General features: G+C 71.3%; 50 protein-coding genes and 1 tRNA gene (1 of these 51 cut by a window edge). 35 read left to right on the top strand and 16 right to left on the bottom strand.

All coding sequences use genetic code 11. From position 1 onward, the window contains the following. Positions 1-1,562 carry the 3' portion of a tetratricopeptide repeat protein gene (locus LIU39_RS26620; RefSeq protein WP_227049453.1) on the top strand. It extends 625 nt beyond the left edge of the window, so only the last 1,562 of its 2,187 coding nucleotides appear in the window; its start codon lies beyond the left edge, outside the window; its stop codon occupies positions 1,560-1,562. On the opposite strand, the gene LIU39_RS26615 is transcribed toward LIU39_RS26620, so the two are convergent. Together LIU39_RS26615 and LIU39_RS26610 are read right to left on the bottom strand one after the other, a co-directional pair. Next, positions 1,476-2,768, bottom strand: a complete 1,293-nt coding sequence (locus tag LIU39_RS26615) for a hypothetical protein (RefSeq protein WP_227049452.1) — start codon at positions 2,766-2,768, stop codon at positions 1,476-1,478. The two genes, LIU39_RS26620 and LIU39_RS26615, sit on opposite strands and share 87 nt — an antisense overlap. A gap of 1,288 nt (positions 2,769-4,056) precedes the next feature. Further along, positions 4,057-4,128, bottom strand: a tRNA-Arg gene (locus LIU39_RS26610). Between the two features lie 209 nt (positions 4,129-4,337). On the opposite strand from LIU39_RS26610, the gene LIU39_RS26605 reads away from it, so the two are divergent. The 25 genes from LIU39_RS26605 to LIU39_RS26485 all read left to right on the top strand — a co-directional run bounded on the left by LIU39_RS26605 (position 4,338) and on the right by LIU39_RS26485 (position 31,031). Further along, a complete protein-coding gene (locus tag LIU39_RS26605) occupies positions 4,338-4,913 on the top strand; it encodes a response regulator (protein WP_227049451.1) in 576 nt (191 codons plus the stop codon). 115 nt (positions 4,914-5,028) lie between these two features. Further along, on the top strand, positions 5,029-6,132 hold the full coding sequence (gene nrtL / locus LIU39_RS26600) for an ArgS-related anticodon-binding protein NrtL (RefSeq protein WP_227049450.1): 1,104 nt from the start codon (positions 5,029-5,031) through the stop codon (positions 6,130-6,132). A 27-nt stretch (positions 6,133-6,159) separates the two neighbouring features. Next, positions 6,160-7,551 carry a diaminopimelate decarboxylase gene (gene lysA / locus LIU39_RS26595; protein ID WP_227049449.1) on the top strand — a complete coding sequence of 464 codons (1,392 nt, stop codon included), beginning with the start codon at positions 6,160-6,162 and terminating at the stop codon, positions 7,549-7,551. A 139-nt stretch (positions 7,552-7,690) separates the two neighbouring features. Beyond that, positions 7,691-8,983, top strand: coding sequence for a homoserine dehydrogenase (locus tag LIU39_RS26590; protein WP_227049448.1), 1,293 nt, complete (start codon positions 7,691-7,693; stop codon positions 8,981-8,983). A gap of 8 nt (positions 8,984-8,991) precedes the next feature. Continuing rightward, entirely contained in the window at positions 8,992-10,077 is a 1,086-nt protein-coding gene (gene thrC, locus LIU39_RS26585) for a threonine synthase (RefSeq protein WP_227049447.1), read from the top strand. Between the two features lie 317 nt (positions 10,078-10,394). Continuing rightward, positions 10,395-11,312 carry a homoserine kinase gene (thrB, locus tag LIU39_RS26580; RefSeq protein ID WP_227049446.1) on the top strand — a complete coding sequence of 306 codons (918 nt, stop codon included), beginning with the start codon at positions 10,395-10,397 and terminating at the stop codon, positions 11,310-11,312. A 376-nt stretch (positions 11,313-11,688) separates the two neighbouring features. Beyond that, positions 11,689-13,725 carry a transcription termination factor Rho gene (rho, locus tag LIU39_RS26575; protein ID WP_227049445.1) on the top strand — a complete coding sequence of 679 codons (2,037 nt, stop codon included), beginning with the start codon at positions 11,689-11,691 and terminating at the stop codon, positions 13,723-13,725. 354 nt (positions 13,726-14,079) lie between these two features. Further along, positions 14,080-15,204, top strand: coding sequence for an LCP family protein (locus LIU39_RS26570; RefSeq protein ID WP_227049444.1), 1,125 nt, complete (start codon positions 14,080-14,082; stop codon positions 15,202-15,204). A gap of 253 nt (positions 15,205-15,457) precedes the next feature. Continuing rightward, positions 15,458-15,682 carry a 50S ribosomal protein L31 gene (rpmE, locus tag LIU39_RS26565; protein WP_227049443.1) on the top strand — a complete coding sequence of 75 codons (225 nt, stop codon included), beginning with the start codon at positions 15,458-15,460 and terminating at the stop codon, positions 15,680-15,682. A 162-nt stretch (positions 15,683-15,844) separates the two neighbouring features. Next, entirely contained in the window at positions 15,845-16,924 is a 1,080-nt protein-coding gene (gene prfA, locus LIU39_RS26560; RefSeq protein ID WP_227049442.1) for a peptide chain release factor 1, read from the top strand. Between the two features lie 31 nt (positions 16,925-16,955). After that, on the top strand, positions 16,956-17,837 hold the full coding sequence (gene prmC, locus LIU39_RS26555) for a peptide chain release factor N(5)-glutamine methyltransferase (RefSeq protein WP_227049441.1): 882 nt from the start codon (positions 16,956-16,958) through the stop codon (positions 17,835-17,837). A gap of 50 nt (positions 17,838-17,887) precedes the next feature. After that, positions 17,888-18,535 carry an L-threonylcarbamoyladenylate synthase gene (locus LIU39_RS26550; RefSeq protein WP_227049440.1) on the top strand — a complete coding sequence of 216 codons (648 nt, stop codon included), beginning with the start codon at positions 17,888-17,890 and terminating at the stop codon, positions 18,533-18,535. After that, positions 18,535-19,269, top strand: coding sequence for an arsenate reductase/protein-tyrosine-phosphatase family protein (locus LIU39_RS26545; protein WP_227049439.1), 735 nt, complete (start codon positions 18,535-18,537; stop codon positions 19,267-19,269). Before LIU39_RS26550 ends, LIU39_RS26545 begins: the two co-directional genes overlap by 1 nt. Positions 19,270-19,365: 96 nt before the next feature. After that, positions 19,366-20,745: a serine hydroxymethyltransferase gene (glyA, locus tag LIU39_RS26540; RefSeq protein ID WP_227049438.1), complete on the top strand. Its 1,380-nt coding sequence runs from the start codon at positions 19,366-19,368 to the stop codon at positions 20,743-20,745. A gap of 96 nt (positions 20,746-20,841) precedes the next feature. After that, positions 20,842-22,206: an MraY family glycosyltransferase gene (locus tag LIU39_RS26535; protein WP_227049437.1), complete on the top strand. Its 1,365-nt coding sequence runs from the start codon at positions 20,842-20,844 to the stop codon at positions 22,204-22,206. Positions 22,207-22,494: 288 nt separating this feature from the next. Beyond that, a complete protein-coding gene (locus LIU39_RS26530) occupies positions 22,495-22,932 on the top strand; it encodes a Cg1360 family ATP-synthase-associated protein (protein ID WP_227049436.1) in 438 nt (145 codons plus the stop codon). A 279-nt stretch (positions 22,933-23,211) separates the two neighbouring features. After that, positions 23,212-24,009 (top strand): F0F1 ATP synthase subunit A, encoded by a 798-nt coding sequence (atpB, locus tag LIU39_RS26525; protein WP_264483285.1) that lies wholly within the window; start codon positions 23,212-23,214, stop codon positions 24,007-24,009. A gap of 77 nt (positions 24,010-24,086) precedes the next feature. After that, a complete protein-coding gene (gene atpE / locus LIU39_RS26520) occupies positions 24,087-24,347 on the top strand; it encodes an ATP synthase F0 subunit C (RefSeq protein ID WP_227049434.1) in 261 nt (86 codons plus the stop codon). A 41-nt stretch (positions 24,348-24,388) separates the two neighbouring features. After that, a complete protein-coding gene (locus LIU39_RS26515; protein WP_227049433.1) occupies positions 24,389-24,952 on the top strand; it encodes a F0F1 ATP synthase subunit B in 564 nt (187 codons plus the stop codon). Next, on the top strand, positions 24,949-25,764 hold the full coding sequence (locus tag LIU39_RS26510; protein WP_227049432.1) for a F0F1 ATP synthase subunit delta: 816 nt from the start codon (positions 24,949-24,951) through the stop codon (positions 25,762-25,764). The genes LIU39_RS26515 and LIU39_RS26510 overlap by 4 nt, the downstream gene beginning before the upstream one ends. A 213-nt stretch (positions 25,765-25,977) precedes the next feature. Beyond that, on the top strand, positions 25,978-27,570 hold the full coding sequence (atpA, locus tag LIU39_RS26505) for a F0F1 ATP synthase subunit alpha (protein ID WP_227049431.1): 1,593 nt from the start codon (positions 25,978-25,980) through the stop codon (positions 27,568-27,570). A 20-nt stretch (positions 27,571-27,590) separates the two neighbouring features. Beyond that, positions 27,591-28,511, top strand: a complete 921-nt coding sequence (locus LIU39_RS26500) for a F0F1 ATP synthase subunit gamma (protein WP_227049430.1) — start codon at positions 27,591-27,593, stop codon at positions 28,509-28,511. A gap of 5 nt (positions 28,512-28,516) precedes the next feature. Continuing rightward, positions 28,517-29,971, top strand: coding sequence for a F0F1 ATP synthase subunit beta (atpD, locus tag LIU39_RS26495; RefSeq protein WP_227049429.1), 1,455 nt, complete (start codon positions 28,517-28,519; stop codon positions 29,969-29,971). 108 nt (positions 29,972-30,079) lie between these two features. Continuing rightward, positions 30,080-30,463: a F0F1 ATP synthase subunit epsilon gene (locus tag LIU39_RS26490; protein WP_227049428.1), complete on the top strand. Its 384-nt coding sequence runs from the start codon at positions 30,080-30,082 to the stop codon at positions 30,461-30,463. A 118-nt stretch (positions 30,464-30,581) separates the two neighbouring features. Then, positions 30,582-31,031, top strand: coding sequence for a DUF2550 domain-containing protein (locus LIU39_RS26485; protein WP_227049427.1), 450 nt, complete (start codon positions 30,582-30,584; stop codon positions 31,029-31,031). A gap of 20 nt (positions 31,032-31,051) precedes the next feature. Here the strand turns inward: LIU39_RS26485 and LIU39_RS26480 are convergent, their stop codons facing one another. Together LIU39_RS26480 and LIU39_RS26475 are read right to left on the bottom strand one after the other, a co-directional pair. After that, positions 31,052-31,744, bottom strand: coding sequence for a response regulator (locus LIU39_RS26480; RefSeq protein WP_227049426.1), 693 nt, complete (start codon positions 31,742-31,744; stop codon positions 31,052-31,054). Then, the gene (locus LIU39_RS26475) at positions 31,741-32,967 is read right to left on the bottom strand and encodes a sensor histidine kinase (RefSeq protein ID WP_227049425.1); all 1,227 of its coding nucleotides are present in this window, start codon (positions 32,965-32,967) and stop codon (positions 31,741-31,743) included. The genes LIU39_RS26480 and LIU39_RS26475 overlap by 4 nt, the downstream gene beginning before the upstream one ends. 164 nt (positions 32,968-33,131) lie before the next feature. On the opposite strand from LIU39_RS26475, the gene LIU39_RS26470 reads away from it, so the two are divergent. Next, complete coding sequence (locus tag LIU39_RS26470) at positions 33,132-33,734, top strand: hypothetical protein (RefSeq protein ID WP_227049424.1); 603 nt, start codon at positions 33,132-33,134, stop codon at positions 33,732-33,734. A 31-nt stretch (positions 33,735-33,765) separates the two neighbouring features. Here LIU39_RS26470 and LIU39_RS26465 read toward each other — a convergent pair whose 3' ends face one another. Genes LIU39_RS26465 through LIU39_RS26455 form a run of 3 tightly spaced genes read right to left on the bottom strand, consistent with a single transcriptional unit; the run spans position 33,766 to position 35,938 of the window. Next, positions 33,766-34,338 carry a cob(I)yrinic acid a,c-diamide adenosyltransferase gene (locus LIU39_RS26465; RefSeq protein WP_227049423.1) on the bottom strand — a complete coding sequence of 191 codons (573 nt, stop codon included), beginning with the start codon at positions 34,336-34,338 and terminating at the stop codon, positions 33,766-33,768. A gap of 10 nt (positions 34,339-34,348) precedes the next feature. Continuing rightward, positions 34,349-35,104 (bottom strand): ABC transporter permease, encoded by a 756-nt coding sequence (locus LIU39_RS26460; RefSeq protein ID WP_227049456.1) that lies wholly within the window; start codon positions 35,102-35,104, stop codon positions 34,349-34,351. 51 nt (positions 35,105-35,155) lie between these two features. Further along, entirely contained in the window at positions 35,156-35,938 is a 783-nt protein-coding gene (locus tag LIU39_RS26455) for an ABC transporter ATP-binding protein (RefSeq protein WP_227049422.1), read from the bottom strand. A gap of 80 nt (positions 35,939-36,018) precedes the next feature. On the opposite strand from LIU39_RS26455, the gene LIU39_RS26450 reads away from it, so the two are divergent. The 4 genes from LIU39_RS26450 (at position 36,019) to LIU39_RS26435 (ending at position 41,053) form a co-directional block, all read left to right on the top strand. Beyond that, positions 36,019-36,660 carry a TetR/AcrR family transcriptional regulator gene (locus tag LIU39_RS26450; RefSeq protein WP_227049421.1) on the top strand — a complete coding sequence of 214 codons (642 nt, stop codon included), beginning with the start codon at positions 36,019-36,021 and terminating at the stop codon, positions 36,658-36,660. 147 nt (positions 36,661-36,807) lie between these two features. Further along, positions 36,808-37,656, top strand: a complete 849-nt coding sequence (locus LIU39_RS26445) for a 3-hydroxyacyl-CoA dehydrogenase family protein (protein WP_227049420.1) — start codon at positions 36,808-36,810, stop codon at positions 37,654-37,656. 146 nt (positions 37,657-37,802) lie between these two features. After that, positions 37,803-38,126: an STAS domain-containing protein gene (locus LIU39_RS26440; RefSeq protein WP_227049419.1), complete on the top strand. Its 324-nt coding sequence runs from the start codon at positions 37,803-37,805 to the stop codon at positions 38,124-38,126. 347 nt (positions 38,127-38,473) lie between these two features. Beyond that, positions 38,474-41,053, top strand: a complete 2,580-nt coding sequence (locus tag LIU39_RS26435) for an ATP-binding protein (protein ID WP_227049418.1) — start codon at positions 38,474-38,476, stop codon at positions 41,051-41,053. 95 nt (positions 41,054-41,148) lie between these two features. On the opposite strand, the gene nucS is transcribed toward LIU39_RS26435, so the two are convergent. After that, positions 41,149-41,811, bottom strand: coding sequence for an endonuclease NucS (gene nucS, locus LIU39_RS26430; RefSeq protein WP_227049417.1), 663 nt, complete (start codon positions 41,809-41,811; stop codon positions 41,149-41,151). 247 nt (positions 41,812-42,058) lie between these two features. On the opposite strand from nucS, the gene LIU39_RS26425 reads away from it, so the two are divergent. After that, positions 42,059-42,451 (top strand): SCO5389 family protein, encoded by a 393-nt coding sequence (locus LIU39_RS26425; RefSeq protein ID WP_227049416.1) that lies wholly within the window; start codon positions 42,059-42,061, stop codon positions 42,449-42,451. Between the two features lie 166 nt (positions 42,452-42,617). On the opposite strand, the gene LIU39_RS26420 is transcribed toward LIU39_RS26425, so the two are convergent. Beyond that, the gene (locus tag LIU39_RS26420; RefSeq protein ID WP_227049415.1) at positions 42,618-43,667 is read right to left on the bottom strand and encodes an LLM class flavin-dependent oxidoreductase; all 1,050 of its coding nucleotides are present in this window, start codon (positions 43,665-43,667) and stop codon (positions 42,618-42,620) included. 187 nt (positions 43,668-43,854) lie between these two features. Here LIU39_RS26420 and LIU39_RS26415 point away from each other — a divergent pair, with 187 nt between their 5' ends. After that, positions 43,855-44,181, top strand: a complete 327-nt coding sequence (locus LIU39_RS26415; RefSeq protein WP_227049414.1) for an Rv1322 family protein — start codon at positions 43,855-43,857, stop codon at positions 44,179-44,181. Between the two features lie 3 nt (positions 44,182-44,184). Here the strand turns inward: LIU39_RS26415 and LIU39_RS26410 are convergent, their stop codons facing one another. From LIU39_RS26410 to mce, 7 genes are all read right to left on the bottom strand, one after another. After that, the gene (locus LIU39_RS26410; RefSeq protein ID WP_227049413.1) at positions 44,185-45,429 is read right to left on the bottom strand and encodes an ABC transporter permease subunit; all 1,245 of its coding nucleotides are present in this window, start codon (positions 45,427-45,429) and stop codon (positions 44,185-44,187) included. Then, on the bottom strand, positions 45,426-46,655 hold the full coding sequence (locus LIU39_RS26405; RefSeq protein WP_227049412.1) for an ABC transporter ATP-binding protein: 1,230 nt from the start codon (positions 46,653-46,655) through the stop codon (positions 45,426-45,428). The genes LIU39_RS26410 and LIU39_RS26405 overlap by 4 nt, the downstream gene beginning before the upstream one ends. A gap of 151 nt (positions 46,656-46,806) precedes the next feature. Continuing rightward, the gene (locus tag LIU39_RS26400) at positions 46,807-47,577 is read right to left on the bottom strand and encodes an ABC transporter permease (protein WP_227049411.1); all 771 of its coding nucleotides are present in this window, start codon (positions 47,575-47,577) and stop codon (positions 46,807-46,809) included. 2 nt (positions 47,578-47,579) lie between these two features. After that, positions 47,580-48,584: an ABC transporter ATP-binding protein gene (locus LIU39_RS26395; protein ID WP_227049410.1), complete on the bottom strand. Its 1,005-nt coding sequence runs from the start codon at positions 48,582-48,584 to the stop codon at positions 47,580-47,582. A 129-nt stretch (positions 48,585-48,713) separates the two neighbouring features. Then, positions 48,714-49,652: a coiled-coil domain-containing protein gene (locus LIU39_RS26390; RefSeq protein WP_227049409.1), complete on the bottom strand. Its 939-nt coding sequence runs from the start codon at positions 49,650-49,652 to the stop codon at positions 48,714-48,716. 114 nt (positions 49,653-49,766) lie between these two features. Further along, entirely contained in the window at positions 49,767-54,029 is a 4,263-nt protein-coding gene (gene scy / locus LIU39_RS26385) for a polarized growth protein Scy (RefSeq protein WP_227049408.1), read from the bottom strand. Between the two features lie 240 nt (positions 54,030-54,269). After that, on the bottom strand, positions 54,270-54,710 hold the full coding sequence (gene mce, locus LIU39_RS26380; protein ID WP_227049407.1) for a methylmalonyl-CoA epimerase: 441 nt from the start codon (positions 54,708-54,710) through the stop codon (positions 54,270-54,272). 173 nt (positions 54,711-54,883) lie between these two features. On the opposite strand from mce, the gene LIU39_RS26375 reads away from it, so the two are divergent. Then, positions 54,884-56,059, top strand: coding sequence for an acetyl-CoA C-acetyltransferase (locus LIU39_RS26375; protein WP_227049455.1), 1,176 nt, complete (start codon positions 54,884-54,886; stop codon positions 56,057-56,059). A gap of 61 nt (positions 56,060-56,120) precedes the next feature. After that, positions 56,121-57,077, top strand: a complete 957-nt coding sequence (gene meaB / locus LIU39_RS26370; RefSeq protein ID WP_227049406.1) for a methylmalonyl Co-A mutase-associated GTPase MeaB — start codon at positions 56,121-56,123, stop codon at positions 57,075-57,077. Positions 57,078-57,085 lie beyond the last annotated feature (8 nt).

Here is a 57,085-nt window from a genome sequence, read left to right as displayed (position 1 = left end):
TCATACCGGTGGACGTACTGGACGACGCCTCGTGTGAACAGGTCTTCCTGCACTACGCCGAGACGGACGGCGGCGCCCTGTCACCCGAGCACGCGGACCGGCTGAGCGAGGTGGTCGCCACCTTCCGCGGATGGCCGGCCGCGGCACGCGTCGCCGGAGCCCGCGCGGCCGACCTGCCGGCCGGCGGCGACCTCGGCGCGCTGTTCCGCCCTCACACCGCGCAGTCGTCCGGCTCACAGCCGTACTCCGTATCGGAGGAGGAACCTGCCATGAACCCGCACTTCGCGGCGTCGTACGGGGCGCTCGACCCGCTCGCGCAACGCGTCGTACGCGCCCTCGGCCGGCATCCCGCACGCGAGTGCGCCGACGAGCTGATCGACGCCCTGGCCGGGGGAGCGGCACCCGGCGTGTCCGTCAGAAGCACCCTGCTGGCCGCCCAGTTCCTGGAGCGCCCCGAGCCCGGCCGGGTCCGCCTGAGCGGTGCCGTCCACGACTGGGCCGGCACGCTGGCGCCGGAGAACCCCGCGGAGGAATCCGAGCTGCCGGCCACGCAGGCGAGCTGGTACCTCCACCGCGCCGCGGCCGCCGCCTACCTGGTGTCGAAGCGCTGGCGCATCGGGAGCCTCTTCGTGCACCCCGCCCTTCTGAACGGGGTCTTCGCCTCGGAAGCGCAGGCACTCGACGCGATGGAGGCCGACCTGGAGAACGCCGTCGCCATGGCACGGACACTCCACGAGGCACAGCGTTACGGCGAGGTCTGCGAACTGACCGAAGCCCTGCGCGAGACCTTCTTCCGCCGCAAGCACCCCACCCTGTGGACCGAGTCGGCACGGCTGGGTGCCGAGGCGGCCGAGCGGCTGCTCGACGACGCCCGGGACGAGGCCGCCCGGCAGAGTGCCTGGCTGCTGCTGGCCCGGATGCGCTTCGAGCTGGCCTTCGCCCACTTCGACCGTGGCGGGGAGCCCGGTCTTGCGGCGGCGCACCGCCACTACACGGAAGCCCTGGACGCCGCGCAGCACGCGGGCCACGCGCGGACGCGGTCGTCGGCACTGGAAGGGCTGGGGATGGTCGCCCTGGAGCGGGAACGGCCCCTGGACGCAGGCGAGTTGTTCCAGCAGGCGCTCCAGGCCCTGGGCGGCATCGACCACCCCAGGGGCCGGGCGCTGCTGCACTACCACCTGGGACGCGCGGCCACCGCCGCCCACCGGCACGAGGAGGCCGCCGAGCGCCTGCTGGACGCCCGCCGCCGGTTCGCCGACCTCTCCGACCACTACAACGAAGCCCGAGCCCTCACCCGGTACGCACAGGCGTGCCTGGCGGCCGGTGACCCCGACGAGGCGGTGCGCCGGCTGGACGAGGCCCTGCCACTCTTCGCCGGACGCACCGCCCCGAAGGAAGAGGCCGACGCCCGTCTCGTACGGGGCGATGCCTACCGGTCGAAGGGCGAGAGCGAACGGGCGCGCGCCGACTGGCAGTCAGCGCTCGACACCTACGACGCGCTCGGCAGCCTCTGGTCCCGCGTCGCCCGCAGCCGGCTCGACGAGCTTTCGCAGGGAAAGTAGCGCGGACGGCAGCCCCTCGCCGGCGCGCACCTCGACCACTCCCTCCCACCCCTCGTCGTACCGCGCCAGGCAGGCATACAGCGCCGACGCCGCGAGGGACGGAGCGGCCCACCACGGCTGGACCGTCCAGCTCGCCGTGTACCCGCCGCCGTGCCGCAGCCACAGTCTGCAGGGTGCCCCCGCCGACGCCGCCGCGACGATCAGCCAGCAGCCCGGGTGGCGAGCGAACAGCGCGTCGGGCCCCGACCCGTGGGACACGACGACATCCGCCACGTTCGCCCAATGCGGATCCGGCTCACCCTCCTCGGCGACCACATGCGCATCCGGAAGGTGCCCCCCGACGCTGCCGTGCTGAGGCCCTGCGGGGTACCGACGGAGCACGACACCGACCGCACCACCGGGCCCCGGCGTCTCCCGCGCGCCCGAAGCCTCCGATACACCCGGCTCACCAGGTCCACCCGACATCGCCCCAGGCCCTCGCTCCACCACCCGCGCATCCACGAACAACGGCTGCTCCAGCGGTGCCCGGCGGGCGACGGGAAGATCCAGCGGAATGTCGACGGGACGCGCGACAACGGTGCCTGCGGGCTCGTCCAGGCCGAGCATCCGGTAACAGAGCCTGCGAAAGCGCGGCAGGGCCTCTCCGGGACACGAGGTGATCATCTGCCCGACCTCGGCGAGGCGCGGATCTCCCTGCTGCGCGATCCTGGCGCGTTCGAGCTGGACGGACAGCGGCTCGGCGGGAGCGATCCGCGGCAGCAGCTCGCCGAGCCGCGCCATCGGCGAACCGGGGGCGACGCTGCTGTCGTCGAAGGAAGCGAGCAGCCCCGGCAGGCCACGCCCGGCCGCGTACAGGGTCAGCGAGCCGTGGTCGCCGATGAACGCGTCGGCCGCGCACACCGCGGCCTTCCAGGTATCGGTGGTCGGAACGGGCAGTACAAGCCCCGACCGCAGGTACGGTTCCAGCCACGAACGGATCTGCCAACCTCCGTGCCCGTGCCAGGTGTTGGGATGAATGGCGGCCACCACCCGGTACGCGTCGCGTGGCATCTCCGCCAGCGCGCGGCGGATGGCATCGGTCCCGCGCCCGAGAAGCGAACCCTGCCCCCACGTCGACGTCAGCAGCAGCATTTGCTGCCCGGGACGCACCCCGAACGCCTCCCGGTACGCCTCCCGGAACGGCAAGGACGACCGGATCTGGTCCATGCACGGGTCACCCACGACATGCGCGAACGGAACCGCCGCAGGGAACCCGCGCCGCAGACGCTCCCGCTGCTCCCGGTGGGACAACACGATCGCCGAGGGAATCAACTCCCCCTTGTGCACCAGCCATTCAGCCGTCAGGCCAAAGGCTCCCGGCTCCCGGCTCCCGGCTCCCGGCTCCCGGCTCCCGGCTCCCGGCTCCCGGCTCCCGGCTCCCGGCTCCCGGCTCCCGGCTCCCGGCTCCCGGCTCCCGGCTCCCGGCTCCCGGCTGAGCGTTTTATTGTATCCCGCACCGTGGGGAGACCCAATGATCGGGGCGTCGATATTCTGGAGATCGCCACCACGGCTTGTGGTCACCGCAAGACTGAATTCGCTTTCTTCGGCCTCGCTCCACGGAATATACGGAAGTTCATGAGCGGAAACGAACTCCTCGATTCCCGGCTCAAAGGCAGAAGACCCGGTACAGGTGAACAGCAATTGTATCCGCGGATCACCTTCGAAAACACTCAGCAGATCCAGTAGCCGGGTCGCCGAGGTGGCATTGTGGATGACGCCCAGAACGGTACGTTGAGGTACGACGGTCCGCCACCGGTCCGGCATCCGAGGAGCAGCAGGGTGAATACGGTCGGATACCGCGATGTCCCCGCCCCCCATACCGCCGCCCCCTCGATCCGTCCACCGATGTAGACGCACCCTACGCAGTACAGCGGATACAGGGGAACCTCGCCCCCTCCGATGCGCTGCCGGACATTCCCAGCACAAGGCCGGACGACAGGACGATGTGCCCCTGCCACCCCGTCGGCCTCGACTTCGGCCAAGGCGCCGCACGGCCGGCCGGCGCCCCGGCTTCCCGGCACACCCGAAGCGGCTCTACCCGGCCCTTTCCGGCAGTGGATATCAGTGGCGGCCACGGCCCGCAAAGAAATCCAGACCGAGCGACACGGCGAAGAGAAGGCGCCCAGAAGGTGCAGCTTTCGAAAGGTGCCTTGTCCCGTTCGGCGCTGAGACCATCTCTTCACGTGCCATAAATTGCCTGCATTTATGGGACCGGCGCACCCTTTCTCGCCACGGCCCCCAACTCCCGGCCCCAGGTGCGGCCACTGCAAGGAGCCTCCGACGCCGCCGTGTCACCCCCAGCCGCGGGCAGGTCGTCACCCGGGGCATCGTCCAGGAACAGCGGGGACCGGACACGTCAGTCCCGACCGAAAACGCGGAGCCACCGCACCCAATGAAAAGACCCCGCACTCAGCAACTTGGCTGATGGCGGGGTCCTTTGGCACCTCATGCAAGGTGCCCCCGGCAGGATTCGAACCTGCGCACACGGCTCCGGAGGCCGTTGCTCTATCCCCTGAGCTACGGGGGCGTTTCGCCGTGTTTCTTGGCGACGGGTAGAACCTTACCAGCTCCGATGGGGTGTTCATGAACAGGGTTTTGAGGGGAGTGGGGAGGAGGGAGCGGGCCCCTAGCGCATGTTGGGGGTGTGGCGGTGATGGTCGGGGAAACGTCCCTCTCATGAGGGCGGAAGTAGGGAAAACCGGGACGCAGTCGCAGGTGGGCACCTAGTCTCATGGTGTGCCTGGCTTGTCCGGTCGGATCCTCGTTGTCGATGACAGCAAGGTGATCCGGCAGTTGATCAGGGTCAATCTCGAGCTGGAGGGCTTCGAGGTCGTGACCGCGGCTGATGGTGCCGAGTGTTTGGATGTCGTGCACCACGTGAGACCTGATGTGGTGACCCTTGATGTCGTGATGCCGCGGCTCAACGGTCTGCGCACCGCGGCGCGGCTTCGGTCCGATCCGCGGACGTGGGACATTCCCATCGCGATAGTCAGCGCCTGCACCCAGGGCGAGGTGGACAGTGGCGAGTCGGTGGGGGTGGATGCCTTCCTGACGAAGCCGTTCGAGCCGACGGAGCTGGTGCGGACCGTGGGGCGGCTGGTCCAGGAGGGACGACGGGCGGAGCCCGAGGGGGGTGCCCCGGGCCGGAGTGCCGCAGAGCGTGCGGAACTGGTGCGGCAGCAGCCGGGGCCGGCCGAGCACGACGGCCGTACGGACTGCGGCGAGCCCCTCGACCAGCAGGAGCGTTTTGATCGCCGGGACCGGCACGGCCACCACGGTCAGGCCGGGCGCCACGGTCGGACGGGGACGTAGCGGCGGGCCCCGGGCCGGTGTGGGGGCGTTGCCCGGGGTGGGGCTGTGGGGCTGAGGTGTCCAGTGGGCGAAACCTGGTCGCGTGACTGCCCCACTCCTCCCATACGCTTGTCCTGTGACCCCCGCTGAGCTTTCCCGTACCGTTCTGCGCTCCGTGCGTGGCGCCGTGGCGGAGCAGGAGCTTTCCGTGCCGGTGCCGGCACGGGTCGTGGTGCAGCGGCCGCCGCGGCCGGGCTGTGGGGACTACGCGTCCAATGTGGCGCTCCAGCTCGCCCAGGCCGCCGGCCGGCCCGCTCGTGAGGTTGCCGAGGTGCTGCGGAAGCGGCTGGTCGGGTGCGCCGGGATTGCCCGGGTGGAGATCGCCGGGCCGGGGTTCTTGAATTTCACGCTGGGCGAGGGCGCGCAGGCGGCGCTGGTGCGCGGCATTCTCGCGCAGGGCGCACGGTACGGCGTGACCCCCGGCGGCCCGGTGCGGACCGCGGGCGGTCCGGCGCGGCTGCCGGACGGCGCCCGGGGCGTCGTCGTGGGCGAGGCGCTGGAGCGGATCGACGCGGCGGCCGGGCTCCGCCTCCCGTCTCCCGAGAGCGGCGAACCGTCCGCGCAGGCCGAACTCGTGCGGCTGGTCGCGCGGCTCGGTGCCGACGAGGTGCGGTGGGCGCTGCTGCGGCCTGCGGCGCACGATCCGGTGCGGCTGCCCGAGCGGCCCGAGCAGCGGGAGAGCAATCCGCGGTTCCGGGTGCAGTACGCGTACGCACGGGCCCGTGCGGTGGTGCGCAATGCGCGGGAGCTGGGATTCGCGGGCGAGCCCGGGGACGAGCCGGGTGCGTGGGGAGAGCTGACGGGTGAGAGCGGGGATGCGGCCGGTGCGCCCGGAGCCGTGGTGCCTGCGGACGCATCCGGTGCCGTCGTGATGTCGTACTCCGCCTCCGCCGCCCACGGTCCCCGGCCCTCGCGCGCCGCGCTGAGCGGGCTGCTCGCCGGTTTTCCCGACGTGGTGGAAGCCGCCGCGCGGCACCGGGCGCCGGACCGGCTGGTGCGGCATCTGGAGGCGGTGGCCGAGGCGTTCTTCCGGTGGCACGACGGGTGTCCGCCGTTGCCGGCCGGGGAGGAGAAACCCTCGGCCGTTCACCGCGCCCGGGTGGCCCTTGCCGAGGCCACGGGGACGGTGCTCGCCAACGGCCTGCGCCTGCTCGGCATCTCCGCGCCCGAACACCTCTGAACGAACCTTGAGGGGACCTTCACCGTTATGAGCCGTTCCGCCCACCCTGCCGGGCCCCGTCACGCCGATGTGCTGCCCGAGGGCCACTACGCCGGACCGCCCGCCGACCTCAACACCCTTGACCCGCGCGTCTGGTCCCGTACCGTCCGGCGCAACGCCGACGGTGTGGTGACCGTCGGCGGTGTCGACGTCAACGCGCTCGCCGAGGAGTTCGGGACGCCGGCGTTCTTCCTCGACGAGGACGACTTCCGGGCGCGCTGCCGGGCCTGGAAAGACGCGTTCGGGGCGGAGGCCGACGTGTTCTACGCGGGCAAGGCGTTCCTGTCGCGCGCCGTGGTGCGGTGGCTGAACGAAGAAGGGCTGCACCTCGACGTGTGTTCGGGGGGTGAGCTGGCGACCGCGCTGGCCGCCGGGATGCCCGCCGAGCGGATCGCGCTGCACGGCAACAACAAGAGCACGCAGGAGATCACCCGTGCCGTCGAGGCCGGGGTGGGGCGGATCGTGCTCGACTCGTTCCAGGAGATCGTGCGGGTCGCGCACATCGCCGAGCGGCTGGGCAAGCGGCAGCGGGTGCAGATCCGGGTCACGGTGGGTGTCGAGGCGCATACCCACGAGTTCATCGCCACCGCGCACGAGGACCAGAAGTTCGGGATCGCGCTGGCCGACGGGCAGGCCGCGGAGGCCGTGCGGCGGGCGCTGAAGCTCGACGGGCTGGAACTCATCGGCATCCACAGCCACATCGGGTCGCAGATCTTCGACATGGCGGGCTTCGAGGTGTCGGCCCGCCGGGTCGTGCAGCTGCTGACCGAGGTGCGCGACGAGCACGGCGTGGAGCTGCCGGAGATCGACCTCGGCGGCGGTCTGGGCATCGCCTACACCTCGGACGACGACCCGCGGGAGCCGCACGAGATCGCCAGGGCGCTGAGCGAGATCGTCACCAAGGAGTGCGCGGCGGCCGGGCTGCGCGTGCCGCGGCTTTCGGTGGAGCCGGGGCGCGCGATCGTCGGGCCCACCGCGTTCACGCTGTACGAGGTGGGCACGGTCAAGGAGCTGGAGGGGCTGCGGACGTACGTGTCGGTGGACGGCGGGATGTCGGACAACATCCGTACCGCGCTGTACGACGCGGAGTACACCGTGGCGCTGGTGTCGCGGACGTCGGATGCCGAGCCGATGCTGTCGCGGGTGGTCGGCAAGCACTGTGAGAGCGGGGACATCGTGGTGCGGGACGCGTTCCTGCCGGCCGATGTGGCGCCCGGGGACCTGCTCGCGGTGCCGGCGACCGGCGCGTACTGCCGCTCGATGGCCAGCAATTACAACCATGCGCTGCGGCCGCCGGTGGTGGCCGTCAAGAATGGTGAGGGCAGGGTCATCGTCCGCCGGGAGACGGAGGAGGATCTCCTGCGGTTGGATGTCGGATAGGGAAGCTCGTCCGTGCGTCCGGCGCGGATGACGTAAATGTCTCGGCATCCGGACGGGGCACGGAAAGTGCCGTCCGGTGGGTGAGACTGGTGGATCAACAAGCAGGAAAACGGCTGAATCGATGAAAAGCAGAGGTCGAATGATGCGTACGCGTCCGCTGAAGGTGGCGCTGCTGGGCTGTGGTGTTGTCGGCTCAGAGGTGGCGCGCATCATGACGACGCACGCCGACGACCTCGCGGCCCGCATCGGTGCACCCGTGGAGCTCGCCGGGATCGCCGTACGCCGCCCCGACAAGGTGCGCGACGGCATCCCGGCCGAGCTGGTCACCACCGACGCGACGGCGCTGGTCAAACGCGGCGACATCGATGTGGTGATCGAGGTGATCGGGGGCATCGAGCCGGCCCGTACGCTCATCACCACCGCGTTCGAGCACGGCGCGAGCGTCGTCTCCGCGAACAAGGCGCTGGTCGCGGCGGACGGCGCCGCGCTGCACGCCGCGGCGCAGCGGCACGGCGCCGACCTGTACTACGAGGCCGCGGTGGCCGGCGCGATCCCGCTGGTGCGGCCGCTGCGCGAGTCGCTGGCCGGCGACAAGGTCAACCGCGTCCTCGGCATCGTCAACGGCACCACGAACTTCATCCTCGACAAGATGGACTCCAGCGGCGCCGGGTACAGCGAGGCGCTGGACGAGGCCACCGCGCTCGGCTACGCGGAGGCCGACCCGACCGCCGACGTCGAGGGCTTCGACGCCGCGGCCAAGGCCGCGATCCTGGCGGGCATCGCCTTCCACACCCGCGTGACCATCGACGACGTGCACCGCGAGGGCCTCACCGAGGTCACCGCAGCCGACATCGCCTCCGCGAAGCGGATGGGCTGCACGGTCAAGCTGCTCGCGATCTGCGAGCGGGCCGCGGACGGCGCGTCCGTCACCGCGCGCGTGCACCCCGCGATGATCCCGCTCAGCCACCCGCTGGCCTCCGTCCGCGAGGCGTACAACGCGGTGTTCGTGGAGTCCGACGCGGCCGGCCAGCTGATGTTCTACGGGCCCGGCGCCGGCGGCTCGCCGACCGCGTCCGCGGTGCTCGGCGACCTCGTCGCGGTCTGCCGCAACAAGCTCGCAGGCGCCACGGGCCCCGGGGAGTCGGCGTACACGCGGCTGCCGGTCAGCCCCATGGGCGACGTCGTCACGCGCTACCACATCAGTCTCGACGTTGCCGACAAGTCCGGCGTCCTCGCGCAGGTCGCCACAGTCTTCGCCGAGCACGGCGTATCGATCGATACGGTCCGCCAGCAGGGCAAGGACGGCGAGGCATCCCTCGTCGTCGTCACCCACCGAGCGGCCGACGCTGCCCTGTCGTCGACCGTCGGGGCACTGCGCGAGCTGGACACCGTCCGCGGTGTCGCCAGCATCATGCGGGTCGAAGGGGAGTAAAGGAACCCATGTCTGCCAATTCCACTGTGACCACGGCGAGCAGCCAGTGGCGCGGAATCATCGAGGAATACCGTGACCGGCTGCCGGTCAGCGACACGACCGAGGCGGTCACCCTCCGGGAGGGCGGCACGCCCCTCGTGCCGGCCCAGGTGCTGTCCGAGCGCACCGGCTGCGAGGTGCACCTCAAGGTCGAGGGTGCCAACCCCACCGGGTCCTTCAAGGACCGCGGCATGACGATGGCGATCACCCGGGCGAAGGAGGAGGGTGCCAAGGCCGTCATCTGCGCCTCCACCGGCAACACCTCCGCGTCGGCCGCCGCGTACGCGGTGCGGGCCGGCATGGTCTGCGCCGTGCTCGTCCCGCAGGGCAAGATCGCCCTCGGCAAGATGGGGCAGGCGCTGGTCCACGGCGCCAAGATCCTCCAGATCGACGGAAATTTCGACGACTGCCTGACCCTCGCACGGGGACTTTCGGACAAGTACCCGGTCGCACTTGTGAACTCCGTCAACCCGGTGCGCATCGAGGGGCAGAAGACCGCCGCCTTCGAAATCGTCGACATGCTCGACGACGCGCCCGACATCCACGTGCTGCCCGTCGGCAACGCCGGCAACATCACCGCGTACTGGAAGGGCTACAAGGAGTACGCGGCGGACGGCATCTCCTCGCGCACCCCGCGGATGTGGGGCTTCCAGGCATCCGGCAGCGCGCCGATCGTGCGCGGCGAGATCGTCAAGGACCCGCACACCATCGCCACCGCGATCCGTATCGGCAACCCCGCATCGTGGGCCTTCGCCGAACAGGCGCGGGACGAGTCCGGCGGCTTCATCGATGAGGTGACCGACCGTCAAATCCTGGCTGCCTACCGCCTGTTGGCCTCGCGGGAGGGTGTCTTCGTGGAGCCCGCGTCGGCCGCTTCGGTCGCCGGGCTGCTCAAGGCGGCCGAGGAGGGCAAGGTCGACCCGGGCCAGCGCATCGTCTGCACGGTGACCGGCAACGGCCTCAAGGACCCGGACTGGGCGGTCGCCGGAGCGCCGCAGCCGGTCACGATCCCGATCGACGCGGACGCCGCGGCCGAGCGCCTCGGCCTCGCGTAGTCCGGGCCCCGCCTCCCGTACGGCGGGGGACATCCGGCCGTCAGTGCCGGGCAACCCGCCGTACAGCAAATTGCGCAAAGGCTGCAAAGACGCCTCGGGGCACAGGAAGGTGTGCGACACGCATCGTGCGCCTCCTGTGCGCCCTATGTCGCCACAGAACCTTCCTTCGATAGGCTGGCAGCCAACTCCCCTCCCCACGGCATGACGCAGTGGTGTGCAGGGCAGGTCAGAACAGACCCCACGAGCCGACCGGGCACCTCGGTGCCGCGGTGCCGCGGGGCAGTACCGCAGCATCAATCAAGGAGAGTCATCGAGCGATGGCCGGTCCCGCGTTCCGTGCCGCCGCCGTCCGGGTGCGCACCCCCGCTACCAGCGCCAATCTCGGTCCCGGCTTCGACACCCTCGGTCTGTCCCTGGGGCTTTACGACGATGTCGTGGTGCGGGTGGCCGATTCCGGTCTGCACGTCGACATCGCAGGTGAGGGCGCCGACACCCTCCCGCGCGACGAGAGTCATCTGCTCGTACGCTCCCTGCGCACCGCCTTCGACCTGCTCGGCGGGCAGCCGCGCGGTCTGGAAATCGTCTGCGCCAACCGCATTCCGCACGGCCGGGGCCTGGGCTCCTCGTCCGCCGCCATCTGCGCCGGCATCGTCGCCGCCCGCGCCGTGACCATAGGCGGCGAGCAGAAGCTCGACGACGACGCGCTGCTGGAACTGGCCACCGAGATCGAGGGCCATCCCGACAACGTCGCCGCCTGCCTGCTCGGCGGATTCACCCTCGCCTGGACGGACACCGGTGCCGCACGGGCGATCCGGATGGATCCCGCCGCATCCATCGTTCCGGTGGTCTTCGTGCCCGGGAAACCGGTGCTCACCGAGACCGCACGCGGACTGTTGCCGCGCACCGTCCCGCATGTGGACGCCGCGGCCAACGCCGGTCGCGCCGCACTGCTCGTCGAGGCGCTGACCAGGCGCCCGGAGCTGCTGCTCGCCGCGACCGAGGACCGACTTCACCAGGAATACCGCGCCCCCGCGATGCCGGAGAGCGTGGCACTGGTGAACCGACTGCGCGCGGACGGCGTCCCCGCAGTCATCTCCGGCGCGGGCCCGACGGTGCTCGCGCTGGTCGAGGACGCGGCGGCCGACAAGGTTGCCGCGCTGGCGGGCGAGGGGTGGGCGGCCAACCGGCTGGCCCTCGACGCGGCGGGCGCATGCGTCCTGCCGCTCGCCGGGTGATCGACGCGGGTGATCGACGATTACCGGTCTTGGGAAGGGGGAATGTTTGTTGGATCCGGTAGTGTTAACCTCAAGTCAGTACTCGACGCCTGAGTGGCGCGGTGCTTCGTGTCCCCCATCGGGACCACTTTCTTCCGGGAGCCTCCCAAACTGCTTGGAGCAATGGCCTGAGCAGAAGTGAGCACGCTCCGGAATCGGCGTGACGGACATGAGTCACACAGCATCCCTTCGCGCCGGAACCAATGAACTGATCTTTCCGCCGTATCCGGCGGGACCACCGCCCCGGCCCGGTCCACGCAGCACAGGACCACAGCCGGACAGCACAACCGGTCGCCGAGCCAGACAGGCCGACGCCCGCTCCAGGGAAGGACCCTTCGTGAGCGACACCACCGATCTGATGGGCGTGCGCACCGATGGCAGTGCCACCGCGCCCGCCACGGACGCTCCCGCCGCGCCTGCCACCGGTGCTGCCGGCGCCCCGCGGCGACGCCGTTCCGGTACCGGCCTCGACGGCATGGTCCTGGCAGAGCTGCAGCAGGTCGCCTCCGGCCTCGGCATCAAGGGCACCGCGCGGATGCGCAAGAGCCAGCTGATCGAGGTCATCAAGGAGAAGCAGGCCGGCGGCTCCGCGGCCAAGGCCGACGCGCCCGCCGAGACCAAGCCCAAGCGCCGTACGACCTCCAAGGCCCGTACCGGCGAGGACGCTGCCGAGAAGGCCGCCGACAAGGCGGGCAAGGCCGAGAAGGCTGCCGACAACAAGGCTGCCGCCCAGCAGCAGATCGACATCCCCGGCCAGCCGGTCAGCGACGAGCAGCCGGCCGGCGAGCGCCGTCGGCGCCGTGCCACCGCCGCAGCGGGCAGCCCCGACGCGGCCTCCGGCGACGTCAAGACCGAGACCAAGGTCAAGGCCGAGACGAAGACCGACACACAGCCCGCCAAGGTCGAGTCGACGGCCACCCAGCAGGACGAGGGCCGGCCGGGCAAGGGCGGGGACCGTCAGGACCGCGGGGACCGTCAGGACCGCGGCCAGAAGGGCGGCGGCGACCGCCGCGAGCGCGGCCAGCGCGACCGCCGCAACAAGAACGAGGGCGGCGGTGACGGCGGCGGCCAGCAGGGCGAGCGCCGTCAGCGCGACAACCGCAGGCCCGAAGACGACGGTGACGACTTCGAGGGCGGCCGCCGCGGCCGCCGGGGCCGCTACCGCGACCGCCGGGGCCGTCGCGGCGGCCGCGAGGACTTCGGCAACGAGCCGCAGGTCTCCGAGGACGACGTCCTGATCCCCGTCGCGGGCATCCTCGACATCCTCGACAACTACGCGTTCATCCGGACCTCCGGCTACCTGCCGGGCCCGAACGACGTGTACGTCTCGCTCGCCCAGGTCCGCAAGAACGGTCTGCGCAAGGGTGACCACGTCACCGGCGCGGTCCGCCAGCCGCGTGACGGCGAGCGGCGCGAGAAGTTCAACGCGCTGGTCCGCCTCGACACCGTCAACAGCGTGGCGCCCGAACAGGGCCGCCAGCGCGCGGAGTTCGGGAAGCTGACGCCCCTTTACCCGCAGGAGCGGCTGCGCCTGGAAGGTGAGTCGGGCGGCCTGACGACCCGGATCATCGACCTGGTCGCGCCGATCGGCAAGGGCCAGCGCGGCCTGATCGTGGCCCCGCCGAAGACCGGCAAGACCATGATCATGCAGGCGGTCGCCAACGCGATCACCCGCAACAACCCCGAGTGCCACCTGATGGTCGTCCTCGTCGACGAGCGGCCCGAAGAGGTCACCGACATGCAGCGGTCGGTCAAGGGCGAGGTCATCTCCTCGACCTTCGACCGCCCGGCCGAGGACCACACCACCGTCGCCGAGCTGGCCATCGAGCGCGCCAAGCGTCTCGTCGAGCTGGGTCACGACGTGGTCGTCCTGCTGGACTCCATCACCCGCCTGGGCCGCGCGTACAACCTCGCGGCGCCCGCCTCCGGCCGCATCCTGTCCGGTGGTGTCGACTCGACCGCGCTGTACCCGCCGAAGCGCTTCTTCGGTGCCGCGCGCAACATCGAGGACGGCGGTTCGCTGACCATCCTGGCCACCGCGCTGGTCGAGACCGGCTCGCGGATGGACGAGGTGATCTTCGAGGAGTTCAAGGGCACCGGCAACCTGGAGCTGAAGCTCGACCGCAAGCTCGCCGACAAGCGCATCTTCCCGGCGGTGGACGTCGACGGGTCCGGTACCCGTAAGGAAGAGATCCTGATGGGCAGCGACGAGCTCGCTGTCGTCTGGAAGCTGCGTCGGGTGCTGCACGCGCTGGACCAGCAGCAGGCCATCGAGCTGCTGCTGGACAAGATGAAGCAGACGAAGTCGAACGCGGAGTTCCTGCTCCAGATCCAGAAGACGACGCCGGGCATGGGCGGCAACGGCAACGACTGACGCCCCTGGCCGTAGCGCCGCACACGAAGCCCTTCTCGCCCCGCCGGGGGAGGAGGGCTTCGTGCTGTCCCGGCGGGCGCGCGCCGCCGCGTACCGGGTGCGGAGCTGAGACCTTCCGCACAGGAACCGGCCGTCGGCGGCGGCGCACGCGCGGCCCGGCGGCGGTCCGAAACCGCAGGTGGGAGCGGGCGGAAGGGAAGCACATCGGGGACGTGCCCGCAGCGGTTTCTAAGAAAGGGCTCATACGGTGCTGTGCAACCCTTCCGGTCGTCCCCCCGTCTCACAGGGAGCAACGCGGCGTGCCTGCGCGGTAATGACGAGGGGCTTGCCGAGCCAACGAGGACTGAGGAGCAGATGGCGGACAGCAACGGGACCGCGAAGACGGCCGAAAGCCGTGCCCGCGGCATACGTGCCACGGGCCGTCGGCGCAAGGCCCCCACCCGGCGCCGCCGCGCGCTGACCCTCACGCTGTCCGCCCTGGTCAGCTGCGCCCTGCTCGGCGGCGCCGGCCTCGGCTTCGTCTACTTCAAGCTCAACGGCAACCTGAAGGGCGTCGACATCAACGCCGCCCTCGGCAAGGACCGGCCGCAGAACGTCGACAACGGCTCGATGGACATCCTGGTCCTGGGCTCGGACTCGCGGGCCGGCAAGAACAGCCGGTACGGCACCGACGAGGGCGGCGCCCGCTCGGACACCGCGATGGTCCTGCACGTCTACAAGGGCCACAAGAAGGCCAGTGTCGTCAGCATCCCGCGCGACACCCTCATCAAGCGCCCCGACTGCACCAAGGACGGCAAGGACGTCCCCGGCGCGCAGCGGGTGATGTTCAATACCGCGTACGAGGTCGGCGGCCCCGCCTGCGCCGTCAAGACCGTCGAATCGCTCAGCGGTATCCGGATGGACCACTTCATCGAGGTGGACTTCACCGGCTTCAAGAAGCTCATCGACGCGCTGGGCGGGGTGGACATCACCACCAGCAAGCCGATCAACGACAACAGCAGCCATCTGCACCTGCCGGCCGGCAAGCACACGCTCAGCGGCGAGCAGTCGCTCGGCCTCGTCCGTACCCGGCACGGCGTGCCCGGTGGCGACGGCAGCGACCTGGGCCGCATCCAGCTCCAGCAGACCTTCATCAAGGCCCTGATGGAGCAGGTCAAGCACGTCGGCGTGCTCACCAACCCGAGCAAGCTCTACGACATCGCGGACACCGCGACCAAGGCCGTCACCACCGACACCGACCTCAACTCGGTCGGCGAACTCACCGGCCTGGCCAAGAGCTTGGGCGGCATCGGCTCGGAGAACATCCACATGGTGACGCTGCCGGTGACGTACGACAAGCTCGACCCCGCGCGGGTGCTCCCGCTGCCCCGGCAGGCCCAGCAGGTCTGGGACGCGCTGCACCGGGACCGGCCCATCCCGAAGTCCGCGACCAAGGACTCCGCGGGCGACAAGGGCGGCACCAGCTCGTACGTGAAGTAGCGGCCGCCCAGCCAGGGCCTGCCGTTTTTGGGCCAGGCCGGGCTCGCGGGGTCCGACCTGACCCAAACGACAGGCCCTACCGCTGGTAGCGGGCCGCCCACCGCCCGCTGCCGGACCGGCTCGGGGGAATACCTGACGCCCTACCCCGGTTTTGGGAGATACGGCAAGTCCTGGCAGACTGGACCGTCGGCTCCGGTTCACGTGACGCAACCCGCACCACGACCCGGAGCACTCCCGAACCTAGGAGAACCCCTTGAAGCGCGACATCCACCCGGAATACGTCGAGACCCAGGTCAGCTGCACCTGTGGCGCGTCGTTCACCACCCGTAGCACCGTTGACGGCGGCGCCATCCGTGCCGACGTCTGCTCCGAGTGCCACCCGTTCTACACGGGCAAGCAGAAGATCATGGACACCGGTGGCCGTGTGGCCCGCTTCGAGGCCCGCTTCGGCAAGGCCGCCGGCTCGGCCAAGAAGTAGCGACCCGCAAGGCGCCGGTCTCCGGTCGCCCCCTCGCAGGGGTGACCGGACCGGCGCTTTGTCGTCCAGGCCACGGACCCGGCCGGGGGTCCGGAAACGCCGCGGCTCCGCCGCACCAGGTGACCGGCCCCCGGAACCACCAGTCAGCTAAGGAACCCCACGATGTTCGAGGCGGTCGAGGAACTGATCGGCGAGCACGCCGGTCTCGAAACGCGGCTGGCCGACCCCGCGGTCCACGCCGACCAGCGCGAGGCCATGCGGCTCAACAAGCGCTACTCCGAGCTGACCCCGATCATCACGACGTACCGTTCCTGGAAGCAGACCGGCGAGGACATGGAGACCGCGCGCGAATTCGCCGCGGACGACCCGGACTTCGCCGACGAGGTCAAGGAACTCGACGCCAGGCGCGAGGAACTCACCGAGAAGCTGCGGCTGCTGCTGGTGCCCCGCGACCCCAGCGACGACAAGGACGTCATCCTTGAGGTCAAGGCCGGCGAGGGCGGCGAGGAATCCGCGTTGTTCGCCGGCGACCTGCTGCGGATGTACCTGCGCTACGCCGAGCGGGCCGGTTGGAAGACCGAGATCCTGGAAGCCAACGAGTCCGACCTCGGCGGCTACAAGGACGTCCAGGTCGCCGTGAAGACCAAGGGCGGCGGCGGGGCCACCGAGCCCGGCCAGGGCGTCTGGGCACGGCTGAAGTACGAGGGCGGCGTGCACCGCGTGCAGCGGGTGCCTGCCACCGAGTCGCAGGGCCGCATCCACACCTCGGCGGCCGGCGTGCTGGTCACACCGGAGGCCGAGGAGGTCGAGGTCGAGATCGGCCCCAACGACCTGCGGATCGACGTGTACCGCTCGTCGGGCCCCGGCGGCCAGTCCGTCAACACCACCGACTCCGCGGTGCGCATCACCCACCTGCCCACCGGCATCGTCGTCTCCTGCCAGAACGAGAAGAGCCAGCTCCAGAACAAGGAGCAGGCCCTGCGCATCCTGCGCTCGCGGCTGCTGGCCGCCGCCCAGGAAGAGGCCGAGAAGGAAGCGTCGGACGCCCGCCGCAGCCAGGTCCGCACCGTCGACCGCTCCGAGCGCATCCGGACGTACAACTTCCCGGAAAACCGCATCTCGGACCACCGCGTGGGCTTCAAGGCGTACAACTTGGACCAGGTGCTCGACGGCGAGCTGGACCCGGTCATCCAGGCATGCGTGGACGCCGACTCGGCGGCCAAGCTCGCCGCCGCCCAGTAAGACCACCGTACGCACCGGCTGGAGGACCCCCGTGCAGCAGTCCCCTGGGGGACGACCCCGAAATCCCCGCACGTTGCTGCTCGCCGAGGTGGCCCAGGCCACCCAGCGGCTGGCCGACGCCGGCGTACCCTCACCGCGCTTCGACGCCGAGGAGCTGGCCGCGCATGTGCACGGCGTCAAGCGCGGCCAGCTGCACACGGTCCCCGACGCGGACTTCGACGCCCGCTACTGGGAGGCCGTCGCCCGCCGCGAGGCGCGTGAACCGCTCCAGCACATCACCGGCCGCGCCTTCTTCCGGTACCTCGAACTCCACGTCGGGCCCGGGGTGTTCGTGCCCCGCCCGGAGACCGAGTCCGTCGTCGGCTGGGCCATAGACGCGGTCCGCGCGATGGACGTCGTCGAACCGCTCATCGTCGACCTGTGCACCGGCTCGGGGGCCATCGCCCTCGCCCTGGCGCAGGAAGTGCCGCGCTCCACGGTGCACGCGGTCGAGCTGTCCGACCAGGCACTGAAGTACGCGCGGCAGAACGTCGAGGGCTCCCGCGTCCACCTCCACCAGGGCGACGCGCTCACCGCGCTCCCCGAACTGGACGGACAGGTCGACCTGGTCGTCTCCAACCCGCCGTACATCCCGCTCACCGAGTGGGAGTACGTCGCACCCGAGGCCCGCGACCACGACCCCGAACTGGCGCTGTTCTCCGGCGAGGACGGCCTGGACACCATCCGGGGCATCGAGCGCACCGCACACCGGCTGCTGCGGCCCGGCGGCCTCGTCGTCATCGAGCACGCCGACACCCAGGGCGGCCAGGTGCCGTGGATCTTCACCGAGGAGCGGGGCTGGGCCGACGCGGCCGACCACCCCGACCTCAACAACAGGCCCCGTTTCGCCACCGCGCGCCGGGCGACGCCATGACCGCCGCCCCGACGCCCGATGTATCCGTTCCGCACGAGGAGGACCGTTAAATGGCACGGCGATACGACTGCAGCGACGCGACCGACCGCGCGACCGGTCTGCGCGAAGCCGCGTCGGCCGTCCGCCGCGGCGAGCTGGTCGTGCTGCCGACCGACCCCGTCTACGGCATCGGCGCGGACGCGTTCAGCGCCGACGCCGTCGGCGACCTGCTGGAGGCCAAGGGCCGCGGCCGCGGCATGCCGTCCCCGGTGCTCGTCGGATCCCCGAACACCCTGCACGGCCTGGTCACCGACTTCTCCGAGCAGGCGTGGGAGCTGGTCGACGCCTTCTGGCCCGGCGCGCTGACCCTGGTCGCCACCCACCAGCCGTCGCTGACCTGGGACCTCGGCGAGACCCGCGGCACCGTCGCGGTCCGGATGCCGCTGCACCCCGTCGCGATCGAACTGCTCAACGACTTCGGCCCGATGGCCGTCTCCAGCGCCAACCTCACAGGACACCCTTCCCCGCAGGACTGCGACGCGGCCCAGGGAATGCTCGGCGACTCCGTCTCCGTCTACCTCGACGGCGGCCCCACCCCCGCCGCCGTACCGTCCTCGATCGTCGACGTCACCGGAAAGACCCCGGTGCTGCTGCGCGAGGGCGCGATCAGCGCGGAGGAACTGCGCAAGGTGGTACCCGAGCTAGAGGTGGCCAATTGATGGCGCCCCTGGGGCGTGGCATAGCGGGATACGGCGATGCGACCTTCCCGCCGGCCCCCCCTTCCGGTTTTTCCGCCCCTGCCCCCCACACCGCCTTCTCGCCGGTGACCGGCGTGCCGGGCCGCTTCCGGATCCTGCACGTCAGCACCGGCAACGTCTGCCGCTCGCCGATCACCGAGCGGCTGCACCGCCATGCCCTGGACCTGCGCCTGGGCGGCGAGGGCAGCGGCGGACTGCTGGTGGAGAGCGCCGGCACCTGGGGCCACGAAGGCGCCCCGATGGAGACGCACGCCGCGACGGTGCTCGCCGACTACGGCGCCGACCCGGCGGGCTTCACCGGCCGTGAACTGCTCGACGAGCACGTCATCCGCGCCGACCTGGTGCTGACCGCCACCCGCGACCACCGCGCCCAGGTCATCTCCATGGGCCACTCCGCGGGTCTTCGCACCTTCACGCTCAAGGAGTTCAACCGGCTGGTACGCGCCATAGACCCGGCCACGCTGCCCGAGCCCGACCCGCGGCTGCCGGACGGCGGCCTGGTCGAGCGCGCCCGCGCCCTGGTCGGCGCCGCCGCCGCGCTGCGCGGCTGGCTGCTGGCGCCCACCCCGGAGTCCGACGAGGTCCACGACCCCTACGGCGCCCCCATCACCTTCTTCCGCTCCATCGGCGACGAGATCAACCAGGCACTCGACCCGGTCGTCACCGCGCTCACCGGAGTCCCGGCCCGCGCCTGACACCTGCCCGCGGGGCGGCCGGGCCCGGCCGCCGCGCCCGTTCGCCCCACCGCGCCTACATTGGGACTACGTCCCCGTACGAGGCCCGGAGCAGCGATGTCCACCACCGCGTCAGCCCGCAGCCGGCAACCGGCCTGCCGCGCCCCCGCCGGAGGCGACGAGGCCACCGCCGCGTCCCTCGCCGACCGGGTACGGGACGCCGCACACGACGGGGCAGGGGGACCGGCCGGCGGAGCGGACTTCGGCGCGCTGCTCGCCGAGGACCCCGAGATCGCCGGCGTCCTGCTCGGTGAGAGCGCCCGGCAGGCCGACGGCCTCCAGCTGATCGCCGCCGAGAACTTCACCTCGCCCGCCGTGCTCGCCGCCCTCGGCTCACCCCTCGCCAACAAGTACGCGGAGGGCTACCCGGGCGCCCGCTACCACGGCGGCTGCGAGATCGTCGACCTTGCCGAGCGGATCGCCGTGGAGCGCGCCAAGGCCCTGTTCGGCGCCGAACACGCCAACGTCCAGGCCCACTCCGGGTCTTCGGCCGTGCTGGCCGCCTACGCCGCCCTGCTGCGCCCCGGAGACACCGTCCTGGCCATGTCCCTGCCGCACGGCGGACACCTCACCCACGGCTCGCCCGCCAACTTCTCCGGCCGCTGGTTCGACTTCGCCGGCTACGGCGTCGACGAGGACACCGGCCTGCTGGACTACGACGCCATCCGCGACCTGGCCCGCGCCCGCCGCCCCAAGGCCCTGGTCTGCGGCTCGATCTCCTACCCACGGCACATCGACTACGCCGCCTTCCGCGACATCGCCGACGAGACCGGCGCCTACCTGATCGCCGACGTCGCCCACCCGCTCGGGCTGATCGCCGGGGGAGCGGCGCCCAGCCCCGTCCCGTACGCCGACGTGGTGTGCGGCACCACCCACAAGGTGCTGCGCGGGCCGCGCGGCGGGCTGATCCTGTGCGGCGCGCGGCTGGCCGAGCGGATCGACCGTGCGGTGTTCCCGTTCAGCCAGGGCGGCGCCCAGATGAACTCCGTCGCGGCCAAGGCCGTCGCCTTCGGCGAGGCCGCCACCCCGGCCTTCCGCGCGTACACGCACCAGGTGGTCGCCCACGCCCGCGCGCTGGCCGACGCCCTGGCCGGCCAGGGGATGCAGATCGCCACCGGCGGCACCGACACCCACCTGATCTGCGCCGGCACCGCGCCGCTCGGCATCGACGCACGCACCGCACGCGGCCGGCTCGCCGCCGCCGGGATCGTGCTGGACACCTGCGCCCTGCCCGCCTCCGCGGGACCTGACACGGCGCCCGCCCGGAGCACCGGCATCCGTCTGGGCACCGCGGCGGTGACGACCCAGGGGATGGGCGAGGCCGAGATGGCGGAGATCGGCGAGCTGATCGGCGCGGCACTGCGCGAGGACGGCACGGCGCGTGCGCGCACCGTCGCTTTGGTCCGCCGGCATCCCCCTTATCCCGATCGGGCCTGACGCCGGAAGCCCGCGGGCGGCGGGTGTACCGGTCCGTATTCACGGCTGAGGGTCGGACACGCATAGGGTGTGTGGCTGTGATGGCCAGCTATATCTATGGGGCAGCCCGTGCGTGAATACCTGCTGACGCTGTGCGTCACGGCCGCGGTGACCTACCTGCTGACCGGCCCGGTGCGGAAGTTCGCCATCGCGGCCGGGGCGATGCCGGAGATCCGGGCCCGTGACGTACACCGCGAGCCGACACCGAGACTCGGCGGCATCGCGATGTTCGGCGGGTTGTGCGCGGGGCTGCTGGTCGCCTCGCACCTGACCAATCTCCGGAGCGTCTTCGACAACTCCAACGAGCCGCGGGCCCTGCTCTCCGGCGCCGCGCTGATCTGGCTGCTCGGCGTCCTGGACGACAAATGGGGCGTGGACGCGCTGGTCAAGCTCGGCGGCCAGATGATCGCCGCAGGCGTGATGGTCCTCCAGGGGCTGACGATCCTGTGGATCCCGATCCCCGGCGTCGGCACGGTCTCGCTGACTCCGATGCAGGGCACGCTGCTGACGGTCGCGCTGGTCGTGATCACCATCAACGCGGTCAACTTCGTCGACGGGCTCGACGGCCTGGCCTCCGGCATGGTGTGCATCGCCGCCGCGGCCTTCTTCATGTACGCGTACCGCATGTGGTTCGGCTACGGCATCGAGGCGGCCGCGCCCGCCACGCTGTTCTCCGTCGTGCTGATGGGCATGTGCCTGGGCTTCCTGCCGCACAACATGCATCCGGCCCGGATCTTCATGGGCGACTCGGGGTCGATGCTGATCGGTCTGGTGATGGCGGCCGGCGCGGTCTCGGTCACCGGCCAGGTCGACCCGGACCTGCTCAACCTCAAGGCGGGCGGCCTGCGGGAGGCGACCCATGCGATGGTGCCGGTCTACATCCCGCTGCTGCTGCCGCTGACCATCATCGCGGTGCCGGTCGCCGACCTCATCCTGGCGATCGTCCGGCGTACCTGGCAAGGCCAGTCGCCGTTCGCCGCCGACCGGGGCCACCTGCACCACCGGCTGCTGGAAATCGGCCATTCCCACAGCCGCGCTGTCCTGATCATGTACTTCTGGTCGGCGCTGATCGCCTTCGGCGCGGTCGCCTATTCGGTCAACAACGCGAGCATGTGGATCGTGCTGGGCATCGTGCTGCTGAGCGCGGTCGGTCTGGTGCTGCTCCTGCTGCCGCGGTTCACGCCGCGGGCGCCGCGCTGGGCGGAGCGGATGGTGCCACCGCGTTACCGCAGGGTGGTCCGTGCGGCGCAGCCCGCGGACGCCGTGGCCGCGGACGGTGGGACCGGCGAACCGGGCGGGCACGAGGGTCGGGAGCGGCGCGAGGGGGAGCGCGAGCCCGTTCCCGCCGGGCTGCACGGTGCCACCGCGATCGGCGACCGGTCACGCTTCGTGGAACGAAGGAAGGCGGACAGTCACTCCTGAAGCGGAGGTTCGAACCGGCCAACTGCCCGCAGGAACGGGACAAGTTGGCCCCATAGCAGGCAAAAGGCTGTTGTGCGGTGCACCAACGCGCAGGTTCACGCTCACGTGTGACAGGTGGCACACTATCGAGGTAAAGACCTCATCAAATAGTTTGTGATACCGTTCACGAAACCCGGCGATAGAGCCGAAGGGGCCTCGTGCGACGGTCCTTTGGCCTCAGGTTCTGCCTCAGGCCGGGTCTACGCTCGTCCTTGACGACACACCCCCACCCCTTGCCGGAGCGCCGCCATGCAGTCGAATGACGCCCGACTTCTCCTTCACGCCGTTGTGCCCACGCTCGCCACCGGCGCCGTCGCCGTTGCCGTGAGCGCTGTGGTCGCAGGCGGTACGGGAGCGATCGGCGCGGTCATCGGTACCGCGCTCGTGTTGCTGGTGATGGGTGCCGGACTCGTCGTCCTGCAGAGCACCGCGCGAAATCACCCGCAGCTCTTCCAGATGATGGGGCTGTTGCTGTACACGGTGCAGGTCCTGCTGGTGGCCGTCTTCCTGATGGCGTTCAAGGACACAACACTCTTTGATACGAAGGCATTTGCCTTCACCCTGCTCGGCACCACTCTTGTGTGGATCGCCGCGCAGACCCGCGGTCATATGAAGGCCAAGATTCTGTACGTCGACCCCGACTCCGCGGAAGCGAAGAAGGCGGAGACGGCGGGGTCGCCGACGTGACACGTAGGGCCGGAATAAAAGCCCATCCACGGGCCTGCTATCGTCCGGTGCCAACTGCGGCACAGTTGGCGCAGGCGGCTGAGCGCCCGAGTTCCACGAGCTGGAACCGGCAGCCCTCGCAGCCGATGCCTGTGATCCGACCCGGCCCAGCGCCGAGACGCCGCCCCCACATCCGTAAGACCAGTCCAGTGCCGCTCCGTGGCTCAACGCCGCGCCGACACAACGAGGTTGCCGTACCCATGCGCCACGCTGAAGGAGCCCGCGGTGAGTGCTGAAACGATGCTCGCCTTCGACACGGAGTGCCACCTCTTCATCCCGGGGTGTGGCTTCGAGGCCCCGGGTCTTCATTCGTTCGTTTTCGAACCCCTCTTCACAGTCGGCAGCTTCGAGTTCAACAAGCCGATGCTGCTGGCTTTCCTCAGCACGATCGTGGTGGTGGGGTTCTTCTGGGTCGCGTTCGGCAAGGCGAAGGTCGTTCCCGGAAAACTCCAGATGGTCGGCGAGGCGGGGTACGACTTCGTGCGCCGCGGGCTCGTCTATGACGCACTGGGGAAGAAGGAGGGCGACAAGTACGTCCCCTTCATGGTCTCGCTGTTCTTCTTCGTGTGGATCATGAACCTCTGGTCCATCATCCCGCTGATGGCGTTCCCCGTGACGTCGGTGATCGCCTTCCCGGTGGCCCTCGCCCTGGTCGTCTACGTCACCTGGCTGTTCCTCACGTTCAAGAAGCAGGGCTTCGTCGGCGGACTGAAGAACATCTCGGGCTACGACAAGTCGCTCGGCTGGGTGCTGCCGCTGATCATGGTGCTCGAACTTCTCCAGCACCTGATCATCCGCCCGTTCACGCACGCGGTCCGGCTCTTCGCGAACATGTTCGCGGGCCACCTGCTGATCCTGCTGTTCACCATCGCCAGCTGGTACATGCTGAACGGCATCGGCTTCGTCTACGCCGGTGCGTCCTTCGTGATGACCCTCGTGATGACTGCCTTCGAGCTCTTCATCCAGGCCGTCCAGGCGTACGTCTTCGTCCTCCTGGCCTGCAACTACGTCCAGGGCGCGCTCGCCGAGCACCACTGAGCACCCTCGCCTCCCAGCCCAACAGCTGTCCGGTGGCCAACCCCCACCGGTCCGTGAAATGAGAAGGAAGTAACGGCATGTCCGCTGCTCTCGAAATGGTCAACCTCGCCGCCGGCTCCGCCAAGACCAACGTCGTCGGCAACGTCGCCTCGATCGGTTACGGCCTCGCCGCGATCGGCCCCGGCGTCGGCGTCGGCATCATCTTCGGTAACGGCACCCAGGCTCTGGCCCGTCAGCCCGAGGCCGCCGGCCTGATCCGCACCAACCAGATCATGGGTTTCGCGTTCTGTGAGGCGCTCGCCCTGATCGGCATCGTCATGGGCTTCGTCTACAAGTAAACGAAGCACATCGACTATCCATTCAGACGGAAGGCACTGATGTGAACGCCCTGAACCTGGCGGCGGAGGTTCCTGAGAACCCCCTGGTCCCGCCGATTCCAGAGCTGGTCATCGGCCTGATCGCCTTCTTCATCGTCTTCGGCTTCCTCGCCAAGAAGCTGCTCCCGAACATCAACAAGGTTCTGGACGAGCGCCGGGCGGCGATCGAGGGCGGCATGGAGAAGGCCGAGGCCGCCCAGGCCGAGGCTCAGCAGGTGCTCGAGGACTATCGGGCCCAGCTCGCCGACGCCCGCCACGAGGCCGCGCGTCTGCGCCAGGAGGCGCAGGAGCAGGGCGCGACGCTCATCGCCGAGATGCGCGCCGAGGGCCAGCGGCAGCGTGAGGAAATCATCGCTGCCGGTCACGCCCAGATCGAGGCGGACCGCAAGCAGGCCGCGCAGTCGCTGCGTCAGGACGTGGGCAAGCTCGCCACCGACCTGGCCGGCAAGCTCGTCGGCGAGTCCCTTGAGGACCACGCCCGGCAGAGCCGGACCATCGACCGCTTCCTCGACGACATCGAGGCCAAGGCGGCGTCGGACGCGACGAAGGCTGAGGCCGGCCGATGAACGGAGCGAGCCGCGAGGCATTCGCCTCCGCACGTGAGCAGCTCGACGCGCTGACGGACGATTCCTCCGTCGACGCGGCGAAGCTCGCCGAGGAGCTGGCTGCCGTCACCGCTCTGCTCGACCGCGAGGTCTCGCTGCGTCGGGTCCTGACCGACCCGGCGCAGCCCGGCGAGGCACGCGCCGAGCTGGCCGGCCGGCTGCTCGGCGGCAAGATCGGCGGCCCGGCCGCCGAACTGGTCGCCGGCATGGTCCGCGCCCGCTGGTCGGGCTCGCGCGACCTCGCCGACGCGATGGAGGAGCTGTCCTACAGCGCCGACCTCGCCGCGGCGCAGCGTGCCGGTCAGCTGGACGACGTCGAGGACGAGCTGTTCCGGTTCGGCCGGATCGTCACCTCGACCGGCGAACTGCGCCGTGCGCTGACCGACCAGAGTGCCTCGGTGGCGGCCAAGACGGAGCTGCTGAACACGCTGCTCGGCGGCCGGGCCAACCCGGTCACCGGACGCATCGTGGTCCGGCTCGTCGGCAACCCGCGAGGCCGTAGCCTGGAAGCAGGGCTGGACGCCCTCTCCAAGCTGGCCGCGCACCGCCGGGGCCGGATGGTCGCAGTGGTCACCTCCGCGGTGCCGCTCAGCGAAGGACAGCGCACGCGCCTCGGCGCCTCGCTGGCCAGGGTCTACGGACGGCAGGTTCACCTGAACCTCGATGTGGACCCCGAGATCATCGGCGGCATCCAGGTACGGATCGGCGACGAGGTCATCAACGGAAGCATCGCGGACCGCCTCGACGAGGCGGCACGGCGGATGGCCGGCTGACCCAGCCACCAACTCAAGAGCTGCACCACCGGCGGCAGGACGCCGGGCCGGACGGCCGGACCGACGAGGTCCGGCTGCGGCCCGCGGCCCGCCCCGGAAGACAGCACAAGCACGACGGCGGCCCGAGTTGGGCCGTAGGCGGAAACCCCCTGGGGACAACCCCCAGACCCCCGCAAGTAACTTCGGGCCCAACAAGGAGAGCAGGGAACCCAGATGGCGGAGCTCACGATCCGGCCGGAGGAGATCCGGGACGCGCTGGAGAACTTCGTCCAGGCGTACAAGCCGGACGCGGCCTCGCGCGAGGAGGTCGGCACGGTAAGCGAGGCCGGAGACGGCATCGCGAAGGTCGAGGGCCTTCCCTCGGCGATGGCGAACGAGCTGCTGAAGTTCGAGGACGGCACGCTCGGTCTTGCGCTGAACCTGGAAGAGCGCGAGATCGGTGCGGTTGTCCTCGGCGAGTTCAGCGGTATCGAGGAGGGCCAGCCGGTGCAGCGCACCGGTGAGGTGCTCTCGGTCGCCGTGGGCGAGGGCTACCTCGGCCGCGTCGTCGACCCGCTGGGCAACCCGATCGACGGCCTCGGCGAGATCGAGTCCGAGGGCCGCCGCGCCCTGGAGCTGCAGGCTCCGGGCGTCATGGTCCGTAAGTCCGTCCACGAGCCGATGCAGACCGGCTACAAGGCCGTCGACTCGATGGTGCCGATCGGCCGTGGCCAGCGTCAGCTGATCATCGGCGACCGCCAGACCGGCAAGACCGCCCTGGCCGTCGACACGATCATCAACCAGCGCGACAACTGGCGCTCGGGCGACCCGAAGAAGCAGGTCCGCTGCATCTACGTCGCCATCGGCCAGAAGGGCTCCACCATCGCGTCCGTGCGCGGTGCGCTGGAGGAGGCCGGCGCCCTGGAGTACACGACCATCGTCGCCGCCCCGGCGTCCGACCCGGCGGGCTTCAAGTACCTGGCGCCCTACACCGGTTCGGCCATCGGCCAGCACTGGATGTACTCCGGCAAGCATGTCCTGATCATCTTCGATGACCTCTCGAAGCAGGCCGACGCCTACCGCGCCGTATCCCTGCTGCTGCGCCGCCCGCCGGGCCGCGAGGCGTACCCGGGCGACGTCTTCTACCTGCACTCGCGTCTGCTGGAGCGCTGCGCGAAGCTCTCCGACGAGCTGGGTGCCGGTTCGATGACCGGCCTGCCGATCGTCGAGACCAAGGCGAACGACGTGTCGGCGTTCATCCCGACCAACGTCATCTCCATCACCGACGGTCAGTGCTTCCTGGAGTCCGACCTCTTCAACGCGAACCAGCGCCCGGCGATCAACGTCGGTATCTCGGTCTCCCGTGTCGGTGGCTCGGCCCAGCACAAGGCCATGAAGCAGGTCTCCGGACGTCTGCGCGTGGACCTCGCCCAGTACCGCGAGCTGGAGGCGTTCGCCGCCTTCGGTTCCGACCTGGACGCGGCCTCCAAGGCCCAGCTGGGCCGGGGTCAGCGCATGACCGAGCTGCTCAAGCAGAGCCAGTACTCCCCGATGCCCGTCGAGGAGCAGGTCGTCTCCATCTGGGCCGGCACCACCGGCAAGATGGACGACGTACCGGTCGCGGACATCCGCCGCTTCGAGCGGGAGCTTCTCGACTACCTGGGCCGGGAGAAGAAGGACCTGCTGGTCAGCATCGTCGAGGGCGGCAAGATGTCCGACGACACCATCCAGGCGCTCACCGATTCCGTCGCCGCCTTCAAGCAGCAGTTCGAGACCTCGGACGGCAAGCTTCTCGGTGAGGACGCTCCGGTCAGCACCGCCAAGTGACGACGGAAGGGACCTGATCCATGGGAGCCACGCTCCGGGTCTACAAGCGTCGCATCCGCTCCGTCACCGCGACCAAGAAGATCACCAAGGCGATGGAGATGATCGCCGCCTCGCGCGTCGTCAAGGCGCAGCGCCAGGTGGCGGCATCGACGCCGTACGCGAGTGAACTGACCCGCGCGGTGACGGCGGTTGCCACCGGCTCGAACACGCAGCACCCGCTCACGACCGAGGCGGAGCGGCCGGCCCGTGCCGCGCTGCTGCTCATCACGAGCGACCGCGGTCTGGCCGGCGGCTACTCCTCCAACGTCATCAAGGCCGCCGAGCAGCTCACCGAGCGGCTCAAGGCCGAGGGCAAGGAGGTCGACGCCTACATCGTCGGGCGCAAGGGCGTGTCGTACTACGCCTTCCGCGAGCGGGCGGTGCAGGAGTCGTGGACCGGCTTCACCGACAGCCCGACGTACGCCGACGCCAAGGCGGTCGCCGCACCGCTGATCGCCGCCGTACAGCAGGACACGGCCGAGGGCGGGGTGGACGAACTCCACATCGTCTTCACCGAGTTCCTCTCGATGATGACGCAGACGGCGCTCGACGACCGGCTGCTGCCGCTCAGCCTCACGGAGACGGCCGCGGCCGCCGCCGAGGGGAAGGACGGCGAGATCCTGCCGCTCTTCGAGTTCGAGCCGTCGGCCGAGGACGTCCTCGACGCCCTGCTGCCGCGGTACGTCGAGTCGCGGATTTACAACGCGCTGCTGCAGGCCGCCGCTTCGAAGCACGCCGCCACCCGGCGTGCGATGAAGTCGGCCACGGACAACGCCGAAGAGCTCATCAAGTCGCTCTCGCGGCTTGCCAACGCGGCCCGCCAGGCCGAAATCACCCAGGAAATCAGCGAGATCGTCGGTGGCGCCAGCGCCCTGGCCGACGCGACCGCGGGGAGTGACTGACAACTATGACCACCACTGTTGAGCCGACCGCCGCGTCGGGCGTGGCCGCAGGCCGCGTCGCGCGGGTCATCGGCCCGGTTGTCGACGTGGAGTTCCCCGTCGACGCGATGCCGGAGATCTACAACGCGCTGCACGTCGACGTCGCCGACCCGGCCGAGCAGGGCAAGACCAAGACGCTGACCCTTGAGGTCGCGCAGCACCTGGGCGACGGCGTCATCCGTGCGATCTCGATGCAGCCCACCGACGGCCTGGTCCGCCAGGCCCCGGTGACCGACACCGGCGCCGGGATCACCGTCCCGGTCGGTGACATCACCAAGGGCAAGGTGTTCAACACCCTCGGCGAGATCCTGAACAAGCCCGAGGCCGAGTCGGAGATCACCGAGCGCTGGCCGATCCACCGCAAGGCCCCGAGCTTCGACCAGCTTGAGTCGAAGACCGAGATGTTCGAGACCGGCGTCAAGGTCATCGACCTGCTGACCCCGTACGTCAAGGGCGGCAAGATCGGTCTGTTCGGCGGTGCGGGCGTCGGCAAGACCGTCCTCATCCAGGAAATGATCTACCGCGTGGCCAACAACCACGACGGTGTGTCGGTGTTCGCCGGTGTCGGCGAGCGCACCCGTGAGGGCAACGACCTCATCGAGGAAATGACGGAGTCCGGCGTCATCGACAAGACCGCCCTGGTCTTCGGTCAGATGGACGAGCCCCCGGGCACCCGTCTGCGCGTCGCGCTCGCCGGTCTGACCATGGCGGAGTACTTCCGCGATGTGCAGAAGCAGGACGTGTTGTTCTTCATCGACAACATCTTCCGCTACACCCAGGCGGGTTCCGAGGTCTCCACGCTGCTCGGCCGCATGCCGTCCGCGGTGGGTTACCAGCCGAACCTGGCGGACGAGATGGGCCTCCTCCAGGAGCGCATCACCTCGACCCGTGGTCACTCGATCACCTCGATGCAGGCGATCTACGTCCCCGCGGACGACCTGACCGACCCGGCGCCGGCGACCACCTTCGCCCACCTGGACGCGACGACCGTGCTGTCGCGCCCGATCTCGGAGAAGGGCATCTACCCGGCGGTCGACCCGCTGGACTCGACGTCCCGCATCCTGGACCCGCGGTACATCACGCAGGAGCACTACGACTGCGCCTCGCGCGTCAAGACGATTCTGCAGAAGTACAAGGACCTCCAGGACATCATCGCGATTCTGGGCATCGACGAGCTGGGCGAGGAAGACAAGCTCACCGTCTACCGCGCCCGTCGCATCGAGCGGTTCCTGTCGCAGAACACCCACGTGGCGAAGCAGTTCACCGGTGTCGACGGCTCGGACGTCTCGCTCGACGAGTCGATCCACGCCTTCAACGCGATTGCGGACGGCGAGTACGACCACTTCCCCGAGCAGGCCTTCTTCATGTGCGGCGGCATCGAGGACCTGGAGAAGAACGCCAAGGAGCTGGGCGTCTCCTGACCCCGGCCCCGGTCCCGGGGGCGGCCCTGGCCGCCCCCGGTCCGTACGACCACTAGTATTTGACCCAACATCTGCCGAGCCTGGCAGGTGGAGACCCGAGGAGCCATCGTGGCTGAGCTGCACGTCGAGTTGGTCGCAGCGGACCGACAGGTCTGGTCCGGCGAGGCCAGCCTGGTTGTCGCGCGCACCTCGTCGGGCGACATCGGCGTCATGCCCGGACACCAGCCGCTGCTCGGCGTGCTGCAGTCCGGCCCGGTGACGATTCGTACGACCGGCGAGAGCGGGGACGGCACCGTCGTCGCCGCTGTGCACGGCGGTTTCATCTCTTTCGCCGACAACAAGCTGTCTCTGCTCGCGGAGGTCGCGGAACTGTCGGACGAGATCGATGTCCAGCGCGCGGAGCGGGCACTGGAGCGGGCGAAGTCGGCGGCCGACGCGGTCGCCGAACGCCGCGCCGCTGTCCGGCTGCGTTCGGTGACGGGCGTTCACTGAGCCCCGGCACCGACGAGATCGATCCTCAGCCGCGGGCTGCCCGGAGACCTCCGGAGCGGCCCGCGGCTGAGGCAATGCAGGTGCGTTTCCGGAATACGAGGCGAGGAGGTCGGTCGAGATGGTCCTCGCTCTGCTTGTGAGCGGCGCGGTCGTGGTGCTGGTGCTGCTGGGGCTGTTCGTCTTCGGGCTGCGGCGGCGGCTCATCCAGCGGTCCGGCGGCACGTTCGACTGCAGCCTGCGCTGGAACGTTTCCGAGGACGAGCGCGAGCCCAGCGGCAAGGGCTGGATCTACGGCGTCGCGCGCTACAACGGCGACCGGATCGAATGGTTCCGGGTCTTCTCCTACGCGCCCAGGCCCCGCCGCGTCCTGGAGCGCTCCGCCATCGAGGTCCTGGAGCGCAGGACCCCGCAGGGTGAGGAAGAGCTGGCGCTGCTCTCCGACTCGACCGTGCTCGCCTGCCGCCACCGCGGCGTCCGCCTGGAGCTGGCGATGAGCGAGGACGCGCTCACCGGCTTCCTGGCCTGGCTTGAAGCGGCGCCGCCCGGCCAGCGGGTCAATGTGGCGTAGGTAAGGGCTGAGCCCTGCGTCTACGGCCGGGCGTCGATTTCCAACTCCCTTGCCAGGACCGCGGCTTGGAGCCTGCTGCGCAGTCCCAGCTTGGCCAGCAGCCGGCTGACATGGGTCTTCACCGTGGCCTCCGCCATTTCCAGCCGTACCGCCACCTCGGCGTTCGACAGTCCGCGGCCCAGCGCGCCCAGCACCTCGCGCTCGCGCGGCGTCAGCACGTCCAGGACGGCCGGGTCCGGCGCATCGTCCGGCCGTTCGGCGCGTGCCGGGGCGGACGGCCCGGCGAACTCGGCGATCAGCCGGCGGGTCACCGCGGGGGAGATCACGCCGTCGCCCGACGCCACCGTGCGGACCGCGGTCAGCAGCGCGGTCGCGTCGCTGTCCTTGAGCAGGAAGCCGGCGGCGCCCGCCCGCAGCGCGCCGAAGACGTACGCGTCCAGGTCGAACGTGGTCAGCACCAGCACGTCCGCGAGGCCACCGGCGACCACCCGGCGGGTGGCCGAGACGCCGTCGAGCCGCGGCATCTGGAGGTCCATGAGGACGAGCGCGGGGCGCAGCTCGCGGGCCAGCCGTACGGCTTCCTCACCGTCCGCAGCCTCGCCGACGACCTCGATGTCGGGGGCCGAGCGCAGGATGAGCACGAGGCCGGCGCGGACGGCGGACTGGTCCTCGGCGACGAGGACGCGGATCGGCTGCGTGGGCGCGCCTGTCATGACGGTGTTTTCTCCTCGGCGGCCGGGAGCTGGGCCCGTACTTGCCATACCGTGCCGGCCGGCCCGCGCACCGGGCCGGCCTCGAAGGTTCCGCCCAGCAGGGTGGTGCGCTCCCGCATGCCGACCAGTCCGGCGCCCGAGCCGGGCGCCCGCGGTCCCGAGCGGCCGCCGAACGGGCTGATCACGGCGATGCCGAGCGGGCCGCCCCGGGCCTGTTCGAGGCGGACGGCGACCTCGCCGGGGGCGGCGTGCTTGAGCGCGTTGGTCAGGGACTCCTGGACGATGCGGTAGGCGGCCAGCTCCACCGGCGCGGGCAGCGCGGCCCGCGGGTCCGTGCCGTCGGCGTGCCGGGTGTCGTCCAGGGTGAAGGTGAGGCCGCTGGCCGCGCCGTTCGTCCGGGCCTGGCCGAGCAGCGCTTCAAGCCCGTCGAGGGTGGGTACGGCGGCCGGTTCCTCCGCGCCGGCCGCGTCCCGCAGCAACCCGATGAGACGGCGCATTTCGGCCAGACCCTGGACGCTGTTCTCGCGGATGACGCCGAGCGCCTGGCGGGTCGCGCCCGGGTCGTCGATGGTCTGGGCCGCGGTGGCGTGGATGGCGATGGCCGACAGGTGGTTGGCGACCATGTCGTGCAGCTCGCGGGCCATCCGCGCCCGCTCGCCCGCCACCGCCTGGGTCCGGTCCATCTCGGCGAGCAGCGCGGTCTGCTCGGCGCGCAGCCGGGCGGCCTGGGCCGCGTCGCGGTGGTTGCGGATGATCAGGCCGGTCCAGGCCGGGGTGGCGGTGATGACGCCGATGACGATGCCGAACATCAGCATCTCGGGGTCGCGCCGCACGGCGAGCAGCACCACCGTGGTGAGGACCGTCACCAGCACGGCGCACTGCGGGATCCGCCGGGCCGCCCGGGAGCCGCCGTAGAGCACCGCGGCGTAGACCAGGTCCGTGAACATCACGACGGTGGCGATGAGCGTCCCGGCGCAGGTGTCCAGGGTGAGCGCGGCCACGGCGATGGCGAGGCCGGTCAGCGGGGCGGTGCGGCGCAGCAGTTCGGCGCCGCTGATGGCGGCCAGCGCGACCAGCGTCAGCCACGACGGCAGGCCGGACACCGGCGGGGCGCTGTGCAGTCCCAGCACCCACAGCAGCAGGCCGCCGAGCAGCCCGGCAGCCGCGATGAGGACATCGTCGCGGTGCGGCCTTGCGGGTGGGGCGGGCAGACGGGCTCTCACCCCTCCATCCAACACGGCGCCGCGGCGCCCCGCCTCCACACCACGGCGGCTTCCCGCGGCGCGTGCGCTACATCGAAAGATGCAGCCGGGATCGTCACCGGCGACGACGTATCGGCCGCGCGGCCGCGACAGGCTGGGAGTGCCCGAGCGAAGAGGAGGCCGTTGTGGTCGTCACGCTGATCATTGCCTGCGAGGTCGGTTTCTGGGTCCTGCTGGCCGGCGGCCTGGCGCTGCGCTACCTGGCGCGGATGCCCCGCACCGGCGCCGCCGTGCTGCTCATGGAGCCGCTGCTGGAGCTGGCCCTGCTGATCGTCACCGCGGTCGACCTGAAGAACGGGGCGAGCGCGGACTGGAAGCACGGCCTGGCCGCCGTCTACATCGGCTACACCGTCGCCTACGGCCACTACACGATCAAGTGGTGCGACGGTCACGTAGCGCACCGCTTCGGCGGCGCCCCGCCGCCTCCCAAGCCGCCGCGTTACGGCCTGGCGCGGGCCGCCCACGAGGGCAGGCTGTGGCTGCGTACGGTCCTGATGGCCGCGGTCGCCGCCGGCCTGCTCCAGATCGCCGTGTGGTACGTCGGCGACGAGGGCGACACCGCGTCCCTGCACGGCTGGCAGGTCAACGTGGCGCGCATCGTGGCCATCCACGGCGTCATCGCGCTGACGTACCTGATCTGGCCGAAGAAGGACCCGGCGGGCCGGGGCGGGGGAGGGGCCGCCCGGGACGAGGACGGTGCCGCCCGGCCGCAGAAGTCGCTGCGCTAGGCAGCGCCCGGGGCCGGGCGGCAGGCGGTGGCTACCGTTCGCCGCCCGGCACCCACAGCACGTCGCCGACCTCCTTGTTGGCCGTCCGGGCCAGGATGAACAGGAGGTCGGAGAGGCGGTTGAGGTAGGTGGCGGTGAGCGGGTTCATGCTGTCGCCGTGCTCGTCGAAGGCCGCCCACGTCGACCGTTCGGCGCGACGGACGACCGTGCACGCCTGGTGGAGCAGGGCCGCGCCGGCCGTGCCGCCGGGAAGGATGAAGCTGCGCAGCTTCTCCAGCTCCGCCAGGAAGCGGTCGCAGTCCGTCTCCAGCTTGTCGATGTAACTCTGCTCGACGCGCAGCGGCGGGTACTTGGGGTCGTCGACGACCGGCGTGGACAGGTCGGCGCCGACGTCGAACAGGTCGTTCTGCACCCGCAGCAGCACCGTCGCCACCTCCTGGGGCAGCGAACCGAGCGCCAGCGCCACGCCGATCGCGGCATTGGCCTCGTTGGTGTCCGCGTAGGCCGAGATCCGGCTGTCGGTCTTCGCGGTGCGGCTCATGTCGCCCAGGGCGGTGGTGCCCTTGTCACCGGTGCGGGTGTAGATACGCGTCAGATTCACCATGCGGGCGAGCCTACGCGGCGGATCTGCGGAAGACCCGGGTGCACAGGACCACCGACAGCACGGCGAAACCAGCCGCGACCAGAACGCCGTGGAGCATGGCCGGCGAGGCGTACGCGCCGACGAACGCGGCCCGCACCGCGTCCACGAGGTAGCGGAACGGCATGAAGTGCGAGAGCACGTCGAGCCACTTGGGCCCCAGCGCCATCGGCAGCATCAGCCCGGACAGCAGCATCGACGGCAGCGTGATGGCGTTGACGACCGGTCCGAACTCCTGCGGCGCGTCGACCTTCAGCGCCAGCGCGTACGAGAGCGAGGCGAGCGCCACGGTCAGGACGGCGACGAAGGCGAAGCCGATGAGGATGCCGGGCAGCGGCGCGCGCAGGCCCATGACCAGCGCGGCCAGCACCAGCAGCACGGACTGGAAGACGAACAGCGCGGCGTCCCGCAGCACCCGGCCCAGCAGCAGCGCCAGCCGGCTCACCGGCGTCACCCGCATCCGCTCGACCACGCCGTACTGCTTCTCGACGATGATGCCGAAGCCGCAGAACGCGGCCCCGAACAGCGCGAGTTGCAGCAGCAGCCCGGGGACCAGCAGCTGCCAGGAAGTGCCGTCCGATGCCAGTGGCAGACCGGTCAGCAGCGGGCCGAAGAAGAGCAGGTACAGCAGCGGCATCAGTACGCCGAACAGCATCTGGATCCGGGAGCGCAGGGTCTGCCTGGCATAGCGGCCGAAGATCAGCGCGGTGTCGGAGAGGAGGACGGACAGGGACGGGGGCGAGGGCGGCACGGGGACTCCGGTGGTGTGGATGGCGGCCGGTCAGACGGCGAGGGGCGGGTTCTGCTGCGGTGCGGCGCCGCGTCCGGTGACGGCGAGGAAGGCGTCCTGGAGGGGCGCGTCGGCCGAGCCCGCGTACCGCCTCTTGAGCGCGGCCGGGGTGTCATCGGCGGCGATCACGCCCTTGTCGATGATCACCAGCCGGTCGGCGAGCGCGTCGGCCTCGTCGAGGTAGTGGGTGGTCAGGAAGACGGTGGTGCCGTGCTCGGCGCGGATGCGGCGGACCAGGTCCCACAGGTCGGCGCGGCTGCCGGGGTCGAGTCCGGTGGTCGGCTCGTCGAGGAAGAGGATTTCGGGGCGGTGGGTCAGGCCCAGCGCGATGTCCAGCCGGCGCCGCTGGCCGCCGGAGAGCGTGGCGGTCCTGCGGTCGAGCAGCCCGGTCAGGCCGAGTTCGCCGGCCAACTCCCCGGCGCGGGCCAGGGCTTGGGCTCTGCCGAGGTGGTAGAGGCGGCCCTGTGTGACCAGCTCTTCGCGTACCGAGACGTTCGGGTCCACGCCGCCGGACTGGGCGACGTAGCCGGACGCGCGCCGCACGCCGGCCGGGTCGCCTGCCAGATCGCAGCCGGCGACGGTCGCGCTGCCTCCGGTGGGCGCCAGCAGGGTGGTGAGCATCCGCAGGGTGGTGGTCTTTCCTGCGCCGTTGGGGCCGAGGAAGCCGAGGATCTCGCCGCGCTCGACGGTGAGATCGATGCCGCGGACCGCTTCGACGGGGCCACTCTTGCCGGCGAAGGTCCGGGCGAGTCGGGAGGTGCTGAGGGCGGGCATGGCCCCAGAAAAACAGAGGCGCTGAAAAATTGCAATGCCTCCAAAAATTAACCGGCACCAGTAAAAGGTAGGGTGGCGGCATGGCTGAGGGACTCAGGGAGCGGAAGAAACGGCAGACCCGCCAGTACCTCTCGGACGTGGCCACCGGCCTCTTCCTGGAGCGCGGCTTCGACGCGGTGACCATCGCCGAGATCGCCGAGGCGGCGGAGGTCTCCGTCAACACCGTCTACAACTACTTCCCGGCCAAGGAAGACCTCTTCTTCGACCGGAGCAAGGGGGTGCTCGACCGGCTCTCGCGCTTCGTGCGCGGCCGGGCGGCCGGCGAGTCCGCCGCCGTCGCCGTGCTGCGTGAACTGCGCGACGAGGTCGAGGCGGTCTCGCCGCGCGTCGGTCTGATGGAGGGGTACGGCCGCTTCATGCGCGTGGTGCACGGCGCCCCCACCCTCAAGGCTCGCCTCTGGTACATGCAGCAGGAGATCCTCGACGACCTGGAGGCAACGCTCCGTGAGGAGGCCCGTGCCCCCGCGGACGACCCGCTGCCCGGCCTGATGGCGGGCCAGATCGCCTGGGTGCACCAGTCGCTCATGGGGGCCGTCGCGCGCGAGATGCTGGCCGGCCGCAAGCCCGCCGAGGTCTCCCGCGAAGCCCTCGTCCTCCTCGACGACATCGAGGAAATGCTCAGCGAGCGGGTCCTCAACTACGCCGTACGGGCGGGTGGCTGACGGTCTTCCGGGCGGTGAACGGCTCCGGTCGATGTGATGTCCGTCATGTGAGACGTGACGCGCCTCTCTTACCTACCAAACGATCGCTCACGGACGCTAACGTCACCTTCACAGGCTCTCAAGTGCACAGCGTGTTAGGGGACAGCAGTGGCAAGGAAGCTCGCCGTCATCGGGGCCGGACTCATGGGATCCGGCATCGCGCAGGTCTCCGCCCAGGCGGGATGGGACGTCGTCCTCCGTGACGTGACGGACGGGGCGCTGGCCCGTGGCAAGGACGGCATCGCGGCCTCGTACGAGAAGTTCGTCTCCAAGGGCAAGCTGGAAGCGGCCGCCGCCGAGCAGGCGCTGGCCCGCATCACCACCACGACCGACCTGGACGCCGTGTCCGACGCGGACGTCGTCGTCGAGGCGGTCTTCGAGAAGATCGAGGTCAAGCGGGAGATCTTCCAGGCCCTGGACAAGCTCGCCAAGGACGAGGCGGTGCTGGCCTCCAACACCTCCGCCATCCCGATCACCAAGATCGCCGCGGCCACGTCCCGCCCGGAGCGGGTGGTCGGCACGCACTTCTTCTCGCCGGTGCCGATGATGCAGCTGTGCGAGCTGGTGCGCGGTTACAAGACGAGCGACGAAACCCTTGCCGCCGCGCGGGAGTTCGCCGAATCCGTCGGCAAGACCTGCATCGTCGTCAACCGCGACGTGGCCGGCTTCGTCACCACCCGGCTGATCTCGGCGCTGGTCGTCGAGGCCGCCAAGCTCTACGAATCGGGTGTGGCGAGCGCCGAGGACATCGACACCGCCTGCAAGCTGGGCTTCGGCCACGCCATGGGACCGCTGGCCACCGCCGACCTCACCGGCGTCGACATCCTGCTGCACGCCACCGGCAACATCTACACCGAGTCCCAGGACGAGAAGTTCGCACCGCCGGAGATCATGCGGCGGATGGTCGATGCAGGCGATATCGGCCGCAAGAGTGGGCAGGGCTTCTACGCGCACTGATGCCGTGTCAGGGCTCAAGGGCCCCGATTTGTCACTCCGTGGGGTGAATTCGGTATCGGTTCGCTTACAGGCGGAAACTTCGCCGCGTGAGAGGCCGTCAGTTCGGTAGACCTCACCGTACGAAACCACCATTCCGGGGAGCGCATATGCATATCAGGGGCGACCACGCCGAGCTGGTCGTCGGGGGGCGCCTCGACGTCCGCAGCGCGGCGGACGCCCGTACGGCCCTGCACGCCGCCGTCGATTCAGGTCACGGCGATCTCGTGCTGGATCTGACCGAGCTGGACTCCTGGGACGCCACCGGGCTCGGCGTGATCATGGGGGTGCACCGCCGCGCGGGCCGGGTGGGCCGTCGGCTCGTGCTGCGCGGTGTCCCGCCCCAGATGCAGCGGCTGCTGGTCGCCACCCGCCTGCACCGCATCCTCGCCATCGAGGGCGGCCTCGCAGCGGAATCGCTTCCTCGCGTGTGAGGCACGGCATCCGCCCGGCGCGACAGGCGCCGGGCGGGTCCGGAAGGCCGGGGGAGCGGTGCGGTGAGCAACACCTCAGTGCGGCATCAACCGCGCTATCCACGCCGGAGTGGCCCTTTCCGGACAAGTCAGGGCCCCGACGGTGCGACGGCACCACCCCCGCGGCTAGGGTTCATCGCGCCGTCCGCCGGCAGCCGCGGCGGCACCGACCGCAGCCACCGCGGGCACGCCCCGGCCGCACCCCGGCGGGAGGCGGCCGGACGACGGACGGTACGCGCGACCGTCCTCCCGGACGGACCCACGCGGCGCAGCCGGAGCGAGAAGAAGGGCATCTGGGGGTTGTGAGCATGGACCCGAACACCCAGCGGGGATCCGAGGAGAACGGCGAGCGGGCACCCGCCGCCGAATCGGCCGCGCCCGCCTTCGGCGGCAAGCAGACCGGCCCCGACGAGCCGGTCCGCGTCGTCCGGCTCATCTCCGGCAGCTACCTCGTCACCGTCAATCCCCTCGACGGCAGCGAGATAGAACCCTGTCCGCCCGGCGAGCGCCCGGCCGATCCCGGCAAGCTCGGCCCCGAGGAACGCGCCGACGTCACCCGGGCCGCCGCACCCCCGGTCCCCCCGGGAGCACCCGTCTACGCCGGCCACACCGCCGCACTCGAAGAGCGCGGCGAGGAGACCGAACGCCTGGTCCGCCTGCTCTCCCGCGGCCGCTCCGTACGCCTCACCGGCCCCTCGGGCGCGGGCCGCACCCGGCTCCTCGACGCCGTCGCGCACGCCTGCGCCGACATCGCGCCCGACGGCGTCGTCCGCCTCTCCGGCTACCACCGCACCCCCAACGACCTCCTGTACGCGCTGTTCGCCGCCGTCCACCGCGCGCCCCGGCACCGCCCCGACCGCGCCGAGCTGCTGCGGCTGCTGGGCGGTATCGGCGCGATCGTCGTCGTGGACGACATCGAATTCGGCGGCCGGGCACTCGACGAACTGCTCGACGCCACCCCCGAGTGCGCCTTCCTCTTCTCCGCGACCCCGGACACCGCCGCACCCAGCACCGACTCGCACGTCGAAGAGGTCTTCCTCGGCGGCATCGGCCGCGCCGCCTGCCTGCGGCTGCTGGAGCGCGCCGTACAGCGCCCGCTCACCGATGACGAGAGCGCCTGGGCCGCCGACCTCTGGTTCGAGTCCGAAGGGCTGCCGCTGCGCTTCGTCCAGGCGGCCGCACTGCTGCGCCGGCGCGACCGGCAGCGCAGCGCGCCCGGCGCACTCGACGACGGCTACGGCCTGTTCGCCGAGCCGGCCGACGGCGCCGACGACGGCACGGGGCCCGCCGAGCCTGCCGATGTACCGCTGCCGACCGTCGCCGAGGCCGCATCGCCCGCGCCCCTGCTGGCCGGCCACCTCGGACGGGCCGCCCGGGAAACCCTCCGCTTCGCCGTCGCGCTCGGCGGGGAACTGCCGCACCAGGCCCACCTGCCGGCCCTCACCCAGGACACCCACGCCGACGCCGCACTCGGCGATCTGCTGGGCTGCGGCCTGATCACCCCGGCCGGTACCCACTACCGCCTCGCCGCGACCGTCCAGGAGCAGCTGGAGGCCGCCGGATACGGCGAGGGCGCGGCCGCCCGCGCGCACACCGCGGCCCAGCACTACGCCTGGTGGGCCGGGCACCCCTCGGTCACCCCCGAGCGGGCCGCCGCCGAGTCCGACGCCGTCCTGGCCGCGATGGGCATGCTGACCGGCAGCCGCGAGAGCGGCCACGCCAGCGCCGCCGTCCTGCTCGCCCGTACCGCCGCCCCGGCGTTCGCCGCCGCGCTGCACTGGAGCGCCTGGGAGCGCAGCCTGCGGCACGGACAGGAGGCCGCACGGCTGGCCGGTGAGGTCGCCGAAGAGGCGTACTTCCACCACGAGCTGGGCGTGCTGGCCCTGTGCACCGACAGCCTCGACCGGGCGCGCGCCGAGCTGGAGGCCGCCATCGGGCTGCGCGGGGTGCTCTCCGACCGCAGCGGCGCGGTCGCCGGACGCCGGGCGCTGGCGCTCGTCGCCGACCGCACCCGCGCCGTCCCCCCGATCACCCTCACGCCGCCCGCGGCCGGCGAGCGGGCCACCGTCACGACGGTGCCGGCGGCGCGGCCGTCCGGCCCGGAGCACCCGGGGCCTGCGACGCCGGCGGCCGGAACCACCGCGCCGACCATCGTCGTCCGCGGCCCGGCGTCCGCCGTGGGTTCGCCGGCCGCCGCGCCCGGCGGGCCTGCCCGGCACAAGGGCGCCACCGGTGAGCGGCCGGTGCTCGGCCGGGCCCGGCGCAACCTCGTCGCCATCGGAGCCGGTGTCCTGCTGGCCGCCGTCCTCGGCACCGTCGTCACCCTCGGCTTCACCTCGGGCGACGACAAACACCCCGGCGGTCGGATCAGCACCGAGCAGAGCGCCGCACCGGACGACCAGGGCCAGGAGTCCCCGGCCGACACCCCGGGCACCGGCTCCGGCCTGCTGCCCACCGAAGCGGCCTCCGCGTCCGGCACACCCGGCGCCGAGAACAGCCCGTCCCCGTCCGCCAGCGCACCCGCCACCAGCGACTCGCCCACCGACCCGAGCACGGCGCCGACGGATCCGACGACCACCCCCACCGGCGGTCCGACCGACCCCACGGACGAGCCCACCGACCCCACCCACAAGCCGACCGGCAGGCCGACCGACCCCACCCCCACGGACGACCCGACGGACGAGCCGACGAGCCCGACGCCGACCGGCGAGCCCACCGGCAAGCCGACCACCGAGAGCCCGTCGCAGACCGCGTCGCGCCCGATGAACACCAGCTCCGCCGGCTACACCACCCCTGCGGGCACCGGCCCTTCGGGGAGCGCTTCTTCGGACGCCGATCCCTCGGGCAGCGCGCCCGCCACTTCGGGCGAGGGCACCCCGGCCGGCTGACCTGCCCCGCTCACCGCACGACGGCCCGGTACGGACGCCGCCCCAGGGGGCAGCAGTCACGTACCGGGCCGTCGGCGTGTGCGGGGGCCCCGCGCTCAGAACAGGCGCAGCTTGTCGTCCTCGATGCCGCGCAGCCCGTTGTAGTCGAGCACCACGCAGCCGATCCCGCGGTCGGTCGCCAGGACCCGGGCCTGCGGCTTGATCTCCTGCGCCGCGAAGATGCCCTTCACCGGCGCCAAGTGCGGGTCGCGGTTGAGGAGTTCGAGGTAGCGGGTGAGCTGCTCGACACCGTCGATCTCGCCACGCCGTTTGATCTCCACGGCGACGGTCCGGCCGTCCGCGTCCCGGCACAGAATGTCCACGGGGCCGATGGCGGTGGGGTATTCACGCCGAATCAGCGAATAGCCCGTGCCCAGGGTTTCGATCCGGTCCGCGAGCAGCTCCTGGAGGTGCGCCTCCACGCCGTCCTTGATGAGCCCCGGGTCGACCCCCAGCTCGTGCGAGGAGTCGTGGATGACCTCCTCCAGGGTGATGATGAGTTTCTCGCCGCCCTTGTTCTCCACCGTCCACACATTGCCGTCGCCCTCCTTGAGGGAGCACGGCGGGGACATCCAGTTGAGGGGTTTGTAGGCGCGGTCGTCCGCGTGGACGGAAACGGAGCCGTCGGCCTTCACCAGGATGAGACGGGGGGCGGAGGGCAGGTGGGCGGTGAGCCGGCCCGCGTAGTCCACGGAGCAGCGGGCGATGACGAGGCGCATGGGGCGTCACGCTACTCGACCGGGGGCCGCCGACGCGATTCGGCCCTGGGCGGGCGTGCGTTTACGGGGGAAACCCCCGCACCCCCGGCGCCTGCCCTTGGCCGGTTGTATGTGCAATCTCCTGGTGCGGGGACCTGGTGCGGCATACCGTTGATGCAGGGGGTCGTGAAGCGAACACGCTCCGTCGCGATTCCCTCTGTCCCATTCCTGAGGCCCCGTCCCGGCGGGGCCGCGAGAGGAGAACCTCATGTCGCTCGACGTCTCACCGGCCCTCCTCGAACAGGCCGAGCGAGGCGAGGTCGACGAAGCCGCGTTCGTCGACTGCGTCCGGACCTCCCTGCCCTATGCATGGGGGATGATCAGCTCTCTGGTGGCCCAGCTGAAGGTGGACGGCGGACAGTTCGCCGACAATCAGACGCCGCCGCCGGACGAGCAGGCACGCGGCCAGCTGCTGCGCGCACTGGCGAGTGACGCGATACGCGGATCGTTGGAGCGCCACTTCGGTGTGCGTCTCGCCTTTCAGAACTGCCATCGCGTCGCGGTTTTCCCGCTCGACCCGGTGGTGGACGACCGCCTGGCCCGCTTCACCTCCATCCGGGGCCAGCTGCTGAACCAGTCGCCCGAACTCCGCGACTGCTGATCGGAGTTGCTGCCGCTGCGCACGTCATTTTCTGCGCTCATCACGGCACCGTCGGTGCCGGTGCGCCGGCGGCAGCACCACCGATCATCCGGCAGGCCCTCCGAGGAACAGCGCACGACCGCACCACGAAAGCACCGCCGCACGCCGCCCCGCCGAGCCGGCCACGTCACCCCAGCTGCGGCAGCACGTCCGTGCCCAGCCTGCGGACGTTCTCCTCGGTCGCGGCCAGATCACCCGAACCCTCGACGAGCAGCGCGTACTTCGTGATGCCCGTACGCTCCGCCGTCGCCGCGAGCCGGTCGGCGCACAGCCGCGGCGGCCCGACCGGATGCAGCGCGCAGAGCTGTTCCGTGTACGCGAGGGGATCCCGCATCGCGCGATAGCGGCCGTCGACCGTCACATGCGCGCCGAGCCCCTGCTGCAGCCAGCCGGGCATCGCCTTCGTCAGCGACTCCACCGCGTCCCTGCGCTGATCGGCGATCTGCACCACACCCGCCGATACGTGCCCGGCGGCGGCCACTTCGTCGCCGTCCCGGCCGGCCTCGCGCGCGGCGGACCGCCACAGCGCGACCATGTCCGCCTTCTCCTCGTCCCCGCAGTGCATGCCCAGCAGCATCGGCAGCCCGCGCTCGGCCGCCAGCCGGACCGACGCGGGGGACGTACAGGCCACCACCACTCCGGGGCCCGGAGGCCCCGAGGCGGGGTCGTCGAGCGGCACCAGGGACTCCGCCGGGCTCGGGACGACCGCCACCTCACGGAAGGCGTACCGCTCGCCCCGGGCGCCGACCCGGGGCTCGCGCAGCCAGCGCAGCAGCAGATCCAGGGCCTCCGGGAAGCCGCGCTCGTACGCGGCCAGGCCGGAGCCGAAGACCTCCAGATCCACCCACGGGCCGCCGCGTCCGACGCCGAGTGTGAACCGCCCGCCGGACGTGAGATGCAGCAGCGCCGCCTGTTCGCCGAGCGCCACCGGATGCTGGGTCGGGAGCACGCTGACCGCCGTCCCGATCCCGATCCTGCGGGTGCGCCCCAGCAGCAGGGCGGCGAGCGTCACCGCCGAAGGACAGACGCCGTACGGAACGAAGTGGTGCTCCGCCAGCCAGACGTCATCGAGCCCGGACTCCTCCGCGATCTCCGCGGAACGGACCGCCCGATACAGTGCTTCCCCCTGTCCCTGGCCGGGGAATTGAGCGGCCAGGATGAAAGCCCCAACGCGCATCGCTCTCTGCCTCCTCGCAGCCGACGCGGCCTCCCCTTACAGGCATTAACGCCTGACACGTGCCAAAGGCACGGTCCGGACAGCGGAATTGCCCGATCATCGCAGGAACGGACCGGGCCGCCACCGGGGCCGGCGGCGCCGCTACGCTGATAACAGCCCGTGACCCGCAGATCTCCCGAGGTGCCTTGTGTCTCCGCGTCGAAACCGCCAGCGCGGCGGTGCGAAGCCCACCGAACACTCCGGCACGGGCCGCTACGGGGCCGGCGGCTGGGAGAAGACCGAGGAATGGCGCGGCGAGGACTGGGTCGTCCGGCAGGTCGGCGGCGCCGGGGCCGCCAAGCACTACCGCTGCCCCGGCTGCGACCAGGAGATCCCGCCCGGCGTCCCGCACATCGTGGCCTGGCCGCAGGGTGGCGACGTCGACGACCGCAGGCACTGGCACAAGGCGTGCTGGAACGCACGGGACCGCCGGAGCGCGCGGCTCCAGCGGTCCCGTAACGCACCCAGGTACTGAGTCCTACACGTCGCGCTGCGCCTGGGCGGCGAAGGCTCCGCCCAGCACGACCGCGGTGACCCCGGCGAGGATCCACAGCGGGGTCCAGCCCTGCGGGCCGGTGTCGGTGCCGAGGAACGGGCTGCCGTACAGCGTCGCCAGCGAGTTGGGGACGGAGTACTCGATCAGGGCCTGGCTCACCGACTTCAGGCTGTCCGAACCGAGCATGAAGACGGCCAGCAGCATCGGCAGCAGCACCAGTCCGAGCATCGCGCTGATGGCGCCCGCCGAGTGCCGCAGCAGCGAGCCGACGGCCAGCGCCAGCAGGCCGAGCACCGACACGTAGAGACCGGCGCCCACGGTGCCGCGCAGCCACTCACCGCCCGTCGGGTCCGGGCCGTTCACCATCCCGGCGGTGAGCACCGCGACGACGGAGGTGGCGAGGGTCGTGATGACGAAGGCCAGCGCGAAGAAGACGATCGCCTTGGCCGCGAGCACCCGGGCCCGGCCGGGGCAGGCGGTCATGGTCGTGCGGATCATGCCCGTGCCGTACTCGGAGGAGATCACCAGTACGCCGAGCGGGATCACGCACAGCGTGCCCAACAGGACGCCGAAGAACGAGAATCCGAGTTTCGGGTCGACCGTCCGCTGCGAGCCCAGGGCCAGCGCCGTCAGCAGGCCGATGCCGACGATCAGCACGACCAGCGCGCTCAGCGTCCAGATCGTCGAGCGCACCGAGCGGATCTTCGTCCACTCGGAGGCCAGCGCGTGCCCGATGTGGGTGCTGCGCACCGGGATCGGCGAGACGTAACCGGGCTGACCGCCCTGCCAGTTGGCGCCGCCGCCCTGCGGGGCGCCCTGGGGGCCGCCGTGCGGGTTGCCCTGCGGGTTCCCCTGGGGGGCGTGGCCCTGCTGGGGGTGGCTCTGCGGGGGGACCGGGGGCTGCTGCCGGGGCGCCTGGGCCTGGAGCGTCATCGTGCCCGGGTCCTTCGCCAGGCTGCCGCCGGCCGCGAGCGGCTGCGGCGCCGGGCCCTCGCTCCTGACCTGCGCCTGGAGCGTCATCGTGCCCGCCTCCTTGGCGGGCTGCGGCTGCTGGGCCTGGAGCATCATCGTCCCGGCTTCCCCGGCGGACTGCTGAGGATCCGGCTGCTGCGCCGGTGCGGCGGGCGGCATCGGCGGCGCGGGCGGCGTCCGGCCCTGCGCCGCGGCCTGGTCGTTCGGTCCGCGCTCAGGCTGTGCCTGCGGCTGCGGCTGCTGAGGGCTGGTCATCGGGCGTCCTTGTTGTGGGGCATGGTCGGGTCGGCGGGCGGCATCGGTGCCGCGGGTTGCGGCTGCTGCGCGGCGTAGGGGTTGGGGTTGGGTGCCCCGTAGGGCTGTCCCTGGACGGGCGGCGGGTACCCCTGGCCGGGGGCCGGCGCCTGCTGCCCGTAGGGGCCCTGCTGGGCGTACGGGTGCGGCTGTCCCTGGGCCGGGCCGACGGGTGTGCCGGCGTGGCCCTGGGCGGGCGGGTATCCCTGCGGTGCGGCGCCCTGTGGTGCGTACCCGGCGGGCGGCTGCTGGAGGCCGGCCCGCGGGTCGGCCGTCGAGCGGTAGTCCACGGCGCCCTGGGTCAGCCGCATGTACGCCTCCTCCAGGGACGCCTGGTGCGGCGACAGCTCCCACAGGCGGACGTCCGCCTCGTGCGCGAGATCGCTGATCCGGGGGAGCGGCAGGCCGGTCACCCGCAGTGCGCCGTCCGGCTCCGGAGTGACCTGGCCGCCCGCCTCGCCCAGCGTCGCGGCCAGCTTCTCGCGCTGTTCCGGGACGGTGTCGGGGGTGCGGACCCGGGCGAAATCGGCGGAGTTGGCGGAGATGAAGTCCTTGACCGGCATGTCCGCCATCAGCTGGCCGCGGCCGATCACGATCAAGTGCTCGGCGGTCAGCGCCATTTCGCTCATCAGGTGCGAGGAGACGAAGACGGTACGGCCCTCGGACGCCAGCTGCTTCATGAGGTTGCGCACCCACAGGATGCCCTCGGGGTCGAGGCCGTTGACCGGCTCGTCGAAGAGCAGCACCTGCGGGTCGCCGAGCAGTGCGGCGGCGATGCCGAGCCGCTGGCCCATGCCGAGCGAGAAGCCCTTGGAGCGGCGGCCCGCGACCTCCTTGAGGCCCACCACGCCGAGCACTTCGTCGACCCTGCGGGCCGGGATGCCGGACAGCTGGGCGAGCGACAGCAGGTGCTGGCGGGCGCTGCGTCCGCCGTGCACGGCCTTGGCGTCGAGCAACGCGCCCACCTGGCGGGGAGCGTTGGGGAGGTCACGGAAGGGGCGGCCACCGATGGTGGCGCGTCCCGAGGTGGGGGCGTCCAGGCCCAGAATCATGCGCATCGTGGTCGACTTGCCGGAGCCGTTCGGCCCCAGGAATCCGGTCACGGTGCCCGGCCGTACCTGGAACGACAGGTTGTGCACGGCCGTCTTGGCGCCGTAGCGCTTCGTCAGGCCGACTGCCTCGATCATTCTCCGCCCCTCGCGAGATCGTCGGGGCAGAGGCGTCCTCGTGCCCCCGTGCGGGTTAGGAGGCTATCGGTCCGTTGACGGTTCCCGTCAAAACCGAGAAGAGGAAGGCGTCACCCGGCAGTGTGACGCACGCGTCCAGCGCACCCCGCCGTCACGCGTCGCGCCGCTCCAGCAGGACGAATCCGCAGACCAGCGCAGCCACCGTCCAGGCCACCATGATGCCCAGACCACCCCATGGCCCGTACGGCACCGGGTTGTTGCCCGGGACCACCTGCATGATCCGCCGGCCCGCCTGGTCGGGCAGGTAGTGGCCGATCTTCCGCGTCGCCGAGACGTTCCCGAGGATGTTGGAGATCAGGAAGAAGAACGGCATCAGGATGCCGAGCGAGAGCATCGGGGAGCGCAGCATCGTGGCGATGGCCATCGAGAACAGCGCGATCAGCGTCATGTAGAGCCCGCCGCCGATCACCGCGCGCAGCACCCCGGGATCGCCGATCCGCGCCGCGAGGCCGCCCAGCAGCGACTGCCCGGCGAAGAACGCGAGGAAGCTCGTGAACAGGCCGACGAGGAGGACCAGCGCGGTGGCCACCACGAGCTTGCAGAACAGGAAGGTGGCGCGCTGCGGTACGGCGGCCAGCGAACTGCGGATCATGCCGGTGCTGTACTCGTTGGAGACGACCAGCACCCCGAAAACGATCATCGCCAGCTGGCCCAGGCCCATGCCGGCGAAGCTGATGTTGGTGGCGTCGAAGGTGAGCCGGTCGCGTACCGGCATCGTGCCGAAGTCGCTGCCGGCGAGCGCGCAGATCAGCATGCCGAGGCCGACGGTGACCACCACGGCGACTCCCAGTGTCCACACCGTGGACCGCACCGACCGGATCTTGGTCCATTCCGAGCGCAGCACCTGCCCGACGGCCGCCATCGTCAGTTCCCTTTCTTCTGCCGGTCGGCACCCCAGCCGCCGGCGGCCGGAGTTCCGGCCGGAGCCGTGGCCCGGCCGCCCACCGGCCCGGCAGGCGGCTCCCCGTCGTGCGCGTGGTACTCCACCGATTCCGCGGTGAGCTGCATGAACGCCTCTTCCAGCGAAGCCTGTTGGGGGCTCAGTTCGTGCAGGACGAGCTGGTGGGCCGCGGCCAGTTCGCCCAGCCGCTCGGCCGGCTCCCCGTCCACCTCCAGCGTGCCGTTGCCCGCCTGGACCGCCGTGATCCGCTCCGCGTGCAGCACGTCCAGCAGCCGCTCCTGCTCCGGCGACCGCAGCCGTACGTAGGACCGTGAGTTCTCCCGGATGAACTGCGCCATCGACGTGTCGGCGAGCAGCCTGCCCTGGCCGATGACGACCAAGTGGTCGGCGGTCAGCGCCATTTCGCTCATCAGGTGCGAGGAGACGAAGACGGTACGGCCCTGTCCCGCGAGGTTCTTCATCATGGTGCGGATCCAGCGGATGCCCTCGGGGTCGAGGCCGTTGACCGGCTCGTCGAAGAGCAGCACCTGCGGGTCGCCGAGCAGTGCGGCGGCGATGCCGAGCCGCTGGCCCATACCGAGCGAGAAGCCCTTCGAACGCTTCTTGGCCACCGATGTCAGCCCGACCGTGTCCAGCACCTCGCCGACCCGGCGGCGCGGGATGCCGTTGCTCTGCGCCAGGCACAGCAGGTGGTTGAACGCGCTGCGCCCGCCGTGCATCGCCTTGGCTTCCAGCAGCGCGCCGATGTACGTCAGCGGATCCTGGAGCCGGCGGTAGTGCCGGCCGTCGATGCGGACCGAGCCGGCCGTCGGGTTGTCCAGACCGAGCATCATCCGCATGGTGGTGGACTTTCCCGCGCCGTTGGGCCCGAGGAAGCCGGTGATGATCCCGGGCCGCACCACGAACGTCAGGTGGTCCACCGCCACCTTGTCGCCGTAGTGCTTGGTCAGCCCAGCCAGCTCGATCATGTCTTGCACGCTAAGGGCGCCCGATGCGCCTCGCCACCGGGCGGGGCCCGCCCGGACACGCCTGCGCCCCCGCCCGCCGGAGAGGCGGCACGGGGGCGCGTACGGGACGGTCGGCGCGGGGCGGAACCGTCAGCGGGTCTGCTGGGCGGGGACGCCGCGGGTGGCGGACTCCTCGTCGCCCGGGACGCCCGCGGCGGCCACGGCCGCACCGGTGAGCGTCGCCAGCATCTCGCGGACGTTGGTGAGCTGCGCGTTGATCGAGTCGCGACGGTTGGTCAGCGCCGCCAGCTCGCGCTCCGACTCGCTGCGGATCCGGTCGGCCTTGGCGTTCGCGTCGGCCACGATGTCCTCGGCCTGGCGCTGCGCGGTCTCCACCGTCTGGCGGGCCCGGCGCTCGGCGTCCGTCCGCAGCTTCTCGGCCTCCAGGCGGAGCTGCTCGGCACGGTGCTCGATCTCCGCAAGACGCTTCTCGGCCTTGGCCTGACGCGACGCCAGGTCACGCTCGGACTGCTCGCGGCGCTTGGCGAGGTTGGTCTCGAAGTCGGCGGCGGCCTGGGCGGCCTTGGCGCGGGTCTCCTCGAAGAGGGAGTCCGCCTCCTCGCGCTTGGACTGCGCGTCCTTCTGCGCGTCGGCACGCAGCGTGGACGCCTCGCCCTTGGCCTTCTCGACGATCCGGGCGCCCTCGTCCTCCGCCTTGGCCTTCCGCTCGGCGGCGAACTGCTCGGCGTCGTTACGGACCTGCTGGGCGGCCGACTCGGCCAGCTCGCGGTGCTGCTCGGCGGCCCGCCGGGCCTCCTCACGCAGGTCCTTGGCCTCCTCCTCGGCGAGACGGAGGATCTTCTCCACGCGCGCACCGAGGCCCGCGTAGGACGGCTCGGCGTCATTGACCTGGGCCTGGGCGTTCTGCGTTTCGAGGTGCAGCTCCTCGATCCGCTTTTCCAGCGAGGTGATACGGGACAGCGCGCCGTCGCGGTCCGCGACGAGCTTAGTAATGCGGTCATCCACCTGACCGCGGTCGTACCCACGCCGCACGAGCTCGAAGCCGAAGGGGGAGGAAGTGTCGCTCATGGGGTTCCTGTCGAAAGAGACCGGTGAGGTGATAAGGAGAATCCTAGGGGCCCAAACGGCGTGTCATCGAGTCAATGCCCGTTTGAAGTGGAGAATGACCCCTCATTTGAGTGGCTACCCCTCAGACTGCTTGCCACTCGAACGAGTTGCACCCGCTCCCGCGGCGGTCTTGGACCCCGCGGTCTTGCCGTCCGCGGCACCTCCCGGCGCCTCGAACGACTCCAGAGCTTCCAAGACATCCTGGACGCGGGAGATTTCGGTGTTGATGTCCGCGCGGCGGCGTACCAGGACCTCCAGCTCGTGCCGGCCGTCCGCCACGATCCGGGCGGCTTCGGTCTCGGCCTCGGTGCGCATCCGCTCCGCGTTGCGCACCGCCTCGGCCTTCTTGTTCTCGGCCTCCTTGATCAGGCCCTCGGCCTTCTTCACCGCCGAGATCCGGACCTTGCTCGCCTCGCTGTTCGCGTCCGACACCAGCCGCTCGGCCTTCTCCTCGGCCTCCGTCTGCTGGGCGGTGGCCTGCGCGATGAGCTTGTCGACGCGTTCGCCGGCGTTCTTCATCGCCTCCGCGGACTCGCGGCGGGCCCGCTCGTGCAGCTCCTCGACCTCGGACTCGATCCGCACCCGCAGTTCCTCGGCGCGCTCCCGGATCGCCGTGGCGTCCCCACGTGCCTCGCTGAGCAGGGTGTCCGCGTCCGTACGGGCCTTCTCCACCCGGGAGTTGCCCTCGGCCGTCGCCTCCGTGACGATCCGGTCGGCCTCCGTGCGGGCCGCCCCGACCATCGTGTCGGCCTGCTCCTCGGCCGCCGCGGCAGCCCGCAGCGCCTCTTCCTGGGCCTTCGCGACCAGCTGGTCGGCCTGCTCCGCCGCGTCGCCACGGCGCTTGGCCGCGTCCTTGCGGGCCTCGTCCAGCAGCCGCTCGGCCTCCTGCTGGGTCTCGGCGCGCAGCCGCTCGGCCGCGGCCTCGGCGTCCTGCTCGACCTTGGCCGATTCGCTGCGGGTGCGGTTGGCATGTTCCTGGGCCGCGGTGACCGTCTCGGCCGCGTCCGCCCGCAGCCGGTCCGCCTCGGCCGTGGCCGTGGCGATCATCCGGTCCGCCTGCTCGCGCGCGTCGGCACGGGTACGGTCGGCCTCCCGCTCCGCCTCCGCGCCCGTCTCCGCTGCCTCGGTGCGCAGCCGTTCGGCCTCGGTGGTGGCCTCGGACATCAGCTGGTCGGCCTGCTCGGCGGCGTCCGACCTGGTCTTGTTGGCCGCCTTGCGCGCCTCGTCGCCGGTCGCCTCCGCGTCCGTCCGCGCGCTCTCCAGTGCCTGGGCCGCCTCGGTACGCAGCCGTTCGGCCTCGGCGGTCGCCTCGGCCAGGCGCGCCTGTGCCTGTTCCTCGCCCGCCGTCCGCAGCTGCTCGGCGGCCTCCTGGGCCTCCTTGACCGTACGGTCGGCGTCGTCCTGCGCCGAAGACGTGAGCTCGGTCGCCTCGGTGACGATCCGTTCGGCTTCCGTACGGGCCTCGGCGATCAGCCGGTCGGCCTGGCCTGCCGCGTCCGACCGCATCCGGTTCGCGTCGTCGCGCGCCTCCGCCCGTGCCCGCGCCGCGTCCTGCTCGCCTGCCGCCAGCGCGTCCGACGCGTCGGTCCGCAGCTGCTGGGCCTTGGCGGTGGCGTCCGCAACCAGCTTCTCGGCCTGCGCGGTCGCCTCGGCGATCAGCCGGTCCGCCTGCTCGGCCGCGTCCGTCCGCGCGGAATGCGCGTCCGTGCGCGCCTCGTCGAGCACGCCCGCGGCCTCCGAGCGCAGCCGCTCGGCCTCCTCGATGGCCTCCGCGACCGCCCGCTCCGCAAGGGCCTTGGCGGCCTCCGACGCCTCCTGCGCCTCCCGCCGCACCCGCGCCGCGTCCTCCGATGCGCGCTCGCGCTCGTCGTACGCGTCCGTACGGACCCGGTCCGCTTCTTCCTGCGCCTCGGTCTTCGTCCGCTCCGCGGCGTGCTCGGCCGCCGACCGCAGCCCGGCGATCTCCTCATCGGCCTGCTCGTGCAGCCCGGCGACCGCGTCCCGCACCTGCTGCGCGGTGGCCTCAGCGGTGGCCACCAGCTCGTCCGCCCGCCGGTCCGCCTCCTCGACCAGCCGCTCCGCCTCGGCCTGCGCCTCGCTGACCCGGGTACGCGCCGACGCCAGCAGCTCCTCGCTCTGCTCGCGGGCCGCGGTGCGCTCCTGGTGCGCCTCCTCGCGGGCCTCGCCCAGCTGCTGCTCGGCCTCCTTGCGGCGCCGCGCGGCCTCTTCCTGGGCGGCGGACAGTGCCTGCGCCGCCTCGCTCCCGGCCCGCTCGGCCGCGGCCGCGGCCTCGGCCCGCACCCGGTCGGCGCTCTCCTGCGCCTCCGTCTTCAGCCGCTCCGCCTCGGCGGCCGCCTCTCCGCGCAGCCGTTCCGCGACGGACTCGCCCTCGGTACGGGCCGCCGACGCGTCCGACGCGGCCTCCGTGCGCAGCCGCTCGGCCTCCTCCTCGGCCTGCTGCTGGAGCGTCCGCCGCCGCTCGGCGGCCTCCGCCTTGAGCCGGGCGGCCTCCTCCTGCGTCTCGCGGCGCAGCCGCTCCGCCTCCGTGCGCGCCTCGCGCAGCGACTCCTCGGCGGCGGTGACCTTCTCCTCGGCCTCGGCCCGCAGCCGGTCCAGCTCGGCCTGTGCCTCTTCCCTGCGCTCCTCGGCGGCCTGCTCGGCCTCGGCCCGCAGCCGCGCGGCGGACTCCTCCGCCTCCGTGGTCACCAGCTCGGCGGCCTGGGCGCCCTCGGTGAGCAGTTCCTCGGCCTCGGCGCGGGCCTTCTCCAGCGCCTCCTCGGCCTGCCGGCGCAGGGCGGTGGCCCGCTCGATGGCCTCGGTGCGTACCCGCTCGCTCTCCGCGCCGGCCCCGGCGCGGGTCTCCTCGGCGTCCGACTTCGCCTTGGTCAGCAGTTCCTCGGCGGAACCTGCCGCCTCCTCGATCTGCTGGACGGCCTCGCGCCGCGCCTCGCTGCGGATCCGCTCGCCCTCGGCGACGGCCTCGGCGCGCAGTTGCTCCGCCTCGCCGCGCAGCCGCCGTGCCTCCTCCTGGAGTTCGGCGGTCTTGGCGCGGTACTCCTTGGTGTCGTCCTTCGCCGCGCCCTTGAGCTGCTCGGCGGTGTCGTGGGCCTGCTCGCGCAGCCGGTCGGCCTCCGACTCGGCCTCGCTGCGCAGCCGTTCGGCCTCTTCGGCTGCGGCCTTGGTGGTGGCCTTGGCGTCGTCGGACGCCTTGGTCAGCACCTCCTCGGCGGTCCGCGCGGCCTTCGCCAGCTGCGCCGCGGAGTCCTCGGCCGCCTGGGACCGTGCGGCCTCCCGCGCCTCGGCGACCAGCCGTTCGGCTTCCGTGCCGGCGTCCACCCGCAGCTGCTCGGCCTCGGCCTTGAGCGCCTCGGCCTCCTTGGTGGCCTCGGCGACCAGCCGGGCGATCTCCGCCTTGGCGGTGCGGGTGCGCTGTTCGTTCTCGGATTCGGTGGCGGTCAGCCGCTTGGTGGCGTTCTGCTGCGCGTCCTCCACCAGCTTCTCGGCTTCGGTGCGCGCCTCGCGCAGCGCGGTGTCCGCCTCCTGAATGCGCGCCTCGGCGGTCCGCGTCAGCTCGGCGGCCTGCCTGCGGGCCTCGTCCGACTCGCTGCCGACGGTCGAACGCAGCTGCTCCGCCTGCTCGGTGGCCTCCTGGGCCTGGGAGGACGCGGCGTCCAGCAGCCGCTCGGCGTCCGTACGCGCCCGGCGCAGGAGGCTTTCCGCCTCGGCGCGGGCCTCTTCGGCCTCGGTGCCCAGGCGCTCACGGGCCCGCTCGGCGAGCCGGTGCGCCTCGGCCCGCGCGGACGCCAGCGCCTGCTCCGCCTCGGCCCGCGACTCGTCCATCAGACGGCGGGCCTGGGCCTCGGTGCGGGCCCGCAACTGCTCGGCCCACGCGACGTTTTCGTTGACGTGCGACTCGACGGTCTGCCGGCGCTCGTTCAGTTCCTCGTCGAGCCGCTGCCGACGGGAGACCGCCTCGGCGTGCAGCTCGGCCTCAAGGCGGGCCTGCTGCTCGGCCTGCTCCTGGAGCAGGCGCTGGGTCTGCGCGCGGGCCTCGCGCAGCTCGCGCTCGGAGTCGGCGCGCAGCTGGTCGGCCTGGATCTGGGCGTTCCGCAGCAGCTGCTCGGCCTGGTGACTGACGTTGTCGTAGGCAGGGCGGGCCGCGAGGTTGCGGCGCGCCTCGTGGAGCTTGGCGCGCAGCACCTCGACCTGGTAACCGAGATCGTCGGCGTGCTGGACGGCCTTGTCCCGCTCGGTCTTCAGCCGGTCCATCTCGGCTTCGAACTGCGAGAGGTGGTCGGCCTCAGCCCACTCACGTTCGTGGCGCTCGTTGCCCCGCACTGCGCGGTCCCATCCGTCCCCTGGTCATGGTGGCGGCCGTCTCCGGTCCTGCAGGCGCTCGTCCCGTACACGTCACGTCGTACGGACCTGCGCCCCTCGGAGCTGACCCTTCCGAAGAAATGGTGTCAGATCATCGGCGGAGTATGGACCGAGCCCCATCCCCCAGGAGGCACCCGCACGCGATGCGAGCACCTCTTACCCCGGCCGAAGCAGCACTCTACCGGCCGAGGAAGGCGAAGGTCAGTGGTCCGTCGCGGCGGAAGACGCGGCGGTGACCAGTTCGGTCAGCACGCCGTGGCAGTCCTTGGGGTGCAGGAAGGTGATCCGGGAGCCCATCGAGCCGGTCCGCGGCTCGTCGTACAGCACCCGGACGCCCTTGTCGCGGATGTCCGCGGCGTCGGTGTCCACGTCCGCGGTGCCGAACGCGATGTGGTGCACACCCTCGCCGTTCTTGGCGAGCCACTTGCCGACCGCGGAGTCCTCGCGGGTGGGTTCGAGGAGCTGGAGGTAGGAAGCGCCGCCGTCCGACGTCTCGTTGATCTTGAGCATCGCTTCCCGGACGCCCTGCTCTTCGTTGACCTCGGAATGGAACACCTCGAAGCCGTAGGTGGCACGGTAGAACTCGACGGTCCTGTCCAGGTCGAAACAGGCGATCCCGATGTGGTCGATTCGCGTCAGCATGGCTCCAGTGCACCGCTCGCACGGCCGGTTACGCAACGTGCGCGCGATCACACCCACTTGCCGGTGACCCGGCGCGTACCCCTCAGTACATTGACGGGAACCCTCGTTAACTTCCCTGCAAAGGAAGGCCGCACCGCATGTCTGCATCGAACGGCACCAACGGCACCACCTCCGTGATCGTGGCGGGTGCGCGCACCCCCATGGGCCGGCTGCTCGGCTCCCTGCGCAGCTTCTCCGGCGCCGACCTCGGCGGGGTGGCCATCAAGGCGGCACTGGACCGCGCGGGCATCGGCGGCGACCAGGTGGACTACGTGATCATGGGGCAGGTCCTCCAGGCCGGCGCCGGGCAGATCCCGGCCCGCCAGGCGGCCGTCAAGGCCGGCATCCCCATGAGCGTCCCCGCGCTGACCGTCAACAAGGTCTGCCTCTCCGGCCTGGACGCCATCGCGCTGGCCGACCAGCTGATCCGCGCGGGCGAGTTCGACGTCGTGGTCGCCGGCGGCCAGGAGTCGATGACCAACGCCCCGCACCTGCTGCCGAAGTCCCGCGAGGGCTACAAGTACGGCGCGGTCCAGATGCTCGACGCGATGGCGCACGACGGCCTGACCGACGCGTACGAGAACGTCGCGATGGGGGAGTCGACAGAGAAGCACAACACGCGTCTCGGCATCGCGCGCCCCGAGCAGGACGAGATCGCCGCGCGCTCCCACCAGCGTGCCGCAGCCGCCCAGAAGAACGGGCTCTTCGAAGCCGAGATCACCCCGGTCGAGATCCCGCAGCGCAAGGGCGAAGCGGTGGTTTTCAGCCAGGACGAGGGCATCCGCGGCGAGACCACCACCGAGTCGCTCGGCACGCTGCGCCCGGCCTTCGCCAAGGACGGCACGATCACCGCCGGCACCTCGTCGCAGATCTCCGACGGCGCGGCCGCCGTCGTCGTGATGAGCAGGGCCAAGGCCGAGGAGCTGGGCCTGGAGTGGATCGCCGAGATCGGCGCGCACGGCAATGTCGCGGGCCCCGACAACTCTCTCCAGTCCCAGCCGTCGAACGCGATCAGGCACGCACTCGGCAAGGACGGACTGACCGTCGACGATCTTGATCTGATCGAGATCAACGAGGCGTTCGCCGCGGTCGCCGTGCAGTCGGTGAAGGACCTCGGAGTTTCCCTCGAAAAGGTGAACGTGAACGGCGGCGCCATCGCCCTTGGCCACCCGATCGGTATGTCGGGCGCCCGCATCGTGCTCCACCTCGCACTGGAGCTGAAGCGCCGCGGCGGCGGCACCGGCGCGGCCGCGCTGTGCGGCGGCGGCGGACAGGGCGACGCCCTGATCATCCGCGTCCCCGGCAGGTGAACGGCACCGGGCAGGCCGGGTAGACGAGCGCGAACGAGCGAGCCGAAGGAGCCGAGCAGCGATGGTGGACGTCCCGCAGCTGGTGGAGCAGGCGAGGCAGGGCCGGCCGAGGGCGGTGGCCCGGCTGATCTCCCTCGTGGAGGGGGCATCGCCGCAGCTCCGTGAGGTGATGGCGGCGCTGGCACCGCTCACCGGCGGGGCCTACGTCGTCGGGCTGACGGGCTCACCCGGTGTCGGGAAGTCCACCACCACATCGGCCCTGGTGACCGCCTACCGCAAGGCCGGCAAGCGGGTCGGGGTGCTGGCCGTCGACCCGTCGTCGCCGTTCTCCGGCGGCGCGCTGCTCGGCGACCGGATCAGGATGAGCGAGCACGCGTCCGATCCCGGTGTCTACATCCGCTCGATGGCCACCCGCGGCCATCTCGGCGGCCTCGCCTGGGCCGCGCCCCAGGCGATCCGGGTGCTGGACGCGGCCGGCTGCGACGTGGTGCTGGTCGAGACGGTCGGCGTCGGCCAGTCCGAGGTCGAGATCGCCTCGCAGGCCGACACCAGCGTGGTCCTGCTGGCCCCCGGCATGGGCGACGGGATCCAGGCGGCGAAGGCCGGAATCCTGGAGATCGGCGACGTCTACGTCGTCAACAAGGCGGACCGGGACGGCGCCGACGCCACGGCCCGCGAGCTGAACCACATGCTGGGCCTCGGCGCCTCGCGGGCGGCCGGTGACTGGCGGCCGCCGATCGTGAAGACCGTCGCGTCGCGGGCCGAAGGTGTCGACGAGGTCGTCGAGGCGCTGGAGAAGCACCGGGCGTGGAGCGAGGAGCACGGGGTCCTGGCGCAGCGGCGGCGGTCCCGGGCGGCGCACGAGGTCGAGACGATCGCGGTCACGGCGCTGCGCGAGCGGATCGGGGACCTGAGCGGCGACCGGCGTCTGGAGGCGCTGGCCGAGCGGATCATGGCCGGCGAGACGGATCCGTACCGGGCGGCGGACGAGCTGGTCGACGGGCTGACCACGAACTGATCCGCGGC

The sequence above is a fragment of the Streptomyces pinistramenti genome, assembly GCF_020564935.1.
GTDB classification, from domain to species: Bacteria; Actinomycetota; Actinomycetes; order Streptomycetales; family Streptomycetaceae; genus Streptomyces; species Streptomyces pinistramenti.
Note: the sequence above shows the minus strand (reverse complement) of the source record. Positions and strands in the feature narration are given on the sequence as shown.

What these genes read in the sequence shown, in the direction of transcription:
- LIU39_RS26615 (WP_227049452.1), bottom strand. Translation starts at nt 2,768, where the DNA reads ATGGACCAGATCCGGTCGTCCTTGCCGTTCCGGGAGGCGTACCGGGAG.
- LIU39_RS26530 (WP_227049436.1), top strand. Translation starts at nt 22,495, where the DNA reads ATGCAGTCGAATGACGCCCGACTTCTCCTTCACGCCGTTGTGCCCACG.
- LIU39_RS26425 (WP_227049416.1), top strand. Translation starts at nt 42,059, where the DNA reads ATGTCGCTCGACGTCTCACCGGCCCTCCTCGAACAGGCCGAGCGAGGC.
- meaB (WP_227049406.1), top strand. Translation starts at nt 56,121, where the DNA reads ATGGTGGACGTCCCGCAGCTGGTGGAGCAGGCGAGGCAGGGCCGGCCG.
- LIU39_RS26500 (WP_227049430.1), top strand. Translation starts at nt 27,591, where the DNA reads ATGGGAGCCACGCTCCGGGTCTACAAGCGTCGCATCCGCTCCGTCACC.
- atpE (WP_227049434.1), top strand. Translation starts at nt 24,087, where the DNA reads ATGTCCGCTGCTCTCGAAATGGTCAACCTCGCCGCCGGCTCCGCCAAG.
- LIU39_RS26450 (WP_227049421.1), top strand. Translation starts at nt 36,019, where the DNA reads ATGGCTGAGGGACTCAGGGAGCGGAAGAAACGGCAGACCCGCCAGTAC.
- prfA (WP_227049442.1), top strand. Translation starts at nt 15,845, where the DNA reads ATGTTCGAGGCGGTCGAGGAACTGATCGGCGAGCACGCCGGTCTCGAA.
- LIU39_RS26590 (WP_227049448.1), top strand. Translation starts at nt 7,691, where the DNA reads ATGATGCGTACGCGTCCGCTGAAGGTGGCGCTGCTGGGCTGTGGTGTT.
- LIU39_RS26390 (WP_227049409.1), bottom strand. Translation starts at nt 49,652, where the DNA reads ATGAGCGACACTTCCTCCCCCTTCGGCTTCGAGCTCGTGCGGCGTGGG.
- LIU39_RS26435 (WP_227049418.1), top strand. Translation starts at nt 38,474, where the DNA reads ATGGACCCGAACACCCAGCGGGGATCCGAGGAGAACGGCGAGCGGGCA.
- mce (WP_227049407.1), bottom strand. Translation starts at nt 54,710, where the DNA reads ATGCTGACGCGAATCGACCACATCGGGATCGCCTGTTTCGACCTGGAC.
- LIU39_RS26510 (WP_227049432.1), top strand. Translation starts at nt 24,949, where the DNA reads ATGAACGGAGCGAGCCGCGAGGCATTCGCCTCCGCACGTGAGCAGCTC.
- LIU39_RS26465 (WP_227049423.1), bottom strand. Translation starts at nt 34,338, where the DNA reads ATGGTGAATCTGACGCGTATCTACACCCGCACCGGTGACAAGGGCACC.
- LIU39_RS26455 (WP_227049422.1), bottom strand. Translation starts at nt 35,938, where the DNA reads ATGCCCGCCCTCAGCACCTCCCGACTCGCCCGGACCTTCGCCGGCAAG.
- thrC (WP_227049447.1), top strand. Translation starts at nt 8,992, where the DNA reads ATGTCTGCCAATTCCACTGTGACCACGGCGAGCAGCCAGTGGCGCGGA.
- glyA (WP_227049438.1), top strand. Translation starts at nt 19,366, where the DNA reads ATGTCCACCACCGCGTCAGCCCGCAGCCGGCAACCGGCCTGCCGCGCC.
- atpD (WP_227049429.1), top strand. Translation starts at nt 28,517, where the DNA reads ATGACCACCACTGTTGAGCCGACCGCCGCGTCGGGCGTGGCCGCAGGC.
- LIU39_RS26405 (WP_227049412.1), bottom strand. Translation starts at nt 46,655, where the DNA reads ATGATCGAGGCAGTCGGCCTGACGAAGCGCTACGGCGCCAAGACGGCC.
- LIU39_RS26485 (WP_227049427.1), top strand. Translation starts at nt 30,582, where the DNA reads ATGGTCCTCGCTCTGCTTGTGAGCGGCGCGGTCGTGGTGCTGGTGCTG.
- LIU39_RS26535 (WP_227049437.1), top strand. Translation starts at nt 20,842, where the DNA reads ATGGGGCAGCCCGTGCGTGAATACCTGCTGACGCTGTGCGTCACGGCC.
- thrB (WP_227049446.1), top strand. Translation starts at nt 10,395, where the DNA reads ATGGCCGGTCCCGCGTTCCGTGCCGCCGCCGTCCGGGTGCGCACCCCC.
- LIU39_RS26400 (WP_227049411.1), bottom strand. Translation starts at nt 47,577, where the DNA reads ATGGCGGCCGTCGGGCAGGTGCTGCGCTCGGAATGGACCAAGATCCGG.
- nucS (WP_227049417.1), bottom strand. Translation starts at nt 41,811, where the DNA reads ATGCGCCTCGTCATCGCCCGCTGCTCCGTGGACTACGCGGGCCGGCTC.
- LIU39_RS26545 (WP_227049439.1), top strand. Translation starts at nt 18,535, where the DNA reads ATGGCGCCCCTGGGGCGTGGCATAGCGGGATACGGCGATGCGACCTTC.
- LIU39_RS26395 (WP_227049410.1), bottom strand. Translation starts at nt 48,584, where the DNA reads ATGATCGAGCTGGCTGGGCTGACCAAGCACTACGGCGACAAGGTGGCG.
- LIU39_RS26550 (WP_227049440.1), top strand. Translation starts at nt 17,888, where the DNA reads ATGGCACGGCGATACGACTGCAGCGACGCGACCGACCGCGCGACCGGT.
- lysA (WP_227049449.1), top strand. Translation starts at nt 6,160, where the DNA reads ATGAGCCGTTCCGCCCACCCTGCCGGGCCCCGTCACGCCGATGTGCTG.
- LIU39_RS26410 (WP_227049413.1), bottom strand. Translation starts at nt 45,429, where the DNA reads ATGACCAGCCCTCAGCAGCCGCAGCCGCAGGCACAGCCTGAGCGCGGA.
- LIU39_RS26480 (WP_227049426.1), bottom strand. Translation starts at nt 31,744, where the DNA reads ATGACAGGCGCGCCCACGCAGCCGATCCGCGTCCTCGTCGCCGAGGAC.
- LIU39_RS26440 (WP_227049419.1), top strand. Translation starts at nt 37,803, where the DNA reads ATGCATATCAGGGGCGACCACGCCGAGCTGGTCGTCGGGGGGCGCCTC.
- LIU39_RS26570 (WP_227049444.1), top strand. Translation starts at nt 14,080, where the DNA reads ATGGCGGACAGCAACGGGACCGCGAAGACGGCCGAAAGCCGTGCCCGC.
- LIU39_RS26420 (WP_227049415.1), bottom strand. Translation starts at nt 43,667, where the DNA reads ATGCGCGTTGGGGCTTTCATCCTGGCCGCTCAATTCCCCGGCCAGGGA.
- atpA (WP_227049431.1), top strand. Translation starts at nt 25,978, where the DNA reads ATGGCGGAGCTCACGATCCGGCCGGAGGAGATCCGGGACGCGCTGGAG.
- atpB (WP_264483285.1), top strand. Translation starts at nt 23,212, where the DNA reads ATGCTCGCCTTCGACACGGAGTGCCACCTCTTCATCCCGGGGTGTGGC.